The sequence below is a fragment of the Micromonospora sp. NPDC005171 genome, from assembly GCF_040608575.1.
Taxonomy (GTDB): Bacteria; Actinomycetota; Actinomycetes; order Mycobacteriales; family Micromonosporaceae; genus Micromonospora.
In genome coordinates this window covers 113778-170536 of record NZ_JBEXIM010000011.1, presented here as the reverse complement: position 1 = coordinate 170536, position 56759 = coordinate 113778, and the positions used below count along the sequence as shown (strand labels likewise).

55 protein-coding genes and 2 pseudogenes (2 of these 57 cut by a window edge) are annotated in these 56759 nt (G+C 71.9%); 17 read left to right on the top strand and 40 right to left on the bottom strand.

All coding sequences use genetic code 11. From position 1 onward, the window contains the following. From ABZU74_RS16995 to ABZU74_RS16980, 4 genes are all read right to left on the bottom strand, one after another. A protein-coding gene (locus ABZU74_RS16995; RefSeq protein ID WP_355424264.1) for an ABC transporter permease crosses the window boundary here: on the bottom strand, window positions 1-723 show its 5' portion. It extends 399 nt beyond the left edge of the window; only the first 723 of its 1122 coding nucleotides appear in the window; the start codon lies at window positions 721-723; the stop codon falls past the left edge of the window. Window positions 724-809: 86 nt separating this feature from the next. Further along, complete coding sequence (locus ABZU74_RS16990; RefSeq protein WP_355424237.1) at window positions 810-1502, bottom strand: ABC transporter ATP-binding protein; 693 nt, start codon at window positions 1500-1502, stop codon at window positions 810-812. Continuing rightward, window positions 1499-2632: an efflux RND transporter periplasmic adaptor subunit gene (locus tag ABZU74_RS16985; RefSeq protein ID WP_355424234.1), complete on the bottom strand. Its 1134-nt coding sequence runs from the start codon at window positions 2630-2632 to the stop codon at window positions 1499-1501. The genes ABZU74_RS16990 and ABZU74_RS16985 overlap by 4 nt, the downstream gene beginning before the upstream one ends. Further along, a complete protein-coding gene (locus ABZU74_RS16980; RefSeq protein ID WP_355424231.1) occupies window positions 2619-3233 on the bottom strand; it encodes a hypothetical protein in 615 nt (204 codons plus the stop codon). Before ABZU74_RS16980 ends, ABZU74_RS16985 begins: the two co-directional genes overlap by 14 nt. 113 nt (window positions 3234-3346) lie before the next feature. Here ABZU74_RS16980 and ABZU74_RS16975 point away from each other — a divergent pair, with 113 nt between their 5' ends. The 3 genes from ABZU74_RS16975 to ABZU74_RS16965 are packed head-to-tail and all read left to right on the top strand — an operon-like array spanning window position 3347 to window position 7543. Further along, on the top strand, window positions 3347-4045 hold the full coding sequence (locus tag ABZU74_RS16975; RefSeq protein ID WP_355424228.1) for a response regulator transcription factor: 699 nt from the start codon (window positions 3347-3349) through the stop codon (window positions 4043-4045). Continuing rightward, window positions 4035-5930, top strand: coding sequence for a HAMP domain-containing sensor histidine kinase (locus tag ABZU74_RS16970; RefSeq protein ID WP_355424225.1), 1896 nt, complete (start codon window positions 4035-4037; stop codon window positions 5928-5930). The genes ABZU74_RS16975 and ABZU74_RS16970 overlap by 11 nt, the downstream gene beginning before the upstream one ends. A gap of 11 nt (window positions 5931-5941) precedes the next feature. Further along, the gene (locus ABZU74_RS16965) at window positions 5942-7543 is read left to right on the top strand and encodes an NAD(P)/FAD-dependent oxidoreductase (RefSeq protein WP_355424222.1); all 1602 of its coding nucleotides are present in this window, start codon (window positions 5942-5944) and stop codon (window positions 7541-7543) included. Here ABZU74_RS16965 and ABZU74_RS16960 read toward each other — a convergent pair. From ABZU74_RS16960 to ABZU74_RS16945, 4 genes and pseudogenes are all read right to left on the bottom strand, one after another. After that, window positions 7540-7726 (bottom strand): annotated as a pseudogene (locus tag ABZU74_RS16960) (leucine zipper domain-containing protein); the annotation flags it as partial. The gene ABZU74_RS16965 and the pseudogene ABZU74_RS16960 overlap by 4 nt on opposite strands. 107 nt (window positions 7727-7833) lie before the next feature. Then, complete coding sequence (locus ABZU74_RS16955; RefSeq protein WP_355424262.1) at window positions 7834-8478, bottom strand: TMEM175 family protein; 645 nt, start codon at window positions 8476-8478, stop codon at window positions 7834-7836. A 184-nt stretch (window positions 8479-8662) separates the two neighbouring features. Further along, window positions 8663-10243, bottom strand: coding sequence for a Rieske 2Fe-2S domain-containing protein (locus ABZU74_RS16950; protein WP_355424220.1), 1581 nt, complete (start codon window positions 10241-10243; stop codon window positions 8663-8665). Window positions 10244-10393: 150 nt separating this feature from the next. Then, complete coding sequence (locus ABZU74_RS16945; protein ID WP_355424217.1) at window positions 10394-11251, bottom strand: tetratricopeptide repeat protein; 858 nt, start codon at window positions 11249-11251, stop codon at window positions 10394-10396. A 91-nt stretch (window positions 11252-11342) separates the two neighbouring features. On the opposite strand from ABZU74_RS16945, the gene ABZU74_RS16940 reads away from it, so the two are divergent. Continuing rightward, entirely contained in the window at window positions 11343-11564 is a 222-nt protein-coding gene (locus tag ABZU74_RS16940; protein WP_130408195.1) for a DUF2631 domain-containing protein, read from the top strand. 86 nt (window positions 11565-11650) lie between these two features. Here ABZU74_RS16940 and ABZU74_RS16935 read toward each other — a convergent pair whose 3' ends face one another. The 3 genes from ABZU74_RS16935 to ABZU74_RS16925 form a co-directional block, all read right to left on the bottom strand. Next, entirely contained in the window at window positions 11651-12817 is a 1167-nt protein-coding gene (locus ABZU74_RS16935) for a DivIVA domain-containing protein (RefSeq protein ID WP_355424214.1), read from the bottom strand. A gap of 31 nt (window positions 12818-12848) precedes the next feature. Further along, a complete protein-coding gene (gene rlmN / locus ABZU74_RS16930) occupies window positions 12849-14006 on the bottom strand; it encodes a 23S rRNA (adenine(2503)-C(2))-methyltransferase RlmN (protein ID WP_355424211.1) in 1158 nt (385 codons plus the stop codon). 104 nt (window positions 14007-14110) lie between these two features. Beyond that, a complete protein-coding gene (locus ABZU74_RS16925; RefSeq protein ID WP_355424209.1) occupies window positions 14111-15490 on the bottom strand; it encodes a phosphatidate cytidylyltransferase in 1380 nt (459 codons plus the stop codon). A 381-nt stretch (window positions 15491-15871) separates the two neighbouring features. On the opposite strand from ABZU74_RS16925, the gene ABZU74_RS16920 reads away from it, so the two are divergent. Continuing rightward, a complete protein-coding gene (locus tag ABZU74_RS16920; RefSeq protein WP_355424206.1) occupies window positions 15872-16315 on the top strand; it encodes a hypothetical protein in 444 nt (147 codons plus the stop codon). Between the two features lie 72 nt (window positions 16316-16387). Here the strand turns inward: ABZU74_RS16920 and frr are convergent, their stop codons facing one another. The 5 genes from frr to ABZU74_RS16895 form a co-directional block, all read right to left on the bottom strand. Next, a complete protein-coding gene (frr, locus tag ABZU74_RS16915) occupies window positions 16388-16945 on the bottom strand; it encodes a ribosome recycling factor (protein ID WP_088946658.1) in 558 nt (185 codons plus the stop codon). A gap of 82 nt (window positions 16946-17027) precedes the next feature. Then, complete coding sequence (gene pyrH, locus ABZU74_RS16910) at window positions 17028-17795, bottom strand: UMP kinase (protein ID WP_030487501.1); 768 nt, start codon at window positions 17793-17795, stop codon at window positions 17028-17030. Window positions 17796-17956: 161 nt separating this feature from the next. After that, window positions 17957-18784 (bottom strand): translation elongation factor Ts, encoded by an 828-nt coding sequence (gene tsf, locus ABZU74_RS16905; RefSeq protein WP_355424203.1) that lies wholly within the window; start codon window positions 18782-18784, stop codon window positions 17957-17959. A gap of 134 nt (window positions 18785-18918) precedes the next feature. Continuing rightward, a complete protein-coding gene (gene rpsB, locus ABZU74_RS16900; protein ID WP_355424200.1) occupies window positions 18919-19845 on the bottom strand; it encodes a 30S ribosomal protein S2 in 927 nt (308 codons plus the stop codon). A gap of 516 nt (window positions 19846-20361) precedes the next feature. Continuing rightward, window positions 20362-21498, bottom strand: coding sequence for a hypothetical protein (locus tag ABZU74_RS16895; RefSeq protein WP_355424197.1), 1137 nt, complete (start codon window positions 21496-21498; stop codon window positions 20362-20364). Window positions 21499-21835: 337 nt separating this feature from the next. On the opposite strand from ABZU74_RS16895, the gene ABZU74_RS16890 reads away from it, so the two are divergent. The 5 genes from ABZU74_RS16890 to ABZU74_RS16870 all read left to right on the top strand — a co-directional run bounded on the left by ABZU74_RS16890 (window position 21836) and on the right by ABZU74_RS16870 (window position 27864). Continuing rightward, on the top strand, window positions 21836-22195 hold the full coding sequence (locus tag ABZU74_RS16890) for a YraN family protein (RefSeq protein ID WP_355424194.1): 360 nt from the start codon (window positions 21836-21838) through the stop codon (window positions 22193-22195). Window positions 22196-22225: 30 nt separating this feature from the next. Next, entirely contained in the window at window positions 22226-23746 is a 1521-nt protein-coding gene (locus ABZU74_RS16885; RefSeq protein WP_355424191.1) for a YifB family Mg chelatase-like AAA ATPase, read from the top strand. Continuing rightward, window positions 23743-24957 carry a DNA-processing protein DprA gene (locus ABZU74_RS16880; RefSeq protein WP_355424188.1) on the top strand — a complete coding sequence of 405 codons (1215 nt, stop codon included), beginning with the start codon at window positions 23743-23745 and terminating at the stop codon, window positions 24955-24957. Before ABZU74_RS16885 ends, ABZU74_RS16880 begins: the two co-directional genes overlap by 4 nt. Window positions 24958-25349: 392 nt before the next feature. Continuing rightward, complete coding sequence (locus ABZU74_RS16875; RefSeq protein ID WP_355424186.1) at window positions 25350-26492, top strand: tyrosine recombinase XerC; 1143 nt, start codon at window positions 25350-25352, stop codon at window positions 26490-26492. A 190-nt stretch (window positions 26493-26682) separates the two neighbouring features. Then, window positions 26683-27864, top strand: coding sequence for an aminotransferase class V-fold PLP-dependent enzyme (locus ABZU74_RS16870; RefSeq protein WP_355424183.1), 1182 nt, complete (start codon window positions 26683-26685; stop codon window positions 27862-27864). On the opposite strand, the gene ABZU74_RS16865 is transcribed toward ABZU74_RS16870, so the two are convergent. After that, window positions 27785-28459 (bottom strand): M23 family metallopeptidase, encoded by a 675-nt coding sequence (locus tag ABZU74_RS16865; protein WP_355424180.1) that lies wholly within the window; start codon window positions 28457-28459, stop codon window positions 27785-27787. The genes ABZU74_RS16870 and ABZU74_RS16865 overlap by 80 nt on opposite strands. 244 nt (window positions 28460-28703) lie before the next feature. Between ABZU74_RS16865 and ABZU74_RS16860 the strand changes: the two genes are divergently transcribed. After that, on the top strand, window positions 28704-29831 hold the full coding sequence (locus ABZU74_RS16860) for a sulfite oxidase (RefSeq protein WP_355424178.1): 1128 nt from the start codon (window positions 28704-28706) through the stop codon (window positions 29829-29831). A gap of 63 nt (window positions 29832-29894) precedes the next feature. Here ABZU74_RS16860 and ABZU74_RS16855 read toward each other — a convergent pair whose 3' ends face one another. From ABZU74_RS16855 to proS, 12 genes are all read right to left on the bottom strand, one after another. Beyond that, on the bottom strand, window positions 29895-30218 hold the full coding sequence (locus ABZU74_RS16855) for a DUF2469 domain-containing protein (protein ID WP_007075222.1): 324 nt from the start codon (window positions 30216-30218) through the stop codon (window positions 29895-29897). Next, on the bottom strand, window positions 30215-31027 hold the full coding sequence (locus ABZU74_RS16850; protein ID WP_355424175.1) for a ribonuclease HII: 813 nt from the start codon (window positions 31025-31027) through the stop codon (window positions 30215-30217). Before ABZU74_RS16850 ends, ABZU74_RS16855 begins: the two co-directional genes overlap by 4 nt. Next, entirely contained in the window at window positions 31021-31506 is a 486-nt protein-coding gene (locus ABZU74_RS16845; protein ID WP_355424172.1) for an NUDIX domain-containing protein, read from the bottom strand. Before ABZU74_RS16845 ends, ABZU74_RS16850 begins: the two co-directional genes overlap by 7 nt. 47 nt (window positions 31507-31553) lie before the next feature. Next, complete coding sequence (gene lepB / locus ABZU74_RS16840; protein WP_355424169.1) at window positions 31554-32189, bottom strand: signal peptidase I; 636 nt, start codon at window positions 32187-32189, stop codon at window positions 31554-31556. A 10-nt stretch (window positions 32190-32199) separates the two neighbouring features. Continuing rightward, a complete protein-coding gene (gene lepB, locus ABZU74_RS16835; RefSeq protein WP_355424166.1) occupies window positions 32200-33069 on the bottom strand; it encodes a signal peptidase I in 870 nt (289 codons plus the stop codon). A 181-nt stretch (window positions 33070-33250) separates the two neighbouring features. Beyond that, on the bottom strand, window positions 33251-33607 hold the full coding sequence (gene rplS, locus ABZU74_RS16830) for a 50S ribosomal protein L19 (RefSeq protein ID WP_030335223.1): 357 nt from the start codon (window positions 33605-33607) through the stop codon (window positions 33251-33253). A 143-nt stretch (window positions 33608-33750) separates the two neighbouring features. Next, the gene (gene trmD / locus ABZU74_RS16825) at window positions 33751-34524 is read right to left on the bottom strand and encodes a tRNA (guanosine(37)-N1)-methyltransferase TrmD (protein WP_112588424.1); all 774 of its coding nucleotides are present in this window, start codon (window positions 34522-34524) and stop codon (window positions 33751-33753) included. Between the two features lie 11 nt (window positions 34525-34535). Continuing rightward, the gene (gene rimM / locus ABZU74_RS16820; RefSeq protein ID WP_355424162.1) at window positions 34536-35144 is read right to left on the bottom strand and encodes a ribosome maturation factor RimM; all 609 of its coding nucleotides are present in this window, start codon (window positions 35142-35144) and stop codon (window positions 34536-34538) included. Then, window positions 35144-35404, bottom strand: coding sequence for an RNA-binding protein (locus tag ABZU74_RS16815; RefSeq protein ID WP_172862164.1), 261 nt, complete (start codon window positions 35402-35404; stop codon window positions 35144-35146). The genes rimM and ABZU74_RS16815 overlap by 1 nt, the downstream gene beginning before the upstream one ends. Beyond that, window positions 35379-35879: a 30S ribosomal protein S16 gene (rpsP, locus tag ABZU74_RS16810; RefSeq protein ID WP_112736214.1), complete on the bottom strand. Its 501-nt coding sequence runs from the start codon at window positions 35877-35879 to the stop codon at window positions 35379-35381. Before rpsP ends, ABZU74_RS16815 begins: the two co-directional genes overlap by 26 nt. A gap of 229 nt (window positions 35880-36108) precedes the next feature. Next, a complete protein-coding gene (locus tag ABZU74_RS16805; protein WP_355424259.1) occupies window positions 36109-36729 on the bottom strand; it encodes a DUF402 domain-containing protein in 621 nt (206 codons plus the stop codon). Between the two features lie 37 nt (window positions 36730-36766). Beyond that, window positions 36767-38173 carry a proline--tRNA ligase gene (proS, locus tag ABZU74_RS16800; RefSeq protein WP_355424159.1) on the bottom strand — a complete coding sequence of 469 codons (1407 nt, stop codon included), beginning with the start codon at window positions 38171-38173 and terminating at the stop codon, window positions 36767-36769. A 320-nt stretch (window positions 38174-38493) separates the two neighbouring features. Between proS and ABZU74_RS16795 the strand changes: the two genes are divergently transcribed. Continuing rightward, entirely contained in the window at window positions 38494-39096 is a 603-nt protein-coding gene (locus tag ABZU74_RS16795) for a TetR family transcriptional regulator (RefSeq protein ID WP_355424156.1), read from the top strand. A gap of 313 nt (window positions 39097-39409) precedes the next feature. On the opposite strand, the gene ABZU74_RS16790 is transcribed toward ABZU74_RS16795, so the two are convergent. The 9 genes from ABZU74_RS16790 to ftsY form a co-directional block, all read right to left on the bottom strand. Then, window positions 39410-40489: an amidohydrolase family protein gene (locus tag ABZU74_RS16790; protein ID WP_355424154.1), complete on the bottom strand. Its 1080-nt coding sequence runs from the start codon at window positions 40487-40489 to the stop codon at window positions 39410-39412. Window positions 40490-40615: 126 nt separating this feature from the next. Beyond that, the gene (gene ffh, locus ABZU74_RS16785) at window positions 40616-42175 is read right to left on the bottom strand and encodes a signal recognition particle protein (protein WP_355424151.1); all 1560 of its coding nucleotides are present in this window, start codon (window positions 42173-42175) and stop codon (window positions 40616-40618) included. A 114-nt stretch (window positions 42176-42289) separates the two neighbouring features. Next, window positions 42290-42946 carry a response regulator transcription factor gene (locus tag ABZU74_RS16780; RefSeq protein WP_210817357.1) on the bottom strand — a complete coding sequence of 219 codons (657 nt, stop codon included), beginning with the start codon at window positions 42944-42946 and terminating at the stop codon, window positions 42290-42292. Further along, on the bottom strand, window positions 42943-44097 hold the full coding sequence (locus ABZU74_RS16775) for a sensor histidine kinase (RefSeq protein WP_355424148.1): 1155 nt from the start codon (window positions 44095-44097) through the stop codon (window positions 42943-42945). The genes ABZU74_RS16780 and ABZU74_RS16775 overlap by 4 nt, the downstream gene beginning before the upstream one ends. 175 nt (window positions 44098-44272) lie before the next feature. Next, the gene (locus ABZU74_RS16770; RefSeq protein WP_355424145.1) at window positions 44273-46549 is read right to left on the bottom strand and encodes a [protein-PII] uridylyltransferase; all 2277 of its coding nucleotides are present in this window, start codon (window positions 46547-46549) and stop codon (window positions 44273-44275) included. An 11-nt stretch (window positions 46550-46560) separates the two neighbouring features. Next, window positions 46561-46899 (bottom strand): P-II family nitrogen regulator, encoded by a 339-nt coding sequence (locus tag ABZU74_RS16765; RefSeq protein ID WP_172862163.1) that lies wholly within the window; start codon window positions 46897-46899, stop codon window positions 46561-46563. A 25-nt stretch (window positions 46900-46924) separates the two neighbouring features. After that, the gene (locus ABZU74_RS16760) at window positions 46925-48337 is read right to left on the bottom strand and encodes an ammonium transporter (RefSeq protein WP_355424142.1); all 1413 of its coding nucleotides are present in this window, start codon (window positions 48335-48337) and stop codon (window positions 46925-46927) included. A gap of 275 nt (window positions 48338-48612) precedes the next feature. After that, the gene (locus tag ABZU74_RS16755; RefSeq protein WP_355424139.1) at window positions 48613-49476 is read right to left on the bottom strand and encodes an aminoglycoside phosphotransferase family protein; all 864 of its coding nucleotides are present in this window, start codon (window positions 49474-49476) and stop codon (window positions 48613-48615) included. Between the two features lie 6 nt (window positions 49477-49482). After that, window positions 49483-50664: a signal recognition particle-docking protein FtsY gene (ftsY, locus tag ABZU74_RS16750; protein ID WP_355424136.1), complete on the bottom strand. Its 1182-nt coding sequence runs from the start codon at window positions 50662-50664 to the stop codon at window positions 49483-49485. A gap of 151 nt (window positions 50665-50815) precedes the next feature. Between ftsY and ABZU74_RS16745 the strand changes: the two genes are divergently transcribed. The 5 genes and pseudogenes from ABZU74_RS16745 (at window position 50816) to ABZU74_RS16725 (ending at window position 55829) form a co-directional block, all read left to right on the top strand. Next, window positions 50816-52543, top strand: coding sequence for an alkaline phosphatase D family protein (locus ABZU74_RS16745; protein ID WP_355424133.1), 1728 nt, complete (start codon window positions 50816-50818; stop codon window positions 52541-52543). Window positions 52544-52553: 10 nt separating this feature from the next. Beyond that, window positions 52554-52994 carry a MarR family transcriptional regulator gene (locus ABZU74_RS16740; protein ID WP_355424130.1) on the top strand — a complete coding sequence of 147 codons (441 nt, stop codon included), beginning with the start codon at window positions 52554-52556 and terminating at the stop codon, window positions 52992-52994. Between the two features lie 146 nt (window positions 52995-53140). Further along, window positions 53141-54760, top strand: a complete 1620-nt coding sequence (locus tag ABZU74_RS16735) for an MDR family MFS transporter (protein WP_355424127.1) — start codon at window positions 53141-53143, stop codon at window positions 54758-54760. Between the two features lie 9 nt (window positions 54761-54769). Beyond that, entirely contained in the window at window positions 54770-55264 is a 495-nt protein-coding gene (locus tag ABZU74_RS16730; protein WP_355424124.1) for a universal stress protein, read from the top strand. Between the two features lie 44 nt (window positions 55265-55308). Next, window positions 55309-55829, top strand: a pseudogene (locus ABZU74_RS16725) (DinB family protein). A 90-nt stretch (window positions 55830-55919) separates the two neighbouring features. Here ABZU74_RS16725 and ABZU74_RS16720 read toward each other — a convergent pair. Together ABZU74_RS16720 and smc are read right to left on the bottom strand one after the other, a co-directional pair. Continuing rightward, window positions 55920-56540, bottom strand: a complete 621-nt coding sequence (locus ABZU74_RS16720; RefSeq protein ID WP_355424121.1) for an HAD-IA family hydrolase — start codon at window positions 56538-56540, stop codon at window positions 55920-55922. After that, on the bottom strand, window positions 56540-56759 hold the 3' end of the coding sequence (gene smc / locus ABZU74_RS16715; RefSeq protein WP_355424118.1) for a chromosome segregation protein SMC. 3395 nt of this gene lie beyond the right edge of the window; only the last 220 of its 3615 coding nucleotides appear in the window; its start codon lies beyond the right edge, outside the window; the stop codon is at window positions 56540-56542. The genes ABZU74_RS16720 and smc overlap by 1 nt, the downstream gene beginning before the upstream one ends.

The following is a 56759-nucleotide window of genomic DNA, read 5'->3' as shown; positions in this document are numbered from 1 at the left end:
CCGTTTCGCGGCGAGCGCGTCGGAGGGGCGGCTGACCTGGACCAGCCCTGGCAGCTGCGGGTTGAGGGTGGCCGGCAGCACGGCACGGACGTCCTCCAACGCGTCCTCCCTGGCCCGCAGGTAGACGACAGTGGGGTGACCGTCGAAGCCGAGCATGGCCTTGGCGGCGTCCCAGCCGACCAGCACCGAGCGGTCGAGATCCGGGGAGAGCGGCAACGGGTCCAGGATGCCGATCACTGTGAACCAGCGTTCGCCGATGAACACCTGGGGCGGTTGCCGAGGATCCACGGTGGCGAAGCCGAGCCGGCTCGCCGCGACGTAGCCGAGGACGGCGGCCGGGAGCCGGGCCGTCCCGGCGTCGAGGGCCCGGCCGCTGCGGATCCGGCCGTTGACAGTCCCCAACAGGTCCGGCCGGGACGCGAGCACACTGAGCCCTGACGTGTCGTACCGGTCCAGCAGGTCGTTGCGGCGTACGGCGATGTGGGTGTTCGCTATCGCGCTCGCCGTGTGGACCGGCCCGATCCGCGACGCCATGGCGGCGGCGTCCTCCGGCAGGACGACCGGCGGGTTCTGATCCGGCACGGGCTCGGCCCGCAGCAGGTTGGTGCCGAGGGCGGAGAGTTGGTCCATCAGGTCGCGCTGGCTGGACGCGGGGATTCCCACCACGACGACCAACGTGGCGATGCCGATGGAGATGCCCAGCGCGGAGAGGACGGCCCGCATCCGGCGGGTGGTCAGCCCGAGCAGACCGAGCCGGAGTACGTCGGTCGGGGCGAGCCGGGTCGACCGGGCGACACCCGGCTGGGCGCTCACGCCGCGCTCCCGGCAACGGTGTCGGCGACGATCCGGCCGTCGCGGATCTCCACCTGTCGAGGCGTACGGGCGGCGAGATCGCGGTCGTGGGTGATCACGGCGATGGTGGTGCCCTCCAGGTTGAGGTCCGTCAGCAGGGTCAGCACCGCCTCCCCGTTTACCGTGTCGAGGGCGCCGGTCGGCTCGTCGGCCAGCACCAGCGCCGGCTCGTTGACGAGTGCCCGAGCTATCGCCACCCGCTGCCGTTCCCCGCCGGAAAGCTGCTGCGGCAGGTGGTCGACACGGTGCGCCAGGCCGACCCGGGCCAACGCCTCGATCGCGGTTCGCCGGCGGCGACGGCGGGGCACCCCGGCGTAGAGCAGGCCGGTGGCGACGTTCTCGGCGGCATCCAGCCCGTCGGTGAGGTGGAACTGTTGGAAGACGAAGCCCAGCCAGCGGCCCCGCAGCGCGGAGAGCCGACGGTCGGACAGCGCGGTGACCTCCTGCCCGGCGACGCGTACCCGGCCGCTGGTCGGCAGGTCGAGGGTGCCCATGATGTTCAGCAACGTGGACTTGCCGGACCCGGATGGCCCGACGATGGCGAGCATCTCGCCAGCGCGCACGGTCAGAGAGACGTCGTCCAGTGCGGTCACCCCGCCCGGGTAGGTCCTACTGACCCCCTCGACGTTCAGCACCGGTTCGGCGGTCACGACGCAGTCACCACGTCGAGGCCCTCGGTCACGCCGGCGCCACTGACCTCGACCAGGCCCCGGGCGAACATCCCGGTCTCCACCGCCACCAGCCCACCATTGGGCAGTTGCAGCGCGTGCCCGCCCTCGCGGAGCGCCACCAGCGCGCCGACCGGCACCGCGAGCACGTCCTTGTGGACGGCGGTGGTGAACCGGACCTGAACCGTTGCCGCGTCCAGCTTCGCCACGTCCGCCGCCCGGGTGGGTGCGACGAGGACGTCCACCGTCGGTGGGTTGCCCTGCCCGGTGCCGTCGTCCTGCCCCCCGCCGCGCACCGTCTGGGAGATGGAGGCGACAGTGGCCGGGATCTCGGAGCTGTCCGGCAGGGCGACGACCACGGCGGCACCGACCGTGATGGTGCCGACCTCGGTGGCCCCGACCGGTACGGTGACCAGCTTTACCTTCTCGGTGACGGCCAGCAGCTCACCGGCGACCGGGTCACCGGGCAGCGTCTTCACCGCGCTGACCCGCGCCGGCCCGGTCAGCACCGCGACCTGCCCGACCGCGATCGCGCCGGTGGGGTCCAGGCCCACGGCCTTCTGCCACTTCTTGATCGCGCCGACCAGGCTTCCGGTGAGCAGGGCCTGACCCGTGCCGATCTTGGTGCCGTCGGCGCCCCGGGACGGCTGTGAGCCGGTCTGGTAGCCCAGCGCCCTCAGGTTGTCCCACACGATCCGTACGTCGCTGCCCACCAGTCCGGGTTTGTCGAGCGTGCGAAACAGCGGGGTCCCGCCGAACAGCACCGGCACCGGTCGGTCGTTGACCCAGTAGAGCGGCTTGCCCCGGGCCACCGTGTCGCCCACCTTCGGCAGCCGGGTGACGACGCCCTCCCCGGCACCCTTCACCAACCGCTCCGGGCCGAAGCCGAGCGTGCCGTTGAGCGAGCGGGTGTCCGACAGGCTGGCCCGGGTCACGGTCGTCGTGGTCACCGGCGGCGGGGTGCTCGCGGCGTCACCGCCGGGGTGACGCCGCAGGGCCAGCGCCCCGACGCCGGCGCCCACGGCGATCACCAGGGTCACCACCGCCACCACGATCGCGGTACGCCGGGTCGTCCGCCGACCACTGTCGTCGGTCGGGCTACTTCTGGGCACCGAAGATCTCCATCGTGCATTCCCTCTCGACCTTGACCAGGGCGGGACCCTCAAGGCCGCCGGCCGGATCGGTGACCCCGTCGTCGTAGGTCCAGCCGGAGCCGTCCGGCAGCGAGTGGATCTTCATGCCGCGTCCGCGCAGGCACTGGACGTAGTCGTTCCACTGGCTCACGTAGTTCGGGTTCTTCTCCGGGTCCAGCTCCGGCGGCTGGAGCGGCAGCTTGTTCGCGCACGCCACGTACGCCGCCTTCGGCTCCCCGCTCTGGTCGAGGGAGAGACCCGTACCGTCCCCCACCGGGCCGGGCTGTGATCGGCCCTCGTTCAGCTTCACGCCGTTGTCATGCAGGCAGATGTTGTACGCCCCCCAGAGCCGCTCCTCCTCCTCGTCGGTCATGTCCAGGCGTAGCTGCGGCCGACCGTTTGCGGCACCACCGGCGGCGGTGGCGCTCGCCGGGGCGGACGGGGTGGTGAGCGACGCGACGTCACCGCTTGCGGTGCCCTTGTCGGCGCTGGACACGCCGCCGCCGCAGCCGGCGAGGACGACCGCGAGCACTGTGACCGCGGCGAGCCCGGCCGCGACCCGATGGATTGAGTTGGTCATGACGTGGAGCTTCACGCCCACCTGTCAGAGACCTGTCAGGAACCGGTCGTCATCCGATAGCCCCAGCTCAGCGGCCGCGCTGGAATCGGCGGGTGCCACGTACAGTCGCTGCCGTGTGTGCGTACGTGCTGGTAGCCGAGGACGACCAGAAGCAGGCGGAGTTGGCGCGCCGGTATCTGGAACGCGAGGGGCACGAGGTGGTCGTGGTGTCCGACGGACGAGCCGCCCTGGAACGGATCCGGCAGCGGCCCCCGGTGCTGCTGGTCCTCGACGTGATGATGCCGAAGGTCGACGGCCTGGACGTCTGTCGCATCCTGCGCCGCGAGTCCGACCTTCCGGTGCTCATGCTGACCGCCCGGTCGACCGAGAACGACCTGCTGCTCGGTCTCGACCTGGGCGCCGACGACTACATGACGAAGCCGTACAGCCCGCGTGAACTGGTCGCCCGGGCCCGCAGCCTGCTGCGCCGGGGCCAGCGGACGGCGCAGGCGGACCCGGTGCTGCGGGTCGGCGCCGTGCACGTCGACCCGGTGCGCCACGAGGTGCGCAGCGACGGACGCCTCGTCGACTGCACCCCCGGCGAGTTCCAACTGCTCCAGGCGATGGCCGCCCAGCCCGCCCGGGCGTTCACCCGGGATCAACTCCTGGGCTACCTGCACGGGTTCGACAGGTACATCACCAACCGGACCGTCGACGTGCACGTCATGAACCTCCGCCGGAAGATCGAACCGAACCCGCGCAAGCCGGCCCGGCTGGTGACCGTGTACGGCGTCGGATACAAGTTGGTCGAAGAGTCACCCCATGTCGGGTGAGGTTCCGCTGCGCCGCAGCCTGCTGCTCCGGCTGCTGGCGCTGGCCGTCCTCATCGCCGTCGGCTCGATCGCGGCGACCGCGTGGCTGGCCGTCCGCACCACCACCGGAGCGATCCGACAGGAACAGGGGCAGGCGCTCGCCGACGACGCCCGCATCTACGACACAGTGCTCGCGTACGCCGCGACCCACCCGAACTGGGACGGGGTCGACGCGGCCCTTCGGCCGCTCGCCCAGGACGTCGACCGCCGGATCGCCCTGACCACCGACACCGGTGCGCCGATCGCGGACTCGGCACCCGGCGCGGGTCCGCTGCCGACGACGTCGTCAGCGACCGTCGACGCGCTGGCCGTCGACACCGCCCTGATGCCCGGGACCACCCCGCCGAGCGGCGGTGACGGCGGCACCAGCCGCATCGACCCGCGCACCACCGGGCCGTACCTGCTCCCGCCCGAGGAGCGCGCGGCGCTGCGCGACAGGGCGGCCGAAGCGGTCCAGTGTCTGCGGATGCGAGCGCAGATCGACGCCAGCGTCGTGGAGGGGCCCACCGGCCGCCCACGGATCGACACCCCCGGCACCGACCTCGCCGACAATGCCGCCTGTGTCCAGCTGAGAGACGACCTCGCGGCCCGAACGGCCACCGAGGGGAAGGCGCTCGCCCAGCTCAACGCCCTGGTGAACACCTGCCTGGCGCGGCGGCGACTGCCCGCCGTGCAGGTGGACCTGAACTGGACCTGGACGAGGCAGCCGGCGGCCAGCGCACCAGACTCCCGGAGCGCGGCCGGCGTCGACCAGGAGCACAACCGTGCGGTCAGCGCCTGCGTCGGCACCAGTCGACGTGAACAGCTCCTCCCGTACGTCGCCCCGGCCGCGACCCTCTTCGTCACCGACCCGGGCGGCCGCCCCTCCACCACCTTCGACCTCTCCCCTGCCAACCAGACCCGCATCGTCGCGGTCGCCGGTCTCGTCCTGCTGGTGACGATCGGCTTCACCGTCCTCGCCGGCATCCGGCTGACCCGCCCGCTGCACGCCCTGACCGGGGCGGCCCAGCGGATGCGCGACGGCGACGGCTCCGCCAGGGTTCGGGTGACCGGTCGCGACGAGATCGCCCGGCTGGCCGAGGTCTTCAACGACATGGCCGAACGGCGGGAGCGGCTGGAGCAGCTACGCCGGGCCATGGTCAGCGACATCGCCCACGAGATGCGTACGCCGGTGAGCAACATCCGGGGCTGGCTCGAAGCGGTCGAGGACGGCGTCGCGGCCCCCGACCGCCGGCTGCTCTCCTCACTGCTGGAGGAGGCGACAGTGCTCCAGCACGTCATCACCGACCTACAGGACCTGGCCGAGGCAGACGCGGGCGCGCTGCGGCTGCACCGCGAACAGGTCTACCTCACCGACCTGCTCGCCCAGGTCGCGGAGGCGCACCGAGTCCAGGCCCACCGGGTCGGCGTCACCATCACGGTACGTACGAAGGCCGACCCGCAGGTGGACGCCGACCCGGTGCGACTCCGTCAGGCCGTCGGCAACCTGGTCACCAACGCGGTACGGCACACCCCGCCGGGCGGGCGCGTGACGATCAGCGCCGGCGCGACCGACGCCGAGGTCGTCGTCTCCGTGACCGACACCGGCAGCGGCATCAGCGCCGAGGACCTGCCCCGGGTCTTCGACCGCTTCTGGCGGGCCGAGAAGTCCCGGAGCCGGCAGACCGGCGGCAGCGGCCTGGGCCTCGCCATCGTGCGCAAACTCATCGAAGCCCACGGCGGCACGGTCAGCGCCACCAGCACCCCCACCCACGGGTCCACCTTCACCCTCCACCTGCCCCCTCCCCACCCCTTGATCATCGAGGACGCGCGCGGAAGGGGTGACCGGTCTGTCGGCGCGGACTAGGCTGCCGCGGCATGAGCAGTGAGATTCCGGCCCGCGCCGACGTCGTGATCGTCGGTGCCGGGCACAACGGCCTGGTCTCCGCGGTCCTGCTGGCGCGCGCCGGCCTGGACGTCCTCGTGTTGGAGGCCGCCGACGTGATCGGCGGCGCGACCCGCACCGAGAACCCGTTTCCGAAGGTGCCGGGGCTGCGCCACTCCACCGGTTCGTACCTGCTCGGGCTGATGCCCCCGGAGCTGCTCGCCACGCTCGACGTACGGATCCCGGTGCTGCGCCGCGACCCGCACTACTTCCTGCCCACCCCGGGCGGCCTCGGCTCGCCGTACCTGCTCTTCGGCAGTGACACCGCCGCCACCCGGGCGCAGCTCGCCGAGTTCTTCTCCCCCGCCGACGTGGCCGCCGACGATGCCATGCAGGCCGAGCTGGCCGCGCTACGCGAAGACCTCGCCCCGGCCTGGTTGGCGGAGCCGCTGAGCGTCCAGGAAACCGCCGAGCGGCACGTCCGCCCGGCGCTGCGGCAGGTCTTCGTCGACCTCGTGCAGGGCTCCGTCGCCGACTACCTGGCCCGGTTCGAGTTCCGCTCCGAGCTGCTGGTCAGCATGTACGCGGTCACCGACGGCCTGTCCGGGCTCAACGCCGGACCGGACGACCCCGGAACCGGTCACAACTTCCTCGTGCACAACATGTGCAGATTGCCCGGCTCCGGCGGCACCTGGATGATCGCCGAGGGTGGGATGGGCACTGTCTCCCGGACGTTCGCCGAGGCCGCGCGCGCCGCCGGGGCGACGATCCTGACCGGTACGCCGGTGCACGCGGTGACAGTTGACGGCGGTGCGGCGAGCGGAGTGGTGCTGGCCGACGGTCGGGAGGTCGCCGCCCGGGTGGTACTCGGCGCGTGTGACCCGTACCGGCTGATGGACCTGTTGCCCGACGGCGCGTTGCCGGCGCGGCTCGGCGAACGGATGGCGGCGGTCCGCCGGCCCGGCACCACGCTCAAGCTCAACCTGGCGCTCACCGGTCTGCCGAGCTTCTCCTGCCTGCCGGCCGGTACGCCGAGCCCGTTCGGCTCGACCATCCACCTGTTGCCCGGGTCCGCGTCGCTGGTCGGCGGGGCGGACGCGTCGCCGATGACGGCGCTGCGCGCGATGTGGGCGGACGTGCAGGCCGGACTGCTGCCGGCAGAGCCCACCATCGAGTGGTACCTGCACACCACAGTCGACCCGTCGCTCTCCGACGCCGCCGGGCACCACTCGTCGGCGCTCTTCGTCCAGTCCGTCCCCTACGAGCTGGCCGGCACCACCTGGGACGCGGAGCTACCCGGCTACGTCGACCGGCTCATCGGGATCGTCGAGCGGTACGCCCCCGGCACCGCCGACCTGATCGCCGACGCGGTGCCGCTGCCGCCGCCGGGCATCGAGGAGCACTTCGGCATCACCGGCGGGCACATCCACCACGTCGACAACACCGTCTCGTTCACCGACCGGATGCCCTACGCCACCGGCATCGACGGCGTGTACGCGGGCAGCGCCGGCTGCCACCCGGCGGGCAGCGTCATCGGCGCGGCCGGCCACAACGCCGCCCGCCGCATCCTCACCGACCTGGGGCTTGTTTCATGAGGGCGATCGAGCAGCCATGCCCGCCGCGCCGTCGATGCGGTAGCGATCGGCCCACCGCTTCGCCGTGTTCACGCTGACCTGAAAACGTTCCGCGGCGCGGCGTAACGGCCACTCGTCGTCGACGACACAACGGGCAAGGCGCAGCCTCCCGGTCTCTGACAAGGGGGCGTTACGGTGGACCATGAGGACCTCCACGGGTCAGGTGCGGCTGTCTGGTAGCTCCACACCTACCCCGGAGGTCCTCACCCGTTCAAGATCCGACCCGTCACCAACGTCTATGCACAGAACACCTAGGCCGCTGACCGGTCCCTGCTCGGGCCGGCGGACGGCCGCAGGTCGCCCGGGCCGCCGATCAGGTAGTAGCCGACCAGCAGCAGGTACGCACACAGGCTCAGGATGGGGTCGATGAAGACGACGGCGAAGGCGACGAGGTAGAGCAGGGGCTTGAGCAGCACCCGACGTGCGATCGCCCGGGCCAGCCGGGGATCCAGGTCGGGGTGCAGCAGCCCACGCCGGCGGGCCCACCACCAGCTCAGGTTGACGAAGATCGCCTCACCGAGCACGGTGCCGAGGTACAGGGCGGCGGTCAGTCGCTGCTCCGTCGCCCCACCGCGCAGGTTGTCCGACAGCAGGTCGGCGGTGAACGGGATGGTGGCGATGAAGAGCAGGACGCCCAGGTTGAAGACCAGCAGCATCTGATCGACCCGGACGATGTACCGCCACAGGTTGTGGTGGGCGAGCCACACCTGCCCGGCGAGCGCGAAGGTGATCACGTACGCCAGGTAGGACGGCCAGGCGTGGGCCAAAGCGTCCGGAACCGCTCGCCCACTCTCCCTGGCGGGGCCGGTCTGGAGCAGCTCGACGGCCATCACCGTCAGCACGACCGCGAAGACACCGTCGCTGAACGTCTCCACCCGCGCGGCGTCCCGGGCCATCTCCCGACCGCGTCCGTACCGGTACTCGTTCTCCCGCGCGTCCGCCCCCGCCACGCCCGCCCCGCTCTCGTCGCGCACCCCTCCCCGCGATCGTGCGCTTTCGGTCGCCGTTCTGGGGCGATTGCGGTGCTTTGCACCCACCGAAAGTGCACGATCGCGGGGGCGGAAGGGGGGCGGAGCGGGGTCAGCTCAGGGCTTCGCCCGCCGGGGCCGGGGTTTCCGCGTCGACGCGGTGGGCGCGGACCTTGTGGCCGACGCTGGTCAGGCAGCGGCCAGAGGGCAGGTCGAAGCGCCACCCGTGCAGTTGGCAGGTGAGCTGATCGCCGTCGACGATGCCGAAGCGGGTCAGGTCCGCCTTCAGGTGCGGGCAGCGCCGCTGCACCACCCAGTCGCCCAACGTGATGTCCTCGGCGTCGGTGCTGCGCTCGTGCTCGTCGTACCAGCCCTCGGCGTACTGGAGCCGCTCCTCGGAGAGGCACTTGAAGAACGCGTAGACGAACTCGTTGTACTGGCCGATCCGGGCCGCCGAGAACCGGCAGGACAGGAAGAGCGAGTTGACCCAGTCCACCTCGTCGATGAAGAGCAGGTGCTCGATCAGCGACCGCTCGGTCCGGAACCGGTAGCGCACCTTCTCGTCCGCGTACGGCCGGACCTCCTTGCCGGGGAAGTCCACCACTATCGACTCGATGCTCTCGCCGTCGTACCCCACCAGGTCGAAGCGGACCGGACCGCCGACCCCCTTGGCCAGGTAGATCGACTCGTCGAGCAGCGGCTCGATCCGACGCTTCATCTCGCCGAGCACGTCCACCTCGGGGTGCCGCCAGGACGCCTTCTCCGCGTCGATGATCGGGCGCTTGCGCTCCCGCATCTCCTCCAGGTGCGCGACCTTGTTCGCGAAGAACTCCTCCACCGGCACCGGGTGGGTGGTGCTCGCGCCCTCGGTGGTGACCTCGGCGACGCTGCCCGGCAGCAGCACGATCCCGTTGGTGCCGCCTACCTTGGCGTACTCCGACAGGAAGACGGACTGGTCGGGGAAGATGTTGCCCTCGTCGCCGTGGATGTCGTTGAACTGCCACAGGGCGTCGTCGAGGAAGCACGGCGGCCCGGCGATCGGGAAGACGTGCGACGCCTTCAGGTCGTCGATGTACCGCCAGGTCCGGTCGAACTGCCGGTCCCGCTTCTGCTTGCCGAACGCGGTCTTCGCCGCCTGCGGCAGTTCGTAGACCATCGGGTACCAGATCGCGCCGGAGAACTGGAGCAGGTGCGCGTGCACGTGCCCCAACTCGGCGAAGACGCTCAGGTCGGTGGGGCGGGCGTCGTTCTGGTTGAGCAGCCGCACCCCCTCGTACTCGACCCAGAGCGAGGAGTCGCCGATCGGGCCGTCGGTCGGGCTGGTCAGCGCCTGAATCATGATCTTCAGACCGCCGGGCAACTCCACCACCTGCTCGTTGGGCGCCTTCAGGAACTTGGTGAAGCCCAGCGCCCGGAACTCGTCCTCCATCTCCGAGGTGGGGAACTCGGGCAGCAGGACCGTGGCGTCCTTGGAGACGAAGTCGCGCAGGTGCTTGGCGTCGAAGTGGTCCCGGTGCAGGTGGGAGACGTACAGGTAGTCGACCTGCCCCAGGGTCTCCCAGTCCAGCAGAGAATTGTCCGGGAACGGGAACCACGACGCGAAGTAGGCCGGATTCACCCACGGGTCGCACAGGATGCTGCCCGCAGCCGTGTCGATCCGCATGCTGGCGTGCCCGGTTCCGGTCACTCGCACCGCACAGTCCCCCTCAAACAGACAATCAGGTGTACGCCAAACGCTACCGGAGTGAGTCTGACCGCCGCCCCGCGACGCCGGTAGTGCCGTTCAGCCCGCCCGCAACAGGCCACCTGCCCCCTCGCCGCCAGCCAGGACGCGGCCGGACGGTCACAAGGCGCTTGGCCAACTCCAGCTTCGCCGTGCCGGCACGGCCAATCGCCAACCGTCCATCAGCCCGGGGATCTCGTCGACCGGGGCCGCCAGGTTCACCTGCTGCCCGCCACCGACCTGATGGTTGGCGTCCTGCGACACGCTGCCCTCGCTACAGCAGGAGCACAGCACCCGCGTGCCGCTGGCCGGCTCCGCCGCGTACCCGTGTTCGTCGAAGAACGCCGCCAGGGCGCGGACGTCCTCGGGCGTCTCGGCCATGACGTGGACGGTGGTGGTCGGCAACGTGGACGCACGGAACAGCAGCAGCTCGTCGAAGACCGGGTACGTCTGCCCCGCCACCTCGCGCTCCCCGTTCGGCGCGCCGTCGTGCACCACGACCTCCCCGAACCGGCGGCCCGACTCCGGGGTAGGCACGTTCAGCACCCGCGCTCGGGTCGGACAGAGCCGCCGCGCCCAGACCACCTCGCCGTTGCCGAGCCGGATCGGCGCGACTCCGAAGTCGGCGACGATCTCACCCTCACCGTCCGGCACGGTCAGGCCGAAGCCCCGCCAGGCGTCCCGCGCGGTCGCCCAGTCCTCCATGATCGTCGCGGCGATGCCGAGATTCCAGAAGGCCGGCTCCTGGGCGTCACGGTCCGCTCGGGCAGCCGCCTCACGGCCCAGCTCGTACGCCTTCGCCCAGTTGTTCAGGAACTTGTACGCCAACGCCGCGTCGAACCACCAGACCCCGGCCGCGGAGTGGTCGGGGTGCTGCCGCACCAACCGCTCCAGCAGTTCGCCGGCCAGCGACCAGTCCTCCGCCTCCCACGCCGCGTAGGCAGCCTTCAACAGCTCCCGACTCTCCTCGCGAGTCATGCCGTCCCCTCAACTGGCCGGACCCTGCGCCGGGCCTGACACAAGGCGTGCCAGACTAACCAAAGATCCGATCGCGAGGGAAGGACCGACAGTGGCAGGAAGCGAGCCGGTAACGTCGCCAGACCAGCACAAGCCCGGGCACCGCAAGGCCGGGCAGATCGGCGCCGTGCTGTCCGCACTGGCGCTGCTGGCGATGATCTGCGGCAACCACGAGGGCAGGGTCGAGGACATCTGGCTGATCGGCCTGGCCGCGCTGCTGCTGATCATCGTGATCGGCGACATCGTGCTGCGCCGCAACGGCCTGCGCTCCTGACCCGACCCACCGCCGGACGACCGGCCGAGAACGCCGAGGGCCCGCCCCCACCCGGGGGACGGGCCCTCCTCCGTACGCGTCGCGGGTCAGCGCCCGAAGAGGATGTCCTGCACGTCCTTGAGCGCGGCGTCGACCTCGGCCTCGAAGTAGCCACCCGGCACCAGGCCGAACCGGAGCGTGTCCAGGTCCTTCGGGTCGACCGGCATCGGGTTGCGGCGCTGCATGCCACCGAGCAGGGTGTCGAAGAAGCGGTCCACCTGGTCGGGGTCGTACCCGCTGCCGAACCGGCGCACCTGGAAGCTGCGGCGGATCTGGTCAACCCGGTACAGGTCGCTGCCGGGCGGACCGGCCATCGGCGGGCCACCCATCGGGGGACCACCCATCGGCGGGCCACCCATCGGCGGGCCGGCCACCGCGGGCGGGCCGGCCATCGGCGGACCACCCATGCCCTGCTGCGGCAGCGGAGGCGGACCGGCCGGACCACGACGCATGTCGCGCAGGTCCCGCTCCGGCATCCGGATCTCGGCCGTCATGTCGGCGCGACCGTGCCGCCCGGCCTCGAAGCCGTCGAAGCGCGGCTCCTCCGGCGGCGGCGGATAACCGCCGGGCGCGCGCTTGTCGTCGGGGCCGTACCCGCCGCGCTGATCGTCCGGGCCGTACCCACCGGGTGAGCGCTGGTCGTCCGGGGGGCCGTACCCACTGGGGCCGGCGGGCAGGCCGCGCTGCGGCATGCCGTGGCCGCCCATCGGGCCGGGGCCCATCGGGCCGCCCGGACCCATCGGCGGACCGGCCGGGCCACGTGGCGCGTCGTAACCACCACCGCGGGGGGCGTCGTACCCACCGGCGAAGGCACCGGTCGGCTCGTCGTAGCGACCGTAGGGCGGGCCGGCCTGCGCGGGCATCGGCCGGGGCGGCATCGGCTGCGGGACCATGCCCCGGTCGTCACGCATCGGCGGACCCATCCGGTCCGGCGGGCCCATCCGGGGGTCGCCACCGCGCCCGGCGCTGTTGCGCTCCTCCAGCTCGGCCAACTGCCGCTCGACCCGGTCCAGGTGCAGGTCGACCTGCCACTCGTCGTAGCCGTTGAAGCGGACCCGGAAGACGACGTCATGAACCTCCTGGGAGGCCACCGGGGCACCGACCTGTCGGCCGTCGAGCGTCGCCTCGACCCGGTCGAGGAAGGCATCCACCTCGTCGACCTTGTATCCCCGGCGGAGCGCCTTGCGCCGGAAACGCTGACCCTGACTCGCCACTATGTCTCCTGGTCTCGTTCGCCACGCCCGGTCACGCCGGTGCCTCTCCGGCGCGGTCGGTGTTGGTGTCGTTGTCCTCGGCGGCGGCGAGTTGGCCACACGCACCGTCGATCTCGCGACCCCGGGTGTCCCGAACTGTGGTGGACACCCCGGCGTCGCGCAACCGCCGGACGAACTCCCGCTCGACCGGCTTCGGGCTCGCGTCCCAGCGACTGCCCGGCGTCGGATTGAGCGGAATGAGGTTCACGTGGGCCAATTTGCCGGCCAGCAGCCGCCCGAGCAGGTCGGCTCGCCACGGCTGGTCGTTCACGTCCTTGATCATCGCGTACTCGATCGACACGCGACGGCCCGTCCGGGCGGCGTAGTCCCACGCTGCGTCCAGCACCTCGGCTACCTTCCAGCGCTGGTTTACCGGCACGAGTTCGTCGCGCAGATCATCATCGGGCGCATGCAACGACAGCGCAAGGGTCACTGAGAGGTCTTCGCTGGCCAGTCGGTGGATGGCCGGAACCAGGCCAACCGTGGAAACGGTGATGTGCCGCTGGGACAGGCCGAGCCCCTCCGGAGCCGGGCTGACCAGCCGACGGATCGCCGCGATCACCCGGTTGTAGTTGGCCAGCGGCTCGCCCATGCCCATGAAGACGACGCGCGACAGCCGCGGCGGGGAACCGGCCACCACGCCGGAGGCCGCCACCCCTGCCATGTAGACCGCCTGGTCGACGATCTCCGCCGTCGACAGGTTGCGGGTCAGCCCGGCCTGGCCGGTCGCGCAGAACGGACAGGCCATGCCGCAGCCCGCCTGGCTGGAGATGCAGACGGTCACCCGGTCCGGGTAGCCCATCAGCACGCTCTCCACCAGCGCACCGTCGTGCAGCCGCCAGAGCGCCTTGCGGGTCGCGCCGTCGTCGCAGGCCAGCTCGCGCACCGGGTTGAGCAACGTCGGCAGCAACTGGTCGGCCAGCCGCTCCCGGGTCGCCGCGGGCAGATCGGTCATCGCCTGCGGGTCGCGGACCAACCGCCCGAAGTAGTGGTTGGAGACCTGCTTGGCGCGGAAGGCCGGCTCACCCAGCCCGGTCACCAACGCCTGGCGGCCGGCCAGGTCCAGGTCAGCGAGGTGCTGAGGGGGCATGGAGGCCCGGCGCGCGGCGGAGGCGACCGAGATGGCGGGGATCAGGGGCAGGCTCGTCATGGCTGGTCCAGTGTGTCACGCCGTCGGCGGCGGGTGCCGGTCCGGAGGTGTCGAACGGGCCGCGACCGCAGGAGCCGGACGACCAGGTCGCCGTGATTCATCCCTCAGCTCACCACCGGCACGAAGACCGCCAACAGCAGGTAGGCCGTCGGCACCGCGAAGAGGATCGAGTCGAGCCGGTCCATCAGACCGCCGTGGCCGGGCAGCAGGTTGCTCATGTCCTTCACGCCGAGATCCCGCTTGATCATCGACTCGGCCAGGTCGCCGAGGACCGCCGCGCAGGAGACGGCCACCCCGAACAACGCGCCCCACCAGGGGGCCACCTCGAACATCAGCCACAGCAGCACCGCGCTGCCCACGGCCGCCGCGGTGACCGAGCCGGCGAAGCCCTCCCAGGACTTCTTCGGGCTGATCGACGGGGCCATCGGGTGTTTGCCGAAGGAGACGCCGGCCGCGTACCCACCGGTGTCGGAGAGGACCACCCCGATCAGCGTGGCCAGGATGCGCAGGGGGCCATCGTCGGGTGCCGCCGCCAGCAACGCCGCGAAGCCGGCGAGGAACGGCACGTAGACGGCGATCAGGGTGGCCGCGGTGAGATCCCGCTGGAAGCCGGCCGGCCCGTCACCCAACCGCCAGATCATCGTGCCCAGCACCGTGACCAGCAGGCCCAGACTGAGCGCGTCCGGGCCGGCGTACCAGGCCAGGCCCACTGTCAACACGCCACCGGCGATCAGCGGCACCAGCGGCGGGTGAGCGCCGCTGCGTCGAACCGCGCGGGCCATCTCCCAGCTGCCGATGGCGACCGCGGCGGCGATCACCGGCAGGAACGCCAACGGGTAGACCGCCAGCGGCACCACGATCAGCGCGCCGAGGCCGAGCCCGACCCCGATCGCCGCGGGAAGGTTGCGCCCGGCCCGCCCGGTGCCCACCTGCTGGGTGGCCGGTCGGTCGAGGCTGGCCCGACGTCGCCCCTTCGCCCGTCGACCGGTCGTCGGAGCCTCGTCCGGCACCACCTCGGCCCGCACGGGCGCGAGCTGCTCGGTCGGGTACCCCGGGTCGTCGACGCGGGCGGAAGGGCCCGGCTCGTCGAAACGCCCACGCTCCGGGCCGTCGTAACGGGGCGGCCCGTCGCCAGTGGCGGGAGGCCGATCCAGGTACCGGTCACCGCGGCCCCGGTCGTCGTACCGGTCGGGCTGGTTGCGGTCGTCCACGTGCCGGTCACGGTCGTCGAAACGGTCATACCGGTCCCGGTCGTCGAAACGGTCGTCCGGACGGACCGGGCGGCCGCGCTCCTCGTACGGGTCCGCGGGGTGCGGGTCGGCGTACGGTCGGGCGTGCGGCTCGGCGTACAGCTCAGCGCCGGCGGCCGGACGGCGGCTCCACTGGCCGGCCTCCAGCTCCTGCTCCGGCCACGGCAGCGCCACCGGGCGCTCCGGCCGGTCCCAGCCGCGAGGCTCGCTGCCGTAGGGGTCGGGGTGGGACATCACGCACCGCGACGCGGCACGAGAACCACCACATGACGCAAGACCACAAGCATCCCCTACACGTGCGATGTTCCTCCGATTGACCGCCCCGACGGTCGGTCGATCCCCGGTGTTCACCACCCGGTGGCCGGGAATCCTGCCGAGCCTACTGCACACACCGGATCGGCACGGCGGACGAGGCACGCCGACGGACGCCACCCTCGCCGCCAGGCCGCCGGCCAGCAGCGCACAGCCATCCGGTACGGCAGACCACAGCCGATCCGCAGCCGTCGATCCGACTCGTCCAGTGCGCGATCGAGTACTGAGCGAAAGCGCCCGACGTGGTGCGCTGGTGCCGCGCTGGCGCCAGCCCGCGCGTCGGAACGGGGGAAGGGCACTCACATGTACAAGTTCGGTTTCGCGGTGTTGACGGTGGCCGCCATGGTCCTGGGAGCAGGGTCACCGGCCGCCGCCACCACGGCACGGACCAGGATCACCATCGACCGCCACACCAGCGAACTGTTCCCGTTCGAGCCGCCCGTCGGCGAGCCGGGAGTGACGTACCCGGCGGCAGGGGTCACCGCCACCGCCCGGCACTGCCCGGCCGGCATCGTCCTCATGTCGGCCTCGCTGGTGCAGGACGGCCTGCCGACCCTCTGGGCCACCGGCGGACACGGCGCCGGTGAGATCCTCTGCGACGGCGGTACCGTCGAACTCGGGATGGCGTTCGCCCGGATCGCTCCGGCGCTGCACCCCGGCCGGGCCACCGCCCACTTCTCGTTGCGCGACTCGAACACCGGCGAGCAGTTCGCCGAGAGCACCAGGACCGTCTGGATCCCCTGCTGAGCTACGGAACGAGGCCCGTCCCCGACGTCGGGAACGGGCCTCGGCGCAGCTCAGCCGGCCAGCCGGTGGCGGTCACACCTCGAGCAGCTCGGTTTCCTTGTGCTTCACCAGGTCGTCGATGCTGGCCACGTAGCGCTGGGTCAGGTCGTCGAGTTCCTTCTCGGCGCGGCGACCGTCGTCCTCGCCAGCCTCGCCGTCCTTGACGATCCGGTCCAGCTCCTCCTTGCCACGGCGGCGGACGTTGCGGATCGCCACCTTGGCCTCCTCGCCCTTGTGCCGAGCCACCTTGATCATGTCGCGGCGGCGTTCCTCGGTCATCTGCGGGAGCAGGATGCGCAGCTGGTTGCCCTCGTTGTTCGGGTTCACCCCGAGGTCCGAGTCGCGGATCGCCTTCTCCATCGCGTTGATCTGCGAGTTGTCGTACGGCTTGATGATGGCCATGCGCGGCTCGGGAACCGCGATGGACGCCATCTGGGTCAGCGGCGTGGGCGTGCCGTAGTAGTCGATGATGACCTTGGAGAACATGGCGGCGTTGGCGCGACCGGTACGGATGGCGCCGAACTCCTCCTTGGCGTGCTCAACCGCACGCTCCATCTTCTCCTCGGCCTCGAGGAGGGTGTCGTCGATCACCGGTCTCCTCGCCTCCTTCTGTGCTCGTCGTGGGCTCTGCTGAAAGTCGTCAGACCGCTGCTGTCGTCGCCGTCGGCGGGACTCAGGCGGTGATCAGGGTGCCGATCTTGTCGCCACCCACCGCGCGGATGATGGTGTCGTCACCCTGCGCGCCGAAGACCAGCATCGGCAGGCCGTTCTCCATGCAGAGGCTGAACGCCGCCGCGTCGGCCACCCGCAGGTTGCGGCGCAGCGCCTCGGAGAAGGTGATCGAGTCGAGCTTGCTGGCGGTGGGGTCGATCCGCGGGTCGGCGGTGTAGACGCCGTCCACGCCGTTCTTGCTCATCAGCACCACGTCGGCCCGGATCTCCAGCGCCCGCTGGGCGGCCACCGTGTCGGTGGAGAAGTACGGCATCCCGGCGCCGGCGCCGAAGATGACCACGCGGCCCTTCTCCAGGTGCCGGATCGCCCGCAGCGGAATGTACGGCTCGGCGACCTGGGCCATGGTGATGGCGCTCTGCACCCGGGTCTCGATGCCCTCTTTCTCCAGGAAGTCCTGGAGCGCGAGGCAGTTCATCACGGTGCCGAGCATGCCCATGTAGTCGGCGCGGGCCCGGTCCATCCCACGCTTCTGCAGCTCCGCGCCGCGGAAGAAGTTGCCGCCGCCGACCACCACGGAGACCTGCACGCCGCGGCGGACCACTGTGGCGATCTGTCGGGCGATGGCCTGGACGACGTCCGGGTCGACGCCGATCGCGCCGCCACCGAAGACCTCACCGGAGAGCTTCAGCACCACCCGGCGGGCACGCCCCGGCGGCGGTGCCGTCGGATCGTCCAGCTCCAGCGTCCGGTCACTCACAACCTGCGTCATCCGCCCCGCCCTTCCCCACGCGCACGCCCCGTGCGGCGCGTACCGCGAACCTGCCGCTGCCGACCCTATGTGACGAGGAGGCCGCGGTGCCTGTCACGTACACCGGCGGCCTCCTCGTTGACGTCTTCTGCCCACGGGCGCGCGCGGCGCCCGGTGGCGGCTCAGGCCTGGCCGACCTCGAACCGCACGAAGCGGGTGACCTCGATGCCGGCCTCGGCCAGCAGCTGCTTCACCGACTTCTTGTTGTCGGCCACCGACGCCTGCTCGATCAGGACGAAGTCCTTGAAGAAGGAGTTCACCCGACCCTCGATGATCTTCGGCAGGGCCGCCTCGGGCTTGTTCTCCTCGCGGGCGGTCTGCTCGGCGATGCGCCGCTCGGACTCGACGACCTCAGCCGGAACCTCGTCCCGGGTGAGATACTTCGGCCGCATCGCGGCGATCTGCATGGCCACACCGCGGGCGTCAGCGTCGCCGGCCTCGTCGGTCTTGCCGGTGTACGACACCAGCACGCCGACGGACGGCGGCAGGTCCTGGGCCTTGCGGTGCAGGTAGACAGCGGTGGTGCCCTCGACCCGGGCGAACCGGTTGAGCACCAGCTTCTCGCCGATCTTGGCGGACTGCTCCTGGATCAGATCCGCGATGACCTTGCCGTCGAGCTCGGTGGCGAGCAGCTCCTCGGCGGAGTTCACGCCGGAACGCTCACCGTGCTCGACCAGCTGCTGGGCCAGCGCGATGAACGACTCGGTCTTGGCGACGAAGTCGGTCTCGCAGTTGAGCTCGAGCAGCGCCTTGCCGGAGTGGGCGACCAGGCCGTTCGCGGCCGTACGGCCGGCCCGCTTGCCGACGTCCTTGGCGCCCTTGACGCGCAGGATCTCGATGGCCTTGTCGAAGTCGCCCTCGGCCTCGGTCAGCGCCTTCTTGCTGTCCATCATGCCGGCGCCGGTGAGGTCGCGGAGCTTCTTGACGTCCGCGGCGGTGATTTGGGACATGGCTCTCTCTTCGGTGTTGAGACGGCGTGTGGATGGTCAGAGGTGCCGGTTACCCGGATCCGGGCGGATCGTGCCCGGCGTACCGTCGCTGCCCGCCGTTCGCGAAAACGGACGGCGGGGCAGCGACGCTGCGATCACTCCGCGGTGGCTGCCGCCGGCTGCTCGGTGGCGGCCTGCGCCGGCTGCTCCGGGGTGGCGGGCTGCTCGGCGGCGGCAGCGGCGGGCTGCTCGGCGGCGGCAGCGGCGGGCTGCTCGGCCGGGGCGGCCGACTCGTCGGCCTTCTTCGGCTCGAGCAGCTCGCGCTCCCACTCGGTCAGCGGCTCGTCGCTCGCGACACCCTCGGGCTTCTCGTCGTTGCCCCGGCGACGGCCGGAACGCGCGATCAGACCGTCCGCGACGGCGGCGGCGACGACCTTGGTCAGCAGCTCGGCCGACCGGATCGCGTCGTCGTTACCCGGGATCGGGAAGTCGACCTCGTCCGGGTCACAGTTGGTGTCCAGCACCGCGATCACCGGGATGCCCAGCTTGCGGGCCTCGTCGACGGCGATGTGCTCCTTCTTGGTGTCGACGATCCAGACCGCGGCGGGAAGCTTCTGCATGTCCCGCAGGCCACCGAGGGTGCGGGTCAGCTTGATCTTCTCGCGGGAGAGCTGCAGGGTCTCCTTCTTGGTGTAACCGGCGGCGGTGCCGCTGAGGTCACCCAGGCCCTCCAGCTCCTTCATCCGCTGGAGCCGCTTGTACACGGTCTGGAAGTTGGTCAGCATGCCACCGAGCCAGCGGTGGTTGACGTACGGCTGGCCGACCCGGGTCGCCTGCTCGGCGATCGCCTCCTGGGCCTGCTTCTTGGTGCCGACGAACAGGATGCTGCCACCCTCGGCGACGGTCCCACGCACGAACTCGTACGCCTTCTCGATGTACTCGAGGGTCTGGCGCAGGTCGATGATGTAGATGCCGTTGCGCTCAGTCATGATGAAGCGCTTCATCTTCGGGTTCCAGCGCCGGGTCTGGTGCCCGAAGTGGACACCGCTCTCCAGCAGCTGACGCATGGTCACGACGGCCATGGTTGGGGTACTCCTCAAGGTCCCTGGTTGTCACGCCCGGCCGGTGGCCGGGCGTCCTGGCGCCTGGTCGCCGACCCATGGTGGACCCGATCAAGATCGGGACCAGGGAGGCCGTCGCTCCACGACGATTCGTGAAGAGGGCGCGCGAGGTCGACCGCACGAGGCGGTCGCCAGTTGGCCAGTGTACGCCCCTCAGCCGTTCAGCCGCCCCGGGGTGCGCGTGGCGTGCTGCTCCCCCCGCTCCCCCGCTCCCCCGCTCGGCCGCTCCCGCCGCTCCCCCGCCCCGCCGCTCCCCCGCCCCGCTCCGCCGCCCCGCCGCTTCCCCGCTCCCGCTCCGCCGCCCCCCGCTCCGCCGCTCCCGGCTCGATCGCGCGAGTTGCCGCGAAGATCGCGCAACTTCATGGAAATAGTGGCCTCCGCGGCGCCGGAGGCCACTATTTCCTGGTTGTTGTCCGAATCATCAGCACGGCATCGGCGCTCGCCGGCCGGCGGCGGGCGATCGCGGGTCAGGCTGGGTCAGCCGGCGGCGAGCGCGGCGGCCACGAAGAGCACCAGGCCGACGGTCAGGTAGGCCGTCGGTGGGCGCAGCCAGCCCCGGCCATTGTCGGCCAGCGCCAGACCTCCGGTTCGTAGCCCGTACAGCCCGATCGCGAAGATCGGCAGTCCGGCGACCAGGGCGATGCCCACCACCACGTTCCCGGCGTCCACCGGGTCGCCGGTCACGCCCGCCAACAACACCCGAAGCGCGGGCACCTCGAAGATCAACACCAGCAGAGTGAAGAGTACGGCCAGCACTGGTCGACGGGTCCGATAGACGCCGTCGGCGGTCGGCGGGTACACCGGCGGCTCGGCTGCGGGCAAATCAGGTCGAGGACCAATCCCCGGCATCGGGCCGGTCGGCATCTCCAGCGGATGCGGTGTGTCGCCGCCGCCCCGGGTCGGCTCGATGATCGGGTACCCGGCGAGCGGAGCCGGACGAGCCTGGTCAGCGGGAACGCCGGCCGGCGCGACAGCCGCCGACGTGGTGTCGCGGGCGGCCTCCGGCGCGGCGCCGGTCAGCGGGGACCCCGCCGAGGTCGTCTCGCGGGCGGCTCTGCGTCCGGGCAGCTCACCGGAGGTCTCCGAGGGGTCCCGGTCGGCCCGCCGCGACCGGGTGGCCCGGTAACCGTCCGCCTCCGGCCGTGCGGCACCCAGCGGGTCCACCGCGCCAAAACGCCCCGAATCCGCCTCACTCGCCCCGAACCGACCGGTCTGATCGTCCACGGCACCGAAGCGACCAGAGTCCGACTCGGGAGTACCGCCGAAGCGGCCCGCGTCCAAAGCGCTCAGGCGACCCGAGTCCGGCTCCGGCGTACCAAAGCGGCCCGCGTCCACCGCGCCCAGGCGACCCGAGTCCGACTCCGGCGTACCGAACCGGCCCGCGTCCACCGCGCCGAAGCGACCCGGGTCCGGCTCGCGGCGACGGCCGACGCCGGTGTCCTCGACGGAGCGGCCGTCTTCCGCGTCACGCTGCTCGGGGACCTCGCCGTCCCGGTACCGCGATTCGCCCGCGCCGCGCCACTCCGACTCGCCGTAACCGCGACCCCGCTCGTCGGGGTACCAGCGCGACTCCTGATCTTCCGGAAAACTCCGTCGTCCGTCCACGTCAGGCACCGTATGCGACCGGCCACGCCCGCGCCATTTCAGCCCGGCCGGCCACGCGCCACCGATCCCCAGGCGGCACGAGGCACGAGTCGCGCCCAGGTGACGCTGACGCGGGCCCGCACCGTGATCAGGTGATGAAAAGTAGGTCGGCGGCGGTCCTGACACCTACTTCTGATCACCTGATCATGGTCGTGCACGGATGGGGTGCGGCCGGCAGCGGTCCGAGGTCCAATGCCGCTAGCACACCGTGGGCATGATCGTCCGACTGTCCACAGCGACACCGTTGTCCACAGGTGGGCTCTCACCGGGTCGCGGCGATCGCCCTCCGGCGGGCAGCGTGCCGGCCATGACGAAGCGGAACCAGGCGGTTGGCGCGTACGGCGAGCGGTGCGCGGCCCGGCACCTGACCGAGGCGGGGCTGCGCCCGATCGCCCGGAACTGGCGCTGCCCGGCCGGGGAGATCGACATCATCGCGTGGGACGGGCCGGTGCTCGCCTTCTGCGAGGTGAAGACCCGCCGGGGTGAGAGTTTCGGCACCCCGGCAGAGGCGGTGGTGCCGGCCAAGGCCCGCCGACTGCGAGGGCTGGCCGCGCGGTGGCTGACCGAGACCGGTACGACCGCCGAGGAGGTGCGTTTCGACGTGCTGTCGGTGCGGCTGCCCGACGCCGGCCCGGCGCAGGTCGACCACCTCAAGGGCGCGTTCTGACATGCGTGGCCGAAGGATCAGTGACGCGCGGTGAGCTACGCGAAGGTGCTCTGTGTGGGGCTGGTCGGGGTGACCGGCCACCTGGTCGAGGTGGAGGCCGACCTGGCCGCCGGCCTGCCGGCGGTGGTGATCTCCGGTCTGCCGGACACCGCCCTGCACGAGGCCCGCGACCGGGTCCGCGCCGCCGTGGTCAACTCGGGCCAGCGCTGGCCCAACCGGCGGATCACCCTCAACCTGCTGCCCGCCACGCTGCCGAAATTCGGCTCGGCCTTCGACCTGGCCATCGCCGCAGCGCTGCTGGGCGGTTCGGGTGAGCTGCCGCTGCTTCCCCTGGAGGGGGTGGTGGTCCTCGGCGAGCTGGGGCTCGACGGGACGGTCCGGCCGGTGCGCGGCGTACTCCCCATGGTCGCCGCCGCGGCCCAGGCCGGCGTCGCGCGGGTGATCGTCCCGGTCGGCAACGCCGCCGAGGCCGCTGTGATCCCGGGAGTACGGGTGCGAGCGGTGGACACCCTGCACCGGCTCGTCACCTTCGTTCGGGACGGGACCCCGCTGATCGAACCACCGGCGGACATCCCGGCCCCGCTGACCGGTGGGCCGGATCTCGCCGACGTCGCCGGGCAGCAACTGGGTCGGCGCGCCCTGGAGGTCGCCGCGGCCGGCGGGCACCACGTGGCGCTGCTCGGCCCACCGGGCGCCGGCAAGACGATGCTCGCCCAACGGCTACCGTCGATCCTGCCGGAGCTGGACGACGAGGCGGCGCTGGAGGTCACCGCGCTGCACTCGGTCGCCGGGCTGCTGCCGCCGGGCGGTCGGTTGCTGCGTCGCCCGCCGTTCCAGGCGCCGCACCACACCGCGACCGTGCCGTCGCTGGTCGGTGGCGGCTCGGGGCTGGCCCGACCCGGCGCGGTGTCGCTGGCGCATCGCGGGGTGCTCTTCCTGGATGAAGCTCCCGAATTCAGCAAGGGTGCGCTGGAGGCGCTGCGCCAGCCGCTGGAGCATGGCCGCATCCAGCTGAGCCGCAGCGGGGGCGGCACCGTGTATCCGGCCCGCACCCAGTTGGTGCTGGCGGCCAACCCGTGTCCGTGCGCCAAACCGGCCGGCGACGCGCACTGCGAGTGTTCACCGCTGGTCCGCCGCCGCTACCTGGGGAAACTCTCCGGGCCGCTGCTCGACCGGATCGACGTCCAGGTACGGCTCATGCCGGTACGGGCGGCCGAGCTGATGGCGACCGACGGCGACGTCGAGCCCTCTGCGACGGTCGCCGCCCGGGTGGCGGCGGCCCGGCAGGCGGCGGCCGCCCGCTGGGCCGACCTCGGCCGGCGGCTCAACGCCGAGGTGGAAGGCCCACACCTACGCCGACCGCCGTGGCGACTACCGGGCCGGGTCACCGTCGAGCTGCGTGGCCGGCTCGACTCCGGCTCACTGTCGGCGCGCGGCTTCGACCGGGTGATCCGGATGGCCTGGACCATCGCTGACCTGGACGGTCGCGACCGGCCGGACCAGGGCGACGTCCGGGAAGCACTTCAACTACGGACGGGGGAGGCGACGTGAGCGCCGAGGAGGAACGCAGGCTGGCCCGGGTCGCCCTGACCTGGCTGGCGGAACCGGGCACCCGCGCGGTGCATCACCTGGTCGAACGGCACGGCCCGGTGGCGACCCTGGATCTGCTGCTCGACGGCGGCAGCCCGGACGGCTGGCTGCACACCACTGTCGCCGCACGTTCGGCGGCCGGCGACGCGCGGGCGGTTGCGGCGGAGGCCCTGGAGCGGGCGGAACGACTGGGCGCCCGGCTGGTCACGCCGGAGGACGAGGAGTGGCCGGCCCAGGTTGCCGGCCTGGCCACGTTGCGTCTGCCGGACGTCAGCCGCCGGGTGGACGCTGAGACCGCCCCGCCGCTCTGCTTCTGGGTACGCGGAAGCTGGCCGCTCGGCGAAGCTTTGGATCGCTCGGTGGCCGTGGTGGGGGCGCGGGCGGCCACCGGCTACGGGCAGCACGTCGCGACCGAGCTGGGGTACGGCTTGGCCGAGCGGGACTGGACTGTCGTGTCCGGTGGCGCGTTCGGCATCGACGCTGCCGCTCACCGGGGCGCCCTCACCGCGGGCGGTCTGACCGTGGCGGTGCTCGCCTGCGGGCTCGACCGCCCGTACCCGATGGGCAACGCCGCGCTCTTCGACCGGATCGCCGAGACGGGGCTGCTGGTCAGCGAGTGGCCGCCCGGTGCCGAGCCGCTGCGGCCCCGATTCCTGATCCGCAACCGGGTGATCGCCGTAGGCACCCGGGGCACCGTCCTGGTGGAGGCGTCGGCGCGCAGTGGCGCGACGCAGACCGCGCGGCGAGCCATTTACGCCAATCGGGTGGCCATGGTGGTTCCGGGGCCGGTGACCTCGGCGATGTCCGTCGGCGCGCACGAGTTCCTGCGCGAGCACTCCAAGGCCCGGCTGGTCACCGGGGTGGCCCATGTGCTGGAGGAGGTAGGCCGGATCGGCGCGGACCTGGCCCCGCTGGCGCGTGGACCACAGCGGGCCACCGACGCGTTGGACGACGACGCACGGTCGCTGCTGGAGGCGCTGCCACGCCGGGGCGCGATGGGAGTGGACCGGCTCTCCTCGCGCGCCGGTGTGGACGTACGGACCGCGCTGCGCAAGCTGTCGCTGCTGGAGGAGCTGTCCATGGTGGTTCGTCGTGAGGACGGCTATGCCCTCGCCCCGCCCGCCAAACCGAAGCGTGCGGCGGCGGAGAAATCCGGTCGGGCTAATACCTGAGCGGACACGTCACCGCCGCCCGGACGGGGAGGGCGGAGCCGGTCATGCCAGGCCCCGCCGGGCTGCCGACCAGCAGACCGGCTGGCCGTCCGGCGGCCCGAATCCCCTCACGCTCGGGGTCCCGGCCAGCCGGTACTGCCGGTACCGTGCCCGGTCATGGGTGCAATCAAGCCGTGGCACATCAGCGTGCTCTGCTGTCTGGTCGTGACCGCCGTGCTCGTTGTCGGCCTGGTCGTGTTCCTGGTCAAGAGGAGCAACCGCCGATAGTCGGGGCGGAGATCGGTGCCGTCGTGTCCGGTGGCGTACCCGGACCGGCCGTAGGCTGGTGCCGTGCCAGCCGAGAGTAAAGGTGCCTGGGCCGTTGGGCCGGCCGGCACGTTGGCGTGGCCACGATGAGCCGGCCAGACCGGGGCACCCGGGCCATGCACCAGGCACTGCCGCCAGCGCTGCGCGACGCGGTCGACGACTTCGCCGAGCACCTGTCCCGGGTTCGTAACCGGTCGGCGCACACCGTCCGCGCGTACGTCACCGATCTCGTCTCGCTGCTCGACCACGCCGTCCGGATGGGCTGCGTCGACCTCTCCGAGCTGGACCTGTCGGTGCTGCGCAGCTGGCTTGCACGACAGCGCACCACGGGTGCGGCCCGCACGTCGCTGGCCAGGCGGGCCGCGTCGGCGCGGGCGTTCAGCGCCTGGGCACACCGGGCCGGGCTGCTCCCCGCCGACGTTGGCGCCGCACTGGCCAGCCCTCGCGCGCACCGGGAACTGCCCAGCGTGCTGCGCGCCGACCAGGCCGCCGCCCTGGTCGAGGCACCGTCCCGGCAGGCACCGCCCACCAACCCGCCACCCACGGACCAGGCACCCGCGGACGCAGCCCGCACGAACCAGGCGCGCACAAACCAGGCGCGCACGGACGCAGCTCGCACGGACCAGGCACGCACGGACGCAGCCCGCGCGAACCAGGCGCGTGCCGCCACACAGCAAACGGACGCAGCGGCCGGGTCGGCGCAGGGCGCAGCCGAAGGGGCCGAGGCGGTGCCGCTGCGGGACCGGGTGCTGCTGGAGCTGCTCTACGCCACCGGCGTACGGGTCAGCGAGGCGTGCGGGTTGGACGTGGGGGATGTCGACCACGGCCGGCGGGTGATCCGGGTGTTCGGCAAGGGCGGGCGGGAACGCTCGGTGCCGTACGGGGTGCCCGCCCAGCGGGCGTTGGACGACTGGCTGCGCCGGGGCCGCCCGGCGATGGTGGCCGCCCGCTCCGGTGACGCGCTGCTCCTGGGTGCCCGGGGTGGTCGGCTCAACCCGACGACCGCGCGTCAGATCGTCGGTGCGTACGCCGAGGCCGCCGGACTGCCACGAACCAGCCCGCACGGTCTACGCCACTCCGCGGCCACTCACCTTCTGGAGGGCGGCGCCGACCTGCGCGCCGTGCAGGAGCTTCTGGGTCACTCGTCGTTGGCGAGCACCCAGATCTACACCCACGTCTCGGTCGAGCGGCTGCGCGCCGCGTACCGGCAGGCACACCCGCGCGCCTGAGCAACGGCCGGATGGCGCACACGTGCGCGCACTTGAGAGCAAGGACCGGACGGCGCACGCACACTCGCGCGCACTTGAGCAACGGCCGGATGGCGCACGCACCCACGCCTGAGCAAGGACCGGAGGGCGCATGCACCCACGCCTGATCAAGGGCCGGATGGCGCGCACTGGCGGCGGTTACGATCATCAAGTGAGCGTCCCGCAGCCCCCTGAGCCGATCCCGGGCGCCCGCCTGCTCTTCTCCCTGGACCCGGCGGTCAGCCACCTCAACCATGGCTCGTTCGGCGCGGTGCCGATCGGCGTGCAGCGCGCCCAGCAGCGGCTGCGCGACGAGATGGAGGCGAACCCGCTGCGCTTCTTCACTCAGGGGCTGGTCGACCGGATCGCGCACACCCGCCGGCACCTCGCCGGGTTCCTGGGCGCCGACCCGGACGGCAGCGCCCTGGTGGGCAACACGACCACCGGCGTCGCCGTGGTGCTCCAGTCGGTGGGGCTTCAGGCCGGCGACGAGGTGCTGAGCACCGACCACGGGTACGGGGCGGTGAGCCTGGCGATCCAGCGCGAGTGTCGCCGCACCGGCGCGGTCAGCCGGGTCCTGCCGATCCCGCTGGCCGCCACCGACGAGCAGATCGTGCAGAGCATCCGCGCCGGCCTGCGCCCGGGACGGACCCGGCTGCTCGTCGTCGACCAGCTGACGTCGGCCACCGCCAAGCTCTTCCCGACCGCCGCCATCGTCGGGGTGGCCCACGAACACGGCGTGCCGGTCCTGGTGGACGCCGCGCACGCCCCGGGCATGCTGGCCACCCCGGTGGCCAGCATCGGCGCGGACTTCTGGGTGGGCAACCTGCACAAGTGGGCGTACGCCCCGCGCGGGACCGCCCTGCTGGCGGTGGCACCGCAGTGGCGGGACCGGATTGAGCCACTTGTGGTGTCCTGGGAGCAGGAGTCGGGTTTCCCGGCCCGGGTCGAGTGGCAGGCGACTCTCGACTACACGCCCTGGCTGGCCGCCCCGGCGGGCATGTTCACGATGCGTGCTCTCGGCGTCGACCGGGTGCGGGCGCACAACGCCGCGCTTGCCGCGTACGGCCAGCGGGTGGTGGGGGACGCTCTGGGGGTAGGCCCTGCCGATCTGCCCTACCCCGGCGGACCGGGGGTGGCTCTGCGCCTCATTCCGCTGCCGCCCGGCACGGGCACCACGATCGACGCCGCGCGGGCGTTGCAGACGCGGATCGGTGAGCGGCTCGCCGCCGAGGTGGCGGTGATGAGCTGGAACGGCCGGGGGTGGCTGCGGCTCACCGGCCAGGTCTACAACGTCGCCGACGAGTACGAGCGGCTGGCCGCACGGCTGCCGGCACTGCTCGCCCAACGCTGAGCGGACCGGTCGGGAGCAGACGCACCGGGCCGAGGCCGAGCAGGGCCAGCGGGTCGAGGTACTCCTCGCCCCGGCGCAGGCCCCAGTGCAGGCAAGCCTCGGCCGGGCAACCCGGATGCCCGGGCAGCAGCTCGCCCAGCGGCGCCCCGGCGGTGACCGGCTGGCCGGGGCGTACGGCGGGTTGGACCGGCTCGTGGGTGGTCCGCAGCCCGTCGGCATGCCCCACGGTGACCACCTGTCGACCGGCCACCGGGCCGGCGAAGAGCACGGTGCCCGGCCCGGCGCTGCGGACCACCGCTCCGGCAGGGGCGGCCAGGTCGACGCCGCGGTGCCCGGGCAGCCACGGTCGGGGCGGCGGGTCGAACCGGCGCACCGGACGGGGCGGTCCGTCGACCGGCCAGCGGAACCGCCCCGCGGGCGCTGGGTCGGCGACCCGCACGGACAGGGCCGCGACCGGCACGGTCGGCGTCGGTGGTTCGCCGGGCACCGCCGCGACCAGCACCGCCAGCCCGCAGAGCTGGACGGTCAGTGCGAGCGGGAGCGCGGCGCAGAGCAGCAGCGTGCGGCGGATCGAACCGACGGTTGGTGGTTGCATGACGGCAGCCTCCGGCCGCGGTGGTGTCGTCCGCCAGCCGGCCGACGGGGGCTGTGGACAACCGGAGGTGCTGTGGACGACCACCCGACGGCTTCGATGATCTGTTATGCGTGGGGCTGCGGGACGCTGTCCTCGGCCGACCGCGCACACCGCCGCACCTCCGGGGCCGTTTTCGGGCCGCCGGGGAGGGCCTAGGCTGGGCCGCGTGCGGCGGGTGCCGCCGTCTGGACCGGGGAGGCCCTCCATGACCACTGTCGACGACCGGCCGCCGTCGGTGGCCGACGTGAGCGGCCCGTCCCGGCTCGCCGAGCCGGACGAGACGATCAGCGCCGAGGAGCTGCAACTCGCGGCCCGCAACCACGGCATCCCGCTGGAGGCGCTGCGCTACGACGTCACCCCGGCCGGGCTGCACTACCTGCTGATCCACTACGACATCCCGGAGCTCGACCCGGCGACCCACACGCTGACCATCGGCGGGGCGGTGGACCGTCCGCTGACGGTCACCCTCGCCGACCTGCGCGAGCGGCCCCGGATCACCCAGCAGGTGACCCTGGAGTGCGCCGGCAACGGGCGGGCCCTGCTGCACCCCCGGCCGGTCAGCCAGCCCTGGCTGGTCGAGGCGGTCGGCAACGCGGAGTGGACCGGCACCCCCCTCGCTCCGCTGCTGCGGGAGGCGGGCATCGACCCGGACGCGGTGGACGTGGTCTTCACCGGCGCCGATCACGGCGTGGAGCGCGGGATCGAGCAGGACTACCAGCGGGCGCTTCCGGTAGCCGACGCGCTGCGCGAGGAGGTGCTGCTGACGTACGAGATGAACGGCGCTCCCCTGCTGCCGCAGCACGGCGCGCCGCTGCGGCTGATCGTGCCGGGCTGGTACGGCATGGCGCACGTGAAGTGGGTCCACTCCATCGAGCTGCGGACCGAGCCGTTCGAGGGGTACCAGAACGCGGTGGCCTACCGGGTACGCCGCGACGCCGACGACCCGGGCGTGCCGGTGACGCGGATCGAGCCACGCGCGTTGGTCCGCCCGCCCGGCTTCCCCGACTTCATGTCCCGCCGTCGGGTGCTGCGGCCCGGTCCGTGCACCCTGGATGGTCGGGCCTGGTCGGGGCACGCGCCGGTGGTCGCCGTGGAGGTGACCACCGACGGTGGGGAGAGCTGGACGCCGGCCGAGCTGGACCCGACGGACGCGGGGGATTTCGCCTGGCGGCGCTGGCGGTACGAGTGGGTCGCCACCCCGGGCCGGTACGTGCTCGGCGCGCGGGCGACCGACGCGTCCGGGCGGACCCAGCCGGTCGAACAACAGTGGAACCGTGGTGGCTTCGCCAACAACATGGTGCAGCGGGTCGAGGTCGTGGTGCCGGCCGAGTGATCGGCGGCGGGCGTCACGCCACGCGTGGGGAGCCCGTGGCAGGGCCCGGCGGCTCGGGTGCGCTCAGCCGCCGAAGCCGGAGTCGGCGGGCAGCGAGATGTCGGGCTTCTCCAGCTCCTCGACGTTGACGTCCTTGAAGGTCATCACCCGGACGTTCTTCACGAAGCGGGCGGGACGGTACATGTCCCACACCCAGGCGTCGTGCATCTCGACCTCGAAGTAGACCTCGCCGTCGGAGTTACGCACGTGCAGGTCGACCTGGTTGGCCAGGTAGAACCGGCGCTCCGTCTCCACCACGTAGGAGAATTGGCGGACAATGTCGCGGTACTCCCGGTAGAGCTGCAGCTCCATCTCGGTCTCGTACTTCTCGAGATCTTCCGCGCTCATCGCACTCCGCCTTCCATGGCCACATCTTCCCCCACCGGCGTCGGAGGCCGAGGCTGCTCGCCCAACGCCACGCCGACGGTACCCCCTGACGCCCATAAGCGCTCCATCGGCTCATCCGAGCCGTGGCCGCCGGGCCGTCGAGCGCGCGGCGGCCGGCCGTCGCGGCCGGAGACCGCAGCGACATTGACGTACGAGAACCGGTGCTCCCGGCATGGCCCGTGCTCGCGCAGCGCCGCCGAGTGCTCCGGGGTGATGTAGCCCTTGTGCTCGGCAAAGCCGTACGCCGGGTACACCCCGTCCAGCTCCACCATGAGCCGGTCCCGGGTGACCTTGGCCAGCACGCTGGCCGCCGCCACACACGCGGCCACCCGGTCGCCCTTCCACACCGCCAGCCCGGGCACGCCCAGGCCGTCCACGCCGAAGCCGTCGGTCAGCACGTACTCCGGGCGGGTGGTGAGCGAGGCGAGCGCCCGGCGCATCGCGGCCAGGTTGCACACGTGCAGGCCCCGGGCGTCGACCTCGTCGGCCGGGATGACCACCACGGCGTACGCGAGCGCGCGGTCCACGACCTCCGCGTACACCCGTTCCCGGCTGGCCGGGGTGAGCAGCTTCGAGTCGGCCAGCCCCTCGATCTCGCCGCGCCGCCCCTCGGGCAGCACCGCAGCGGCGGCGACCAGCGGACCGGCGCAGGCTCCCCGGCCCGCCTCGTCGGCGCCGGCGACGTGCCGGAAGCCACGCCGCTGCAACGCCCGCTCCAGGGCGTACAGGCCCGCCTCGCGGCGCACCACGGTGCGCGGTGGGGTCAGCACGACGCCTCGCCCTGGCCGGCGGTGGTCGACTGCCCCAGCCGGGTCAGCAGGGCGGGCAGCTCCGGCGGGTAGAACCGGTCGCCGCTGGCCGCCAACTCGTCGGGAAGCCACCAGCGGTGGTCGGCGATGCTGCGCCGCTCGATGTCGTTGAAGCCCGTGGTGTCCACCTGCCAGGATTCCACCCGGAAGAGGAAGAAATCCTGCTCCTGGCGGTACCAGATGCCGTCGAAGGAGAACTCGGTCGCGTCGGACCAGACCGGCTCGCCCAACTCGGCCGGGTCGAGCCGCAGGCCGGTCTCCTCAGCCAACTCCCGGGCGGCGCCCGCCGCCGGGGACTCCAGCGGATCGAGCCCGCCGCCCGGAGTGAACCAGTATCGGTGCCCGGGTCGGGCCGGGTCGAAGCCCTCGAACAGCAGGACCCGGCCGGCCGCGTCGACGAGCAGCACGCGGGCCGCGCGTCGAGGGGTGTAGACGGTCACCGCACCAGCCTGCCAGACCGACGGCGGATCGCCCACGCCCCGTCGGCCTAAGGCTTGGGAATGCCGTCGAACCCGTCGGGCACCGTCAGCCAGGTGGCCCGGTTGACCGGCCAGAAGACGGTGAACGCCCGCCCGACCACGTCGTCCTCGGGGATGGTGGCCTCGGTGATGTTCTGCCCGGACTGCTGCCAGTGCTCCAGCGAGTCACCGGAGGCTGAACGGTGGTCGCCCATCACCCACAGCCGGCCCTCCGGCACGGTGATGTCGAACTCCTGGTCGGCGGGCTTGTCGCGAACCCCGTCCATGGAGAAGATGTACGGCTCGTCCAGCGACTTGCCGTTGATCATCAACCGTTCTTCCGGGTCGCAGCAGACCACGTGGTCGCCGGGGATGCCGATCACCCGCTTGATGAAGTCCTCCCCGTCGGGGTTACCACTCCACTCGGTCGGCGCCTTGAACACGATCACCTCGCCGCGGTGCGGTGATCGGAAGTCGTAGACCAGCTTGTTGACCAGCACCCGGTCATCGATCTTGAGGGTGTTTTCCATGGACGGGGAGGGGATGAAGAAGGTCTGCAGCACGAAGGCGCGGACCAGCACCGCGACCAGGATCGCCACACCCAGCAGGATCGGCAGCTCCTTCCAGAAGGAGCTGCGCGGCTTGTCGGTCTGCTCGTCAATCACGCCAAGGAGCCTACGTTGCTCGGCTGGACGGCACCGTCCGGAACGCGCGGGAACCACGTAGCGCGGCCGCCAACGGCAGCATCAGCAGCACACCGCCCTGCGGAGTCGGCCGCACCGGACGCGCACCGGGAGACGCCGTGGCCGGGCCGGAGACGTCCTCGAACGTCGACGGCACCGACAGCGCGCTCCACCGCGACGAGGGCCAGACCACCATGAACGCCCGGCCCACCACGTTGTCGATCGGCACCGGCCCCTGACACCGCGCGTCCTGGGAGACCTCACGGTGGTCGCCCATCACGAAGATCTGACCGGGCGGCACGACGATCTCGTCGAAGCGCCGGGAACGACACTCCGCGGGGTTGGGTGGCAGGTCCAGGGGTGAGTCCCGTAGGACGTACGGCTCGTTGAGCGGGGTGCCGTTGACTGTCACCCGCCCCTGGCTGTCGCAGCACTTGACCCGGTCACCCGGGAGACCGATCACCCGCTTGATGAAGTCCTTCTCACCGGGTCGGCTCACCCCGACCAGGTCGCCGACGGTGCGGGCGAGCCGGCCGGCGACGCCGGGCTTCGGCTGCTCGTCGACCTGCGGCGCCCAACGGTCGGTGCCCCGGAAGACCACCACTTCGCCGCGCAGCGGGTCACGAACGTCGTAGACGACCTTGTTGACCAGCACCCGGTCACCGACGAGGAGGGTGTCCTCCATCGAGCCGGACGGGATGAAGAACGCCTGGAGCAGGAAGGTGCGGATCAGCACCGCGAGGCAGAACGCGACCACCAGCAGCAGCGGCAACTCCTGCCAGAGCGGCATCTGCCGGCGGGTGCGGCGAGCCCGTCGGCGCCACGGATCGACGGTGCCGTCCTCGTCAAGCGTCTGCACCACGCCACTCCCCGGTCCGCAGAAACACCACCGCCCGGGAGCCTCGTCGAGGCTCCACGGGCGGTAGTGGACAGCTGCCCGCCACATGGGCGGGACCGCCGCCTCGCTGCGCCCGTACGACCAGGGTAGTGCGCTCTGGTCGGTACGACATACGCGCAGCTCGGGCGGCGTGGCGAGCGGGAAGTCAGCTGGGCTGCTTCTCCCGCTTCTCCTTGATCTTGGCCTTCTTGCCGCGCAGCTCGCGCAGGTAGTAGAGCTTGGCGCGACGCACGTCACCGCGGGTCACGACCTCGATCCGGTCGATGCCCGGGCCGTTGAGCGGGTAGGTCCGCTCGACGCCGACACCGAAGCTGACCTTGCGGACCGAGAAGGTCTCGCGCAGACCGTCACCCTGGCGGCGGATCACGACGCCCTGGAAGATCTGGACACGGGACCGGTTGCCCTCGACGACGCGGGCGTGCACCTTGACGGTGTCACCGGCCCGGAAGTCGGGAAGGTCGGTCCGCTTCGACTGGGCGTCAAGGGCGTCCAGGATGTTCATCGCTGCGTCCTCGTAAGGCTCACGGCGCACCGTCACTCGGTGCGCGGGTGGGTGATTCTGATTCCCGGGTGGTGATCGGCGGACCGACCCCGGTCGGGGATCCTCGCAGCCGACCGCGGGCGCGGACGGATGCGGCAACCCCCCTACTTTGCCACATCCCCCGGTGGAGGTTGAAATCCGGCCTGGTCCAGGGCCGCGATGTCCCGTTTGTCGAGCCGATCGGCCGGCAACGCGGCCAGCAGGTCCGGACGGCGGGCGGCGGTCCGCAGCAGACCCTCCTCGCGCCGCCAGCGGGCAATCTTGCCGTGGTCGCCGGAGCGGAGCACCTCCGGCACGTCGTGCCCGCGCCAACTCGGCGGCTTGGTGTAGATCGGCGCCTCCAGCAGCCCGTGCGCGTGCGACTCCTCGTCCAACGAGCCCGCGTTGCCCAGCACCCCCGGCAGCAGCCGGGTGACGGCCTCCAGCATCACCAGGACCGCGACCTCGCCGCCGAAGAGCACGTAGTCACCGAGCGACACCTCGGTGACCGGCATCCGGGTGGCGGCGTGCGCCAGGACCCGCTGGTCGATCCCCTCATAACGGCCGCAGGCGAAGAGCAGGTGCGACTCGGCCGCCAACTCGTACGCCATGGCCTGGGTGAACGGGGCACCGGCCGGCGACGGCACCAGCAGCCTCGGCGGCGGGGCGTCGAGCGGCGCGAGGGCGTCCAGGGCCTCACCCCACGGCTCGGGGCGCATCACCATGCCCGGCCCGCCACCGTAGGGGGTGTCGTCGACGGTGCGGTGCACGTCGTGGGTCCAGGTCCGCAGGTCGTGCACGGCGAGTTGGAGTACGCCGTTGGCCCGCGCCCGTCCGATCAGCGACAGGTCCAGCGGGGCGAAGTACTCCGGAAAGATCGACACGACGTCGACGCGCATGCGGGCTGGTCCTAAAGGTCGAGCAGTCCGGCTGGCGGGTCGACGATCACACGTCCGCCGGCCAGGTCGACCTCCGGGACGATCGCCCGGACGAACGGGATCAACGCGGTACGCCCCTCGGGGCGCCGCAGCACCAGCAGGTCGGACGAGGGCGCGTGGTCGATGCGGGCGACCTCGCCCAGGCGTTCGCCGGCCGGGGTCACCACGGCCAACCCGACCAGTTGGTGGTCGTGGAACTCCTCCGGGTCGTCCGGTGGGGCCACGTCGGCGCTGTCCACCACGAGCAGCGTCCCGCGCAACGCCTCGGCGGTGTTGCGGTCCAGGATGCCGTCGAACGCGATCAGCACCCGACCCTGGTGGAAGCGGGCTTCCTCGATGGTCAGCTCCGCCGGAACCCGGAACGGCACGCCGGGCTCGTCGGTGGTTGGAGGGGGTGTCGCCCCCGGCTCAGTGCGCAGCACTGTGCTGCGCGGGGATGCAGGCGGGGGCGTCGCCCCCGGCGCAGTGCGCAGCACTGTGCCGGGGGCGAACCGTGCCTCGGGTTCGTCGGTCCGCACTTCCACGGTGACCTCACCGCGGACACCGTGCGGCTTGCCGATCCTGCCGACGACGAGCTGCATCAGTACGAGTCGACGATGTCGACGCGAACCCCGCGGCCGCCGATGGAGCCGATCACCTGGCGCAGCGCCTTGGCGGTCCGGCCGGACCGCCCGATCACAGTGCCGAGGTCCTCGGGGTGCACGCGGACTTCGAGCCGCTTGCCCCGACGGGAATCGACCATCCGCACCCGGACGTCATCCGGGTGGTCGACGATGCCCTTGACCAGGTGCTCCAACGCCGGACGCAGTGGCATGTCAGGCCTGCTCACCGGCGTCGGCAGCGGCCGGGGCCTCGGCCGGAGCCTCGGTCTTCGGCGCCTCGGCCGCCGGAGCCTCAGCCGGAGCCTCGGTCTTCGGAGCCTCGGCAGCCTTGGCGGCCTTCTTGGCCGGCTTGGCCGGGGTCTCCGGGGCGAGCCCGGCGGCGGCCTTCGCCTCAGCCTCGTACGCCGCCTTGCGGTCGGCCCGCTCGGGGGCGACCAGGAGCGGCGGCGGGGCCGGCAGGCCCTTGTACTTCTGCCAGTCACCGGTCAGCTCCAGCAGCCGCTGCACCGCCTCGCTCGGCTGAGCGCCGACGGACAGCCAGTACTGGACCCGCTCCGACTTGACCTCGATGATCGAGGGGTCTTCCTTGGGCTGGTAAACCCCGACGAACTCGATCGCCCGACCGTCACGCTTGGTGCGCGAGTCGGCGATGACGATGCGGTACTGCGGGTTGCGGATCTTGCCCATCCGCAGGAGCCGGATCTTTACGGCCACAGTTGTTTCGCTCCTGTTGCGATCTCACCGGCCCAGGCGGGCGGTGTGCATGGGTGAGCGCCGACCGGACCCGTGGGGTTGGGCCGGAGACTACTCGGTGGACTGGCGACGTGCCCGGGTTAGAGGGCGCCGGACGCGCGCCGGATACCAGCGACCCATTCTGCCAGATCCGCTGCCGATCTCCCGCATCGGACCCGGACACGGCGCCACCGGTGATCGGGAACACCGCTCAGCGCACCGGCGGACGGTCCCATCCCGGCGGTAGTTTATCCGGTACATCCCACTCTGCCGGTGGTGTGAAGTCACACCAGGTGCCGTCGAACGGAAACTCGCCGGCCTCGGCCAGCGCGATGACCCGCTCCCCCTCGGCGCGGACCGCCTTCTCGTCGGTCACCCAGTAGTCATCCCCGAAGGCGAGCCGCTCGACGAACTCGTCCTCGTCCTTCCACTCCCAGCGGCGGTCCGGCCACACCACCACGTCGAGGTCCTGGTCCACCACGTCGACGCCGGCCACCGGGCCGTCGTCCCAGCGGACGCCGTGCTCCTCCAGGTTGACGTACCAGTGGGCGAACCGGTCCTGGGCGTCCCGGAACCACCAGACGGAGTGCGCCGCCCCGGTGGGCAGGAACTTCAGCAGTGGTGGGCCGTTCCAGCGCCCGTGCGCCAACCGGTACGTCGACGAGATCCACTCGGCGAACGGCATCGCCCGCATGCCCAGCCCGGCCTCGGTCACCTCGTGGGCCACCGGCGAGTCCCGGGCGACCCAGACCAGCAAACCTCGATCGTCGTCGCTGACCACGCGGGCCGGCCGGACCCACCCGATCCGGCCGTGCCGCACGTTCCGGTGCATGATCAGCCGACCCGACTGGAACCGGTCGACGAGCACCTCAGTAGGCGCGGGCCAGGATCGCGACCAGGTCCGGCTCGTCCTCCGAGTCCGGTACCGAGCCGTCGGCGCGCAGCAGGCAGCGCACCGTGACGCCCTGACCGTTCGCCTCCGCCTCGCCGGCCACACCGACCGCCGACCACGGCACCCGGGCCCAGCCGGTCGCGGCGGCCTCGATCGCCTCGGCCAGGGTGGCCACCTCCACAGTGCGCGACTCGCGGTTCGCCAACGCCTGGTCGTGCAGCACCTGCTGATCGGTCTCGAGGGCGGCCAGCACCGCGGTGACCACGTCGGCCACCGGCGTCGGGGTCTTCGAACCGTCGGTCCGACGCACCACAGTCGCGTTGCCCACTGCCAGGTCACGGGGGCCGACCTCGACGCGTACCGGATAGCCGCGCAGCTCGGCGTCGACGGCCCGGCGGCCGAACGGGGTGTCGGTCCGGTCGTCGAGCGCGACCCGGACACCGGCGTCACGCAGGCCGTCGCGCAGCTTGGCCGCCGCCTCCGCGACGCCGTCGCCATCCTTGACGATCATGACGTACGCCTGGATCGGCGCCAGCTTCGGCGGCACGCGCAGGCCGTTGTCGTCGCCGTGCGCCATGATCAGGCCACCCAGCATCCGGGTGGACGTGCCCCAGGAGGTGGTCCAGGCGTGCTCCCGACCGCCCTCCTTGGAGGAGTAGCTGATGTCGAACGCCTTGGCGAAGTTCTGACCCAGCTCGTGGCTGGTGCCCAACTGCAGCGCCTTGCCGTCGCCCATCATGCCTTCGCAGGTGTACGTGGCCGTCGCGCCGGCGAACCGCTCACGCGCCGTCTTAAGGCCGACCACCACCGGAATGCCGATCACGTTGACCATCAGGTCCTCGTACGCCTCGTGCAGGATCCGCCGCGCGTACGCCCGGGCGTCCTCCCGGGTGGCGTGCGCGGTGTGCCCCTCCTGCCAGAGGAACTCGCTGGTCCGCAGGAAGATCCGCGGACGGAGCTCCCACCGGACCACGTTCGCCCACTGGTTGAGCAGCAGCGGCAGGTCCCGGTACGAGTCGATCCACTTGGCCATGAACTCGCCGATGACCGTCTCGCTGGTCGGACGCACCACCACCGGCTCGGCCAGGGGCTTGCCACCACCGTGGGTGACGACCGCCAACTCCGGCGAGAAGCCCTCGACGTGCTGCGCCTCGCGCTTGAGGTAACTCTCCGGGATGAACAACGGGAAGTACGCGTTCTCCGCACCCGCCGCCTTGATCCGAGCGTCCATCTCAGCCTGCATACGCTCCCAGATGGCGTAGCCGGCCGGTCGGATGACCATGGTGCCGCGAACCGGGCCGTTGTCGGCCAGCTTCGCCTTGGCGATCAGGTCCTGGTACCAGCGGGGGAAATCCTCCGCACGGGGAGTGAGCACGCGTGCCATGACCGCACATCCTATGCGCCACGCGGGCGGACACCGCGTCCGGGAGTCGCCACGCCGTGCCGTGCCCCTCCGCCGACGGGCCGCGACAAGGCCGGGCAGGTCGAAGCCGACGGATCGACGGTGCCGGGCGAACGACGACGACGCGGGGCGGGGCGAGCGTGCCGGGGCAGGCGACGCCGGGCGGGCCGAGGGTGCCGGGGCAGGCGACGCCGGGCGGGCCGAGGGTGCCGGGGCAGGCGACGCCGGGCGGGCCGAGGGTGCCGGGGCAGGCGACGGCGACGCTGGGCGGGCCGAGGGTGCGCCCGTAGAATTCGACCACCATGGTTACATCGACGGACTCCCCGCGTCAGCGGCTGCGGGACACGATCGTGGACGCCGCCCGCGCGCGGACCGTCGCCGCCGGGTGGGACGCGGTCCGGATGGGCGGAGTGGCCACCACGGCCGGGGTGAGCCGACAGACCGTCTACAACGAGTTCGGTAGCAAGGCGGGCCTCGCCGAAGCGCTCGCCCGCGCCGAGGTGGATCGGTTCGTCGGCGACGTTCGCGACGCGCTGCTCGCACACGGCTCCGACGTACGGACCGGCGCGTACGCCGCCATCGCGCACACCCTCACCACAGCGGCGGACAACCCGCTGGTCAAGGCGATCCTGACCAGCGGCCGGGGTGGGTCAGACGAGCTACTGCCGTACCTCACCACCCGTGCTGAGGTGGTCCTCACCGAGGCGTCCGGCGCGCTGATCGACTGGGCCGGCGACCACCTGCCCGGGGCGGACCAGGCCGCGCTGGCCTTCGCCGCCGACACCATCGTCCGCCTGGTGGTGAGCCACATCGTGCTCCCCCGCGAACCGATCGAGCAGACCGCGACGGCCCTCGCCGACCTTGCCGTACGCCTCTTCAGCGCCGCCGCCCGCCCAGCCTCCTGACCCCCGCGCCGCGCGCCCGCCCGCGCCGCGCGCCCGCCCGCGCCCGCGCGTTGACCACGCCCCCGGCGCCCGCGCCACGCGCCAGGCGCCACGCGCCAAGATCACGCTTGATCCTGGATGTAGTGGCATCCCCGAGCGCCGAGGCCACTACATCCTGGATCGAGCGCGATCTTGCGCGCCGCACACGCCGTGGATCGGGCACCGCCGACCCGGCACACCCAGCCCCGGCACACCCGAACCCGGCACACCCGACCTGACACCGGCCCGACGCGCACGGTCCGGCTCGTCCGGGGTGGCGTGGCGTTCGCGGGGGTCAGCGGATGACGCGGCCGCGGAGGATCGTGCGGGACGGGGCGCGGACGACGCGCAGGTCGCGACGGGGGTCTTCGGGGTAGACGGTCAGGTCGGCGAGGCCGCCTTCGACCAGCCCCGGGAAGCCGAGCCATTCGCGGGCGCCCCAGGAGGCGGCGGCGAGTACGTCGGTGGGCGCCATGCCGGCCCGTTCGTGCAGCAGCAGCATCTCCTCGGCGGCCAGCCCATGGTCGATGCCGCCGCCGGCGTCGGTGCCCACGTAGATCGGCACTCCCGCCTCGTGCGCGGCACGCACCACCTCGGGGAAGCCGTCGCGCAGCGCGAGCATGTGCTCGGCGTACCCGGGGAATTTGCCCCGCGCCTGCTCGGCGATGCCCCCGAAGGTGGCAATGTTGATCATTGTGGGGACCAGCGCGGTGCCCTGGCGGGCCATCTCGTCGATCAGGTCGAGGCTGAGCCCGGTGCCGTGCTCCACCGAGTCGACGCCGGCCCGCACCATGATCTCGACGGCCGATTCGGAGAAGGTGTGCACCGCGGCGCGTACCCCGGCATTGTGCGCGGCCTGGACGGCGGCGGTGAGGGTGTCCGCGTCCCAGGCCGGAGCGAGGTCACCCACGCCCCGGTCTATCCAGTCGCCGACCAGCTTGACCCAGCCGTTGCCGGCCCGCGCCTGGGCGGCCACCGTGGCGGCCACGTCGGTGGCGTCGACCTCCACGCCGATGTCGCGCAGGTAGCGCTTCGGCGGGGCGACATGCTGGCCCGCGCGGGCCAGTCGCGGTAGGTCCGGCTCGTCGTCGAGTTCCGGGTACGGGTACGGCGAGCCGGCGTCCCGGATCGCCAGCACCCCGGCGTCCCGGTCGACGTGGGCCAACTCGCGTGCCTGGTCGAGGGAGTTGATCGGGGCGCCACCTCGGGCGATGCCGATGTGGCAGTGCGCGTCGACCAGCCCGGGCAGGACGAAGCCGCCGTCGACGACGGTCTCCGCGCCGGGCACCGGGGTGAAGGTCACCCGGTCCCCGACCAGCCAGAGATCCCGGACCTCGTCGTCGGGGAGCAGCACACCGCGCACATGAAGAGCCATGCACACAGTCCTACCCGATCACTCCCCGTCGAGGACGAGCAGGTCGTTCTCGCGGGAGGTCAGCGCCGCCCGGCCCACCGGGACCTGCCGGGCAAGGATGACCTCGCCCGCGGTCACCGACACACCTCAGCGGGGGCGGTTGTCGCCGCCCTTGCCGAGCTTGTTGAAGTCGATCTTCGGGAGCTTGAAGCCGGGCGGCAGGCCCTGACCGCCAGCGAGATCGTTCGGGTCCATCCCCGGCGGGAGCTGCGGCATGCCACCCGGGAAGCCGGCGGGCATCCCGGCGCCGGCGCCGGTACGCGGACGACCGCCGCCCTTGGTGCCCTTGCGCTTGTTCTTCGGCGACTTGGTCGCCTTGCGGCGGCCACCACCGGGCAGGCCCATCATGCCGCCCATCTGCTTCATCATCTTCTGCGCGTCGGCGAAGCGGTTGAGCAGCTGGTTGACGTCCATCACTGTGACTCCGGAGCCGTTGGCGATGCGCGCCCGGCGGGAGCCGTTGATGATCTTCGGGTTGGTCCGCTCACCCGGGGTCATCGACCGGATGATCGCGGTGACCCGGTCGAAGTGGCTGTCGTCCAGGTCGGCGAGCTGGTCCTTCATCTGCCCCATGCCGGGCATCATGGCCAGCACGTTGGCGATCGGGCCCATCCGCCGCACCGCGATGAGCTGGTCGAGGAAGTCGTCGAGGGTGAACTGCTCACCGCCCATCAGCTTGGCGGTCATCTTCTCCTTCTGATCGGAGTCGAAGGCCTGCTCGGCCTGCTCGATCAGAGTGAGGACGTCGCCCATGCCGAGGATCCGGCTGGCCATCCGGTCGGGGTGGAAGACGTCGAAGTCCTCCAGCTTCTCACCGGTGGAGGCGAACAGGATCGGCTGCCCGGTGACCTCACGAACCGACAGCGCGGCACCACCGCGGGCGTCGCCGTCGAGCTTGGAGAGCACCACACCGGTGATGCCGACGCCGTCACGGAACGCCTCGGCGGTGCGGACGGCGTCCTGCCCGACCATCGCGTCGATGACGAAGATGACCTCGTCCGGCGAGACGGCGTCGCGGATGTCCGCGGCCTGCTGCATCATCTCGGCGTCGATGCCCAGCCGGCCGGCGGTGTCGACGATGACGATGTCGCGAGCGGCGCGCTTCGCGTGCTCGATCGACGCGCGGGCCACCTGCACCGGGTCACCGGTGCCGTTGCCGGGCTCCGGGGCGTACACCTCGACACCGGCCCGGCCACCGAGCACCTGGAGCTGCCCGACGGCGTTGGGGCGCTGGAGGTCGGCGGCGACCAGCAACGGCTGGTGCCCCTGGCCCTTGAGCCAGCGGGCCAGCTTGCCGGCGAGGGTCGTCTTACCGGAACCCTGGAGGCCGGCCAGCATGATCACCGTGGGCGGCTGCTTGGCGAACTGGAGCCGTCGCCCCTCACCGCCGAGCACGTTGATCAGCTCTTCGTTGACGATCTTGATGATCTGCTGGGCCGGGTTCAGCGCCTGCGAGACCTCGGAGCTGCGGGCGCGCTCCTTGACTGCCGCGATGAAGCCCTTGACCACCGGCAGCGCGACGTCCGCCTCCAGCAGCGCGAGGCGGATCTCGCGCGCGGTGGCGTCGATGTCGGCGTCGGTGAGCCGCCCCTTGCCGCGGAGCTTGGTGAAGATCCCGGACAGGCGGTCACTCAAGGTGTCAAACACGCGAACATCCCGTTTGTCAGTGTTCCGGCGGGCACAACGCGGCCGGCACTGCGGAGTCCGGCCACCGCTAGGGTAACCGCCCGACCGCAGGGCCGCTGTCGCCCGGCCCGGGCCTCACCCCGACACCAACCCCGACTGGTACGCGAACACGACGAGCTGGGCCCGATCCCGGGCTCCCAGCTTGCCCATCGCCCGGCTGACGTGGGTCCGCGCGGTCGCCGGGCTGACCACCAACCGTGCGGCGATCTCCTCGTTGTTCAGGCCCTCACCGACCAGGCCGACGACCTGACGCTCCCGGTCGGTCAGGGTGTCCAGCCGGGGGTGCGGACGAAGCACCCGGGACGGCCGGGTGGCGAACTCCCGCACCACCCGACGGGTCACCGACGGCGACAGCAGCGCCTCCCCCTCGGCGACCAGCCGGATCGCGCGCAGCAGCTCGGCCGGCCTGGTGTCCTTGGTGAGGAACCCGCTCGCACCGTGCCGCAGCGCGTCGAAGACGTACTCGTCCAGCTCGAATGTGGTGAGCACCACCACCCGCGTACCGGTCAGGTCGGGATCGGCCACGATACGACGGGTCGCCTCGATGCCGTCGATACCGGGCATCCGAATGTCCATCAGCACCACGTCCGGCCGTTCCCGACGGGCCAACTCGACCGCACGCAGCCCGTCGGACGCCTCGCCGGCCAGCGCCAGGTCGTCCTCGCTCTCCACGAGCGCGCGCAGTCCGAGCCGGACCAGGTCCTGGTCGTCGGCGATCAGCACCCGGATCACGTGGCCGACTCCACGGGCAGCCCGGCGTACACCCGGAACCCGCCTCCGGCACGCGGCCCGGTGGTCAACCGCCCGCCCAGCGCCGCGACCCGCTCGCGCATCCCGGCCAGACCGTGACCGCCAGCGTCGTCGATCGGAGCTTCCCCCGCGCCCACCCCCCGGTCGGTGACCTCGACGGTCAGCTCGTCGGCGCGGTAGTCCACGGTCACCTCCGCGCTCGCCACCCCCGCGTGACGCAGCACGTTCGTCAACGCCTCCTGCACCACCCGGTACGCGGCGAGATCCACCGCGGCCGGCAACTCCCGGGGGTCACCGACCACGCGCACCTCGACCGCGAGCCCCGCCCCGGCGAGCCGGTCCCGCAGCGCGGGGAGCCGGGCCAGGCCGGGTACCGGCTCGCGCTCGGCACCCCGCCGCACCGCGCCCAGGGTGACCCGCAGCTCGTCCAACGCCTCGCGGCTGGTCCGGCTGATCGCGGTGAGGGCCACTTCCGCCTGCTCCGGCCGCTTCGGCAGCAGGTGCAGGGCGATCTCCGCCTGCATGCTGATCGCGGCAAGCCCGTGCCCCACCACGTCATGCACCTCCTGCGCGATGCGCAGCCGCTCCTCGTCGGCCTGCCGTCGCGCCTGTTCGGCACGGCTGCGAGCCTCTTCGGCACGGGTACGCGCGCCCGCCTCACGACTCACCCGTACCACCACCCCTACCGCGAACGGTACGACCACCCAGGCCGACGCGGGCAGCGCTCCCGTCCAACCCGCCGCCGGCCCCCGGCCGAAGAAGACGTGCGCCGACAACAGGACAAACGCGCCACCGGTGGCGAGCGCCGCCGGGCGTACCGGCAGCCAGACGGCCACCGTGTACACCGCGACCAGGAACGCGATCAGGATCGGCCCGTACGGGTAGCCGAACAGCATGTACGTCGAGGTGGCCACTGTGACCACGGCGAGGGTGACGACCGGGGCGCGCCGCCGGACCAGCAGGGCGAGCGCGGCGACGGCGATCAGCACCCGACACACGGCATCCACCGGCCTCGACCCCGGCTGGTTGTCCCCGGCCAGACCGGTAGCGAGCAGCCCGAACCCGAGCAGCACCAGGGCGAGCACGGCATCCGCCGCCATCTCCGGCCACCGCCACTGCCCACCTCGCCGCATGGCCGTCATTCTGCCCGCGCCGACGCCACTAGACGTGCGTCCACGAGCGGCACCGCCCCTACGCCCCCCGACGTACCCGCCGCCCCGCCGTTGCGCCCCGCCCGCTGATCCGCGCCCCGCCCGCCGTTCTGCGCACGGATCGAACGGCAACCTTGGCCGGGATGGCAGCCGCAGGTCAGACGGCGGCGAGGACCGCGGCCTCCAGGCGGGCCCGGGTGGCGTCGTCCGGCCAACCGCCGACCAGGTAGAAGGCGTCGACCACGTCGGCGCCGAGGGTGGAGATGCGGGCCGCGCGGACCAGGGCGCCGGCCTCGTCGAGCGCGCAGGCCACCCGGTAGAGCAACCCGGCGGCGTCGGCGGCGCGAAGTTCCAGCAGTACGGCGTCGGTGGCCGCCTCGCGGTGCCAGACCACCCGGGGAGCCGCGCCGCCGCCACGGCTGGCGAGCGCACGGCCGCGCAGCCGTTGGGTGACCGACACGTCGCCGGCGACCGCCCGGCGCAGGTCGGCGCGAAGCGGGACCGGGTCCGGCGGGAGGCCGTAGCGGGGCTGTACCCGGCACTCGACCAGGGCCCGGCCGTCGACGGCGGAGGCGTCCGCGGAGATCACCTCCAGCCGGTGCAGCGCCAGGCAGCCGGCCACCGTGGCGAGCAGACCCCGGCGGTCCGCCGCGGCGACCGACACCCGGTCGCCGGTCAGGTGGACGACCGGCAATGGCCCGGCCAGCAGTTCCGGGTCCGGGGCGGGCGGCTCGGGGAGTACACCGGTGTCGAGCGCGGTACGAACCCGGGAGACCAGCTCGGCGACGAGTCGTCCCTTCCAGTCGGACCAGGCCGCCGGCCCGGTCGCCGCCGCGTCGGCGCGGACCAACGCGTGCAGCAGGTCGAGGGTGCCGGTGTCACCGACCGCCTCGGCCACCGAGGCGATGGTGACCGGATCGCTCAGGTCCCGACGGGTGGCCACGTCGGGCAGCAGCAGGTGCAGCCGGACCAGCTTGCCGATCAGCTCGACCTCCGGGGCGGGCAGACCGGCCCTGCTGGCCACCGCCTGGGCAACCGGCACACCGACGGTGCTGTGGTCACCGGGGAGGCCCTTGCCGATGTCGTGCAGGAGTGCGCCGAGGAGCAGCAGGTCGGGGCGTTCCACCTCGCGGGCGTGCCGGCTGGCCTCGTGCGCGGTCTGCACGAGGTGCCGGTCGAGGGTGAAGCGGTGCACCGGGTTGTGCTGCGGCAGGCTGCGCAGCCGGGTCCACTCGGGCAGCCAGCCGTCGACCAGCCCGTACCGGTCGCAGGTCTCCCAGGCCGGCACCAGGCCGGCACCGGCGCCGAGCAGGGTGATCAGCGCGGCCCGGGCCTCTGCCGGCCAGGGGGCGGGCAGAGGCGGGCAGTACGCCGCCAGCCACTCGCAGGTGGCCCGCGCGATGGGGATTCGGGTCGTGGCAGACGCGGCGGCCACCCGCAGCGAGAGGCTCGGGTCGGGGCGTGCGCCGATCGCCGTGCGGGCGAGCACCAACTCGCCGTCGTGTTCGACCACGTCGCGGGCGACCGGCCGGCGGGCCGGGCGACCGTTCCCGCCCCGGGAGCGGCCGGAGCGCAGCCGGTCGGCGGCTCGGAAGGCGTCGTCCAGGGCGTGGCTGACAGTGCGGGCGTCACCGGCGACCCGCCGCAGCAGCGCGTCGCCGTCCTCCAGGTCGAGCAGGGTGGCCACTCCGTCACGTTCCTGGGCGACGAGCCGGTCGACCCGCCGGCCGACCTGCTGGTGCAGCGCGTCGCGGGTGTCCAACAAACGCAGATGGGCGGCGCGTACGGCGGGACGCAGCGCGTCGGTGATGCCGGCGGCGGAGATCGCCCGCAACAGGCCCACGTCGCGCAGACCGCCGGCGGCCTCCTTCAGGTCGCCCTCCAGTAGAAACGCCAACTCGCCGTGGGCCTGCCAGCGGGCTTCGGTGACCTCCCGCAGGCCGGGCAGGTGCCGGACGGCGGTACGCCGCCAGTGATCGGCGGCGGTGCGGATCAGCGCGTCGGCCAGCGTCTGGTCCCCCACGACCAGCCGGGCGTCCAGCAGCCCGAGGGCGACCTTGACGTCGTCCTGCGCCACCGAGAGCGCCTCGGCGACGGTGCGGACGGAATGGTCGAGCCGCAGCCCCGCGTCCCAGATCGGGTACCAGACCGAGGCGGCCAGTTCGTCAGTGCCGGGCACCCCGGCGTGCACCAGCACCAGGTCGAGGTCGCCGTACGGGGCGCACTGCCGCCGCCCCAACCCCCCGACGGCCAGCAGCGCCACCCCGTCCCGGGCCGGCAGCAACCTTCGCAGGAACGAGTCGTAGGCGGCAGCCCGCCCCCGCCGCGCCGCTTCCCCGATCCCCCCGGGAACGCCGACGACCTCGTTGATCAAGATGTTCGCGTCGCCGTGATCGGCGGGTCCTGACGCGTTCTTCTTGATCAACGAGGTCATGTCAGTCGCGGTCAGAGGGCGTCGAGGCCGCGTTCGCCGGTACGCACCCGGACGACCTCTTCGACACCGGTGACCCAGACCTTGCCGTCACCGATCTTGCCCGTGCGGGCCGCCCCGACGATGGCGTCCACCACCTTGTCGACGTCGATCTCGTCGGTGAGCACCTCTACCCGGATCTTGGGCAGGAACTCGACCGTGTACTCGGCACCCCGGTAGACCTCGGTGTGCCCCTTCTGCCGTCCGTACCCCTGAACCTCGCTGACGGTCAGCCCGGCCACCCCGAGGGCGTGCAGGGCCTCCTTCACCGCGTCCAGCTGGTACGGCTTGATGACCGCGGTCACCAGCTTCATGTCCAACCCCTCCATCCCAGGAACGTTAACCGGCGACCTTTTCGCTGACCGGCTCGGCGACGTCCGCCTCCGGCTTGGCAGCGCTCGTCGTGCCGCCACCGGGGGTGCCGATGCCAGCCATCGCGAACGCGCTGCCCGTGCCACCGCCAGCCGGGGACAGGTCGTAGCTGCTCTCGGCGTGCTCGGCGATGTCGATGCCCTCGACCTCCGCCTCGCCCTTGACGCGGAAGCCGATCGTCTTCTCGATGACGAAGGCGAGCACCCAGGCGATGCCGAACGACCAGGCGGTGACGATCAGGCCGGCGAGGGCCTGCCGCCCGAGCTGGGTCGCGCCGCCGCCGTAGAAGAGACCGTCGGAGGCGCCCACCACGTCGGTGATCGCGGCGTTGACCGAGTTGGTGGCGAAGAGGCCGAGCCAGAGCGAGCCGATCCAACCACCGACGAAGTGCACGCCGACCACGTCGAGCGAGTCGTCGTAGCCGAGCTTGTACTTGAGGCTGACGGCGAGCGCGCACACCGCGCCGGCGACGATGCCGAGCAGGACGGACGCCCACGGGGCGATGAAGCCACAGGCCGGGGTGATGGCGACCAGACCGGCGACGGCGCCGGACGAGGCACCGACCATCGTCGGCTTACGGGTCTTGACCCACTCGACCGCGATCCAGCCGAGCACCGCCGCCGCCGTGGCGAGCTGGGTGTTGATGAAGGCGAGGCCGGCGACCGAGTCGACGGTCAGCTCCGAGCCGGCGTTGAACCCGAACCAGCCGAACCACAGCAGACCCGCGCCGAGCGCGACCAGCGGGATGTTGTGCGGCTTCATGCCCTCCCGCGGCCAACCGAGCCGCTTACCGAGGACCAGGGCGACGGCCAGGGCCGCCGCACCGGCGTTGATGTGCACAGCGGTGCCACCGGCGAAGTCCAGCGCGTGGATGTCGCCGCCGATGATGCCGCCGCCCCACACCCAGTGGGCGACCGGGAAGTAGACCAGGGTGGCCCAGCCGAAGGCGAACAGCAGCCAGCCGGCGAACTTGGCCCGGTCGGCGATGGCACCGCTGATCAGCGCGACGGTGATCACCGCGAAGACCATCTGGAAGGCCATGAACACGTAGAGCGGGACCCCGATGCCGCTGGGGTTCTCTGCCGTGGCACCCCACAGGTCGGTCTCGGCGAGGAAGGTCTTGGTGCCGAGGTACGCGCCCGGGTCACCCCAGAAGCCGTTCACGTCGGCCCCGAAGGCGACGCTGAAACCGTAGAACCACCACAGAATAGAGATGAGCCCGATAGCGGAGAAGCTCATCATCATCATGTTGAGTACGCCCTTGGCCCGGTTGAGGCCGCCGTAGAACAGCGCCAGTCCGGGGGTCATGAGCAGCACGAGCGCGGTCGAAACCAGCAGCCAAGTGGTATTGGCGCCGTCGATCGTCGGTGCTTCAGGCACGCTGGCCTCCTAAAGGTGAAGTCCTCCTTCGCGGCTTTCCGGGGCAGCGTCGCCCGTAGGCCGGTTGCGCGGAAGCTTCGCGGCCGGCTGTTTCACTTTGGGTCCCGTGCGGGTTTCCGTTTCGTGACGGGTTGTTTCGGACGTGTCACCAAGTCCGCACAGTCAGCAGCATGGACGATTGTGGATCGACCGGACGGCGAACGTCGATGGCCAACCGGTCAGCGGCATCGACCGGTGCGCTTGGCGGGACCGGCCGAGCATCGACCGACAGGCACTCAGCGGAGGGCGTTCTCCAGAGCGTGCCGCTCGTAGTCGAGCAGCCGCAGATCGCGCATCGGCCGACGCAGGTGGCCCTTGTGCACGATCCGGACGAACGCCGGCTCACCGGCGGCGGCCATCCGGCGGATGCCCTCGACGTGATCCACGATCCGTTTGCGGATGGTCCGGATCAACCGGTGCCGGTCCCGGGGGATCAGCCCGTACGCGTCGGCGAAGAGCCGGAGGCGGCGCGGCCGGTCCGGGTGCTTCCAGCCCAGCGTGATCGAGTCACGGTCCGCAAAGATCGGCACCCAGGTCCAGGCCGCGTACGCCACGTCGTAGATCCGCGCTCCGGGCGAGGCGAGATCGAAGTCGATCAGCCCGAGGGTGCCGTCCGGACGCCAGATCACGTTGTGCGGCGCGGCGTCGTGGTGGCAGATCACCTCGGTGTCCGGTGGTGGGGGCCCGAACGAGCGCCAGACCGCCGCCTGCGGAGGGGTGAAGCCGTACTGCGCGTCGTGGAACATCCGCAGCATGGTGGCGACGGTGACCAGTGCCTCGTCGGTCACCCAGTGCGGGGCGAGCGGATATTCTCCGCACTCCCCCTCCAGGTACGACAGCACCTCACGGTTGCGCTCGTCCATCCCGAGCGCCCGGGGGGCGCCGGTGAACCCCACGTACTCCAGGTGGCGCAGCAGCGCGTGCACGGACGGGGTCCACGGACCGGCGTTGCGCCGGACCGTGTCACCCACGCGGACAACGGTGCTCACGTTGCCGCCGTGCAGCGGGATCTCCTGCGAAGTCACGTACGGTCTCCCGAGGCGCTGCGAAGGATGGCCGGAGTCGCGCCAGCCCGCGTACGCGCGATCGTCAGTGGTCACCCGAGACTACGCGTCCCGGCCGGTGGCCTCGGTCCCCAGCAACGCGTCGACGAACTGCGCCGGGTCGAACGGGGCCAGGTCGTCCTTGCCTTCGCCGAGGCCGACCAACTTCACGGGAATGCCGAGCTTGCGCTGCACGGCGATCACGATGCCGCCCTTCGCGGTGCCGTCGAGCTTGGTCAAAACCACACCTGTCACGTTGACCACGTCGGTGAAGACCCGGGCCTGCTCCAGGCCGTTCTGCCCGGTGGTGGCGTCCAGGATGAGCAGTGTCTCGTCGATCGGGCCCTGCTTCTCCACCACGCGCTTGACCTTGCCCAGCTCGTCCATCAGACCGACCTTGTTCTGCAGTCGGCCGGCGGTGTCGATGAGCACGGTGTCCACGCCGGTGTCGATGCCGCGCTTGACGGCGTCGAAGGCGACGCTGGCCGGGTCGGCGGCCTCGGGCCCCCGGACGGTCTCCGCGCCGACGCGCGAGCCCCAGGTCTCGAGCTGGTCGGCCGCGGCGGCCCGGAAGGTGTCCGCCGCACCGAGCAGCACGCTGCGACCGTCGGCCACCAGCACCCGGGCGATCTTGCCGCAGGTGGTGGTCTTGCCGGCGCCGTTGACACCGACGACCAGGACCACCGCCGGCACGCCGTCCTTGGGGGCGGTCCGCAACGAGCGGTCCAGGCTCGGGTCGAGCGCGTTGACCAGCTCGGCGGCGAGCAGTGCCCGCAGCTCGGAGGCGGAGCGGGTGCCGAGCACCCGGGTGCGCTCGCGGAGCCGGTCGACGATGTCGCGGGTGGCGTCGACGCCGACGTCGGCGGTGATCAGGCTGTCCTCGATCTCCTCCCAGACGTCCTCGTCGAGGTGGTCACGGGCGAGCAGGCCGAGCAGGCCCTTGCCGAACACGTTCTGTGAGCGGGACAGCCGCGAGCGGAGCCGGACCAGCCGCCCGGCGGTCGGTTCGGGGACCTCGACCTGCGGTTCGAGCACCGGCGGCGGCTCGACCAGGACGCCGGTGGACAGATCGGACTCCGGTGCCTCGACCGGCGGCCCGGCGAGATCCTCCTCGGCCCTGGTGTCGACCTCGGTGCGCGGCAGCGGGGGCGCGGGCCGCCGCCGCAATCGCGGCACGACCAGCCCGACTGTGCCGGCGATCAGCACACCGAGCAGGACCAGAGCGAGGACGAGATATTCGGCCATGCCGGAATCCTGTCAGATGCGGACGGCGGCGTCCCAGCCACCGCACCCCGAGCCGTGCCCGGCGCCTCAGCCACCGCTCCCGCGCGCGGTGCTCGGGGTCTCGGCACCGCACCCGGCCGGCGCCGGCGAACCGAGCGGTAGGCTCGGCCGCATGCCCGCCGCACACCTCCTCATCGGCCCACTTCTGCGGCGAGTGGTGGACACCAGGGCGACGATCTGGGTGGAGACGGCGGCGCCCGCCGTGGTCACCGTCCGCACCGCCAGCGGCGCCACCGGCACCGCGCCCACCTTCTCGGCGTACGACCACCACTACGCCCTCGTGGTGGTGGAGGGGCTCACTCCGGACAGCGAGACCACGTACGAGGTGCTGGTCGACGACGAGGTCGTCTGGCCGGTGCCGAGCAGCGGGTTCCCGCCGAGCGTGATCCGTACCCGGGCCGCCGACGATCGGGGCCAGCCGGTCAATCTGATCTTCGGCTCGTGCCGGGAGACCACCCAGCACGCCACCACCCGGAAGCTGCCACCTGACGCTCTGGACGCGTACGCCCGGCGGTTGATGGCCGACCCGGAGTCGAACCAGCTGCCCGACCTGCTGGTGCTGCTCGGTGACCAAGTCTACGCCGACGTGACCTCGCCCACCGTGCGCCGGCTGCTGCGGCGTCGGCGGCGGCGGCCGAAGGGCGCTCCGGCCGACCAGGTGGTGAGCTTCGACGAGTACACCAAGCTCTACCTGGAGTCCTGGCGTGATCCGGAGATCCGTTGGCTGCTCTCCACAGTGCCGAGCGTGATGATCTTCGACGATCACGAGATCATCGACGACTGGAACACCTCGGCGGCGTGGCGGGCCGAGGTGCGCGAGCAGCCGTGGTGGCAGGAGCGGATCGGCAGTGGGCTCGCCTCGTACTGGGTCTACCAGCACCTGGGCAACCTCTCCCCCGACGAGGTCGTCGCCGATCCGGTCTTCGCGAAGGTCGCCGCCGCCGAGGACGCCACGAGTGTGCTGCGCGAGTTCGGCCACCGGGTCGACCAGGAGTCCGACCTGGCGCACGACACCGAGCGCTGGCGCGCGGTGCAGTACCAGTGGAGCTACGCACTGGACCTGGGCCGGACCCGGTTGGTCATGCTGGACAACAGGTGCAGCCGGGTGCTCGAGTCCGACAGCCGGGCGATGCTGCCACCCGGCGAGTGGGCCTGGTTCCTCGACCAGGCGCACGGGGTCTACGACCACCTGGTGGTGGGCGCCTCGCTGCCCTGGCTGCTGCCGCAGGGCATCCACCACATCGAGTCGTGGAACGAGAAACTGGCGGACTCGCGTCGACCGTGGGTGGCGCGCGGGGCGGAGAAGCTGCGCCGCGCCCTGGACCTGGAGCACTGGGCGGCGTTCCGGCGATCCTTCGAGGCGCTCGCGGAGACGTTCGCCCGCATCGGCACCGGCACGCCGCAGCAGTCCGGCGCGCGAATCGGGGCCGGCCCGGCGTACGCCCCACCGGCGTCGATAAGCGTGCTCTCCGGTGACGTGCACCACTCGTACGTGGCGCAGGCCCGGTTCGCGGACCCGGCCGTGGTCACTCCGGTGCACCAGCTCACCTGTTCGCCGATCCACAACCAGGTGCCGGCGGGCATCCGGCCGCTGATGCGGCTGGGCTGGTCGCCCGGTCCGGCCGGGGCCACCCGGGCGCTGGCCCGCTCGGCGGGCGTACGCCGGCCGGGGGTGCGCTGGCGCAAGCTGGCCGGCCCCTACTTCGGTAACGCGGTCGCCACGCTGACCCATCAGGGGCGCGAGGCCGACGTGGTGATCGAGGGCACCACGAAGGACGGGCACCTACGCCCGGTGATGCGGCGTCGACTCTCCGACGGCGGCGTGCCGGCCGCGCCGTAGTCTCTACGCCGTGGACGAGCACCTGCCGGAGCCGATCCGGGCGGTCGAGCACGAGTTGACCGCTCTGCTGCGCCGTGGCCGGGCGGTCTCCTGGGAGATCGCCCGGGAGGTGCACCCGAACCTGGAGCCGAACACCTACGGGTTGTTGCTCTGGTTGCGCCGTAGCGGGTCGATCCGGTTGACCGAGTTGGCGGCGCGGCTGGGCGTGGGCAAGGGGACGCTGAGCCGGCAGATCAACGCGTTGGAGGTCCTCGGCCTGGTCCACCGCGATCCCGATCCGAGTGACCGGCGGGCGGCGCAGATCAGCCTCACCGACGAGGGGCAGCACCGGTTCGACGTGGCCCGCGCAGCCCGGCTGGGCGAGTTCCTGCGTGCCCTGGACGGTTGGCCGGAGCGGGACGTCGAGGAGTTCGCCCGGCTGCTCGGCCGCTTCAACGACTCCTGGCAGTAGCGGCCCTTCGCCGGGGAATAGGACCTTGGTCCGACAAGTTGTTGCTTCAGGCAACCAACACATACGGTTGCTTCAGGCAACTCCCAGGCGGCCCGTGCGTACCAGCCCCGCCGTTCCACATCGACTCCACTCGGAGGCAACAAACGATGAGCCAGGCGACAGCGCCGCCCCAGGCGACCGCCGTGACCATGACCCACCGGCAGATCCTGGAAGCACTCTCCGGCCTGCTACTGGGCCTGTTCGTCGCGATCCTCTCCTCCACGGTCATCTCGAACGCGCTGCCGCGGATCATCACCGAACTGCACGGCGGTCAGTCCGCGTACACCTGGGTGGTGACCTCGGCCCTGCTCGCGACCACAGCGACCACCCCCATCTGGGGCAAGCTGGCCGACCTGACCAGCAAGAAGACCCTGGTCCAGCTCGCCCTGGGGATCTACGTGCTGGGCTCGGTGCTGGCCGGTCTCGCCCAGGGCACCGGTGAGCTGATCGCCTGCCGGGTGCTCCAGGGCGTCGGCGCCGGTGGCCTCACCGCCCTGGCCCAGGTGATCATGGCCACGATGATCGCGCCCCGCGAGCGCGGCCGCTACAGCGGCTACCTCGGCGCCGTGATGGCCGTCGGCACCATCGGCGGCCCGCTGATCGGCGGCGTCATCGTGGACACCTCCTGGCTCGGCTGGCGCTGGTGCTTCTACGTCGGCGTGCCGTTCGCCATCCTCGCGCTGATCGTGCTCCAGAAGACCCTGCACCTGCCGGTGGTCAAGCGGAAGGCCGAGATCGACTGGTGGGGCGCCACTCTGATCACCGCGGCCGTCTCCGTGCTGCTGATCTGGGTCTCGCTCGCCGGAGACCAGTTCGCCTGGGCCTCCTGGCAGACCGCCGTCATGGTCGTCGGCGCTCTGGTCCTCGGCGCTCTGGCCATCCGGGTCGAGACCCGGGCCGCTGAGCCGATGATCCCGCCGCGGCTGTTCCGCAACCGCACCATCACCCTCGCCGTCGTCGCCAGCATCGCGGTCGGCGTGGGCATGTTCGGGGCCTCGATCTTCCTGGGCCAGTACTTCCAGATCAGCCGCGGTCAGAGCCCGACCATGTCCGGTCTGATGACCCTGCCGATGATCCTCGGCCTGTTGGTCGCGTCCACTGTCATCGGGCGGGTCATCACCAGGACCGGCCGTTGGAAGCGGTACCTGGTGATCGGCTCGGCGTTGCTCACCATCGGCTTCGCGCTGATGGGCACCCTGCGCGCCGACACCAACTTCACAGTGCTCAGCGTCTACATGCTGGTGATCGGCGTCGGCCTCGGCATGACCATGCAGAACCTGGTCCTCGCCGTACAGAACACCGTCGGCCCGCACGAACTCGGCGCGGCCAGCTCGGTGGTGGCGTTCTTCCGAAGCCTGGGTGGCGCGATCGGCGTCTCCGCCCTCGGCGCGGTGCTCGCCCACAAGGTGAAGGACTACACCGCCGACGGGCTGGCCCAGCTCGGTATCCCGGCGTCCAGCTCCGGCAGCGGCGGCACCCTGCCCGACGTGCACACCCTGCCCGGCCCGCTGCGGGCCGTCGTGGAGAGCGCGTACGGCCACGGTGCGGGTGACATCTTCCTGGTCGCCGCCCCGTTCGCGCTGATCGCGCTGATCGCGGTGGCCTTCATCAAGGAGGTGCCGCTGCGCCAGCAGAACGGCAACCCGGTTTCCGACGAGGTCGAGCGGGAATCGACACTCGTTGCCGGCGCTGGCGCACCCGTGATCCGTACCGGCGAGCAAAGGTGAGGTAGAGCCATGGGCGTGGGAGCACCGGACCGCGAAGAGTACGGCCCCCGGACCCGACCGCTGCCCTTCGAGCGCGGCACGGACGGGCCCCGGGTGATCATGGTGGGTGTCGACGGCACCCGCACCTCCGAGCGGGCCGGCTCCTACGCCGCCGGCCTGGCCCGTCGGCAGAACGCCGCGCTGGTGGTGGTCTTCGTCAGCTCTCCGAGCGGGCTGACCGCCCTGGTGCCCGGCATGGATGCCGGCGCGATCCAGCGCACCCACGACGAACTGGCCGACGAACTGCGTCGGGAGTGCCGGCGTGGGGCCGAGCAGTGGGGCATTCCGCTGACCCTGCTGGTGCGGCGCGGTGACGCGTACGGCGAACTGTGCGCGGCTGCCGACGAGTTCCGGGCCGACATGGTGGTGGTCGGCGCCTCCGAGCAGGCCGGACACCGGCTGGTCGGCTCGGTCGCCACCCGGCTGGTCCGCGCCGGCCGCTGGCCCGTCGTCGTGGTGCCCTGATAACCCGTCGCGGAGTGTCCGTGGTGCCGGGCAGGATGCGCGGCATGACCTGGATCGCACCGGGGATCACCCGGACCCCGAACCGTACGTCGGCGACGAGCGCACCATGCTCGACGGCTGGCTCGACTACCACCGACAGACCCTGCTACTCAAGTGCGCCGGCCTGACCGAGGAGCAGTTGCGGACACCGGGCGTGGAACCGTCCGGGCTGACCCTGCTCGGCCTGGTCCGACACCTGGCCGAGGTCGAGGCCTGGTGGTTCCGGGAGAACTTCGCCGGCGAGCCTGTCGACTACCCGTACTTCACACCGGAAACCCCGGACGCCGACCACGACGTCAGCGCCGCCGACGCCGAGGCCGACTTCGCCACCTTCCACCGCGAGGTGGCGCTGGCCCGCGAGGCCGCCGCCGGCCACTCGCTCGACGAGACGTTCACCGAGGTCGGCGGGAAGAAGCGCACGTTCAACCTGCGCTGGGTGTACGTGCACATGATCGAGGAGTACGCCCGGCACAACGGGCACGCCGACCTGATCCGGGAACGCATCGACGGCGTCACCGGGGAGTGACGCTGCTGTGGGTCAACAGCCAGCTCAACGCGACCGCGCCACCGTTCACGGTGACCGAGGTCCCCGGCCTGCGCTGAGCGGCGGCGCGGCTCAGTAGTCCAGGGCCGCCCGCAGGTAACGCAGGTCGGCGTGGCCGCCCCAGCGGTGCGCCGACAGACCGGCCGCGCGGGCGCCCCGGATCGCCCAGTCCTCGTCGTCGACGAACAGGACCCGGGCCGGCGCGGTCCGGACCGCCACGCACGCCGCCTGGAAATACTCCGGCGAAGGCTTGTGCACACCGAGCGTCGAGGAGTTGACCACCACGTCCACCTCGTCGGCGAGGTCGAGCGCGGCGAGGTCGGCGTCGAGCAGGTCAGTGGCGTTGGTGGCCAGACCGACCCGGATCCCGGCGGCGCGCACCTCCCGGACGAAGTCGAGCACCTCGGTGTCCACCTCACCCCGGTAGCGCTGCCACTGCTCCACGGCCGCCCGAGCCCGGTCCGGGCCACCGGCCGGCTCGGTGAGCGCATCGGCCACGCTGCTCATCCAGTCGGCGTGGCTGATCTGCCCGGTGAGCACCGGCTGGAGCCGACCCCACTGCATCGCGATCTCGCTGAGCACACCGTCGGCCAGGCCGTACTCCCGCTCCACCCCGGCGGCGACCTCCGGGTCGAACCGGCGCAGGACGCCATCCAGATCCAGCAGGAGCGCCGTCGCGCGTTCCCGAGCCACTACCCGTTCTCCTCGCCGCGGCTGTGCCGCTGGTCGTCCTCGTCGGCCCGGTTGAGCCGTTGGCTGATCACCTGAGTGACCCCGCTGCGCATGGTGACGCCGTAGAGCGCGTCGGCGATCTCCATCGTCCGCTTCTGGTGCGTGATGACGATCAGCTGACTCTTCTCCCGCAACTGTGCCAGCAACGTGATCAGCCGGCCCAGGTTGACGTCGTCCAGG

Bases quoted from the DNA above. Each gene is read 5' to 3' on its own strand.
- ABZU74_RS16980 (WP_355424231.1), bottom strand. From the start codon at position 3,233: ATGACCAACTCAATCCATCGGGTCGCGGCCGGGCTCGCCGCGGTCACA.
- ABZU74_RS16970 (WP_355424225.1), top strand. From the start codon at position 4,035: ATGTCGGGTGAGGTTCCGCTGCGCCGCAGCCTGCTGCTCCGGCTGCTG.
- ABZU74_RS16965 (WP_355424222.1), top strand. From the start codon at position 5,942: ATGAGCAGTGAGATTCCGGCCCGCGCCGACGTCGTGATCGTCGGTGCC.
- ABZU74_RS16955 (WP_355424262.1), bottom strand. From the start codon at position 8,478: ATGGCCCGGGACGCCGCGCGGGTGGAGACGTTCAGCGACGGTGTCTTC.
- ABZU74_RS16945 (WP_355424217.1), bottom strand. From the start codon at position 11,251: ATGACTCGCGAGGAGAGTCGGGAGCTGTTGAAGGCTGCCTACGCGGCG.
- rlmN (WP_355424211.1), bottom strand. From the start codon at position 14,006: ATGACGAGCCTGCCCCTGATCCCCGCCATCTCGGTCGCCTCCGCCGCG.
- ABZU74_RS16925 (WP_355424209.1), bottom strand. From the start codon at position 15,490: ATGTCCCACCCCGACCCCTACGGCAGCGAGCCTCGCGGCTGGGACCGG.
- ABZU74_RS16920 (WP_355424206.1), top strand. From the start codon at position 15,872: ATGTACAAGTTCGGTTTCGCGGTGTTGACGGTGGCCGCCATGGTCCTG.
- pyrH (WP_030487501.1), bottom strand. From the start codon at position 17,795: ATGACGCAGGTTGTGAGTGACCGGACGCTGGAGCTGGACGATCCGACG.
- tsf (WP_355424203.1), bottom strand. From the start codon at position 18,784: ATGTCCCAAATCACCGCCGCGGACGTCAAGAAGCTCCGCGACCTCACC.
- rpsB (WP_355424200.1), bottom strand. From the start codon at position 19,845: ATGGCCGTCGTGACCATGCGTCAGCTGCTGGAGAGCGGTGTCCACTTC.
- ABZU74_RS16890 (WP_355424194.1), top strand. From the start codon at position 21,836: ATGACGAAGCGGAACCAGGCGGTTGGCGCGTACGGCGAGCGGTGCGCG.
- ABZU74_RS16875 (WP_355424186.1), top strand. From the start codon at position 25,350: ATGAGCCGGCCAGACCGGGGCACCCGGGCCATGCACCAGGCACTGCCG.
- ABZU74_RS16865 (WP_355424180.1), bottom strand. From the start codon at position 28,459: ATGCAACCACCAACCGTCGGTTCGATCCGCCGCACGCTGCTGCTCTGC.
- ABZU74_RS16860 (WP_355424178.1), top strand. From the start codon at position 28,704: ATGACCACTGTCGACGACCGGCCGCCGTCGGTGGCCGACGTGAGCGGC.
- ABZU74_RS16855 (WP_007075222.1), bottom strand. From the start codon at position 30,218: ATGAGCGCGGAAGATCTCGAGAAGTACGAGACCGAGATGGAGCTGCAG.
- rplS (WP_030335223.1), bottom strand. From the start codon at position 33,607: ATGAACATCCTGGACGCCCTTGACGCCCAGTCGAAGCGGACCGACCTT.
- trmD (WP_112588424.1), bottom strand. From the start codon at position 34,524: ATGCGCGTCGACGTCGTGTCGATCTTTCCGGAGTACTTCGCCCCGCTG.
- rimM (WP_355424162.1), bottom strand. From the start codon at position 35,144: ATGCAGCTCGTCGTCGGCAGGATCGGCAAGCCGCACGGTGTCCGCGGT.
- ABZU74_RS16805 (WP_355424259.1), bottom strand. From the start codon at position 36,729: ATGCACCGGAACGTGCGGCACGGCCGGATCGGGTGGGTCCGGCCGGCC.
- proS (WP_355424159.1), bottom strand. From the start codon at position 38,173: ATGGCACGCGTGCTCACTCCCCGTGCGGAGGATTTCCCCCGCTGGTAC.
- ABZU74_RS16795 (WP_355424156.1), top strand. From the start codon at position 38,494: ATGGTTACATCGACGGACTCCCCGCGTCAGCGGCTGCGGGACACGATC.
- ABZU74_RS16790 (WP_355424154.1), bottom strand. From the start codon at position 40,489: ATGGCTCTTCATGTGCGCGGTGTGCTGCTCCCCGACGACGAGGTCCGG.
- ABZU74_RS16775 (WP_355424148.1), bottom strand. From the start codon at position 44,097: ATGCGGCGAGGTGGGCAGTGGCGGTGGCCGGAGATGGCGGCGGATGCC.
- ABZU74_RS16770 (WP_355424145.1), bottom strand. From the start codon at position 46,549: ATGACCTCGTTGATCAAGAAGAACGCGTCAGGACCCGCCGATCACGGC.
- ABZU74_RS16765 (WP_172862163.1), bottom strand. From the start codon at position 46,899: ATGAAGCTGGTGACCGCGGTCATCAAGCCGTACCAGCTGGACGCGGTG.
- ftsY (WP_355424136.1), bottom strand. From the start codon at position 50,664: ATGGCCGAATATCTCGTCCTCGCTCTGGTCCTGCTCGGTGTGCTGATC.
- ABZU74_RS16745 (WP_355424133.1), top strand. From the start codon at position 50,816: ATGCCCGCCGCACACCTCCTCATCGGCCCACTTCTGCGGCGAGTGGTG.
- ABZU74_RS16735 (WP_355424127.1), top strand. From the start codon at position 53,141: ATGAGCCAGGCGACAGCGCCGCCCCAGGCGACCGCCGTGACCATGACC.
- ABZU74_RS16730 (WP_355424124.1), top strand. From the start codon at position 54,770: ATGGGCGTGGGAGCACCGGACCGCGAAGAGTACGGCCCCCGGACCCGA.